This is a genomic window from Ammoniphilus soli (genome assembly GCF_040813775.1).
In genome coordinates, this window is the sequence record NZ_JBEGDL010000033.1 from 1 (window position 1) to 56993 (window position 56993).

Consider the following 56993-nt stretch of genomic DNA (forward strand, 5'->3'; position numbering starts at 1 on the left):
CTGGGCACTTTTTTCATTAGATTGATATCAGGTTACTTTCGAAATTCGGGATTAATTAATAATGTGTAAATTAAATTCGGGGTTATTGAAAAATGCATTTATTCTTTTGGTGATGATGTTGTACTAGTCATCAATAAAGAATAGGTGCATTTTTTTGTGCTCAAAGGTTTTTCTCGGTAAAAGAAGAGACCTTGATTTTTTCGTTGCAAATACGAATTTTCTCTGAAGTATTTCTGACAATTTTATGACTTTTTCGGAATTAGAAAACAGCAAATCTAAGGAGTAACTAAGATAAAGGTGGTTCCGAGTTAGACCTGGTCTTAAAACAGGACAAGATCTGTCCTGTCCCGGGAGAGACCCAGTATTCCTACGGAACCAGTTTTCAAACAAAACAGGTCAAAAGGTGGTTCCAGGTGAGAACCGGTCCTGAAATAGGACTAGTCCAGTTCTGAGCTGGGAGAGATAGGGTTCTGAAATAGAACCAGTCCGGTTCTGTGCCGGGAGAGATAGGGTTCTGAAATAGAACTAGTCCGGTCTGAGCTGGGAGAGAACCGGGTCTAATATAGGACTAGTCTGGTTCTAAGCTGAGAGAACTGGTTCTGAAATAGGACTTGTCCGGTTCTGAGCTGGGAGAGATCGGGTCCTGAAATAGGACTAGTCTAGTTCTGAGCAGAGAGAGAACCGGTTCTGAAATAGAACTAGTCCGGTCCTGAGCCGGGAGAGAACTGGTTCTGAAATAGGAGAGGTTTACCCTGTTGGGAGAGCTATCTTCTTCTAGGATAGAATAACTATATTATTATTATTAGATCATATAATTAAGATATTAAAAAGATTGATGATGATCTATCATTTATCATCATCAAAACAAATTTTCACTTAGATCTGACTAGATTGAATTGTACTCAGGAGTCAAAAAAGTTAACAAATTTTGTTTACAAAGCTAAAAAACTTTGCTATACTAGCTGTGAAGTAAAGGTGAAATACATGCTACTTGCATTGACTATCATAAATCATTTTTTTCCCTCATCATCGTAACTGATGTTCAAACCGTGCGATCTACTCAACTCGAATACTTCTACCCCTTCGGAAAATCCCTCATTTGTGATCCGGATATTAATTAATAAATTCCTCCATTTTACCTAATCAAACGATTCCCAACATAACAATACACCGAGACGACATGGTTGCTTTTCTACAACCCTCATCCACGATGTAACTTTGTACCCCATTTCCCCCCATGCTTTAACCCCTTGTCTAAAAAAATAAAACTATTAGTCCACCTCTACCTATTTAACCCTAGATATGTTAACAACGATTGGAGTGCCGAATTATGGAGAATTTGCCTGAATTACTTCGAACAATCCTTCAAGAAGAGTTAAAGCCTATTAAAAAAGATATTCAAACATTAAAAGAAGGACAAAAACGTTTAGAACGCAAAGCTGAAGAGATCAGATTAATTACCGATCGCGTAGACATCCATCACCCCACGCCCTGATAAGCATAATAAAAATAAAATCAGGGGAAACGAAGATTTATCCACTCTATAGAATTGGCTAGGAGTGACCAATAAAACATATGGAGGATTACCTTAAATAAGCTGTTGTTTGGGAAGTGTTTGCAGGAAAAGATATGTAACCACTGGGTAGATCCCAATGTCATGTAATACATGTCTAAAAAATACATGTGTTTTTGTTGGAGCAGGATATTCCCACAATGGATAAACATTTGTTAGCATATCTGATGTGGAAGCCAAATACATGGCTAGATAGCATGTTAGAGAGAGTTTAAAAAAACTTTTTTTGTCAGCAAATAAGAAGAAGCATAACCAGGAGATGGAAAACAAAATTATAGAAAAAGTCATCGGTCAACAGTACTTGGTTTTTTTGTTGTTTCTAATTGACTTTAATTTGGACAGCGGTTAAAATGTTGACCAAAGGAAACTTTTTGAGCAACCGAGCATATGATGTGGGGAAAGTAACATTGAAAAGATTCAACAATTGATTTTTTTTACCTTAAATGTTTCCTTAGGTAAACTTTCTGGCGGTTGGACAAAGATTATGGGAGAGGTGACATTTTTATGGTATCAGCTATCACAGTCAACGACTTAAATGTTTCTTACTATGGAAATGACGCGATACAAAATATAAGCTTTTCAGTTTCTCCAGGTAAACTTGTTGGTATTATTGGACCCAATGGAGCAGGAAAATCAACACTTATTAAAGCTCTACTGGAACTGATTCCAAGAGATAAGGGAGAAATAAAAATTAATGGAAAGATGATAAACCAAGTTAGGAAGCATATTGCTTATGTTCCTCAACGAAGTAATATAGATTGGGATTTCCCGATTACCGTCCTTGATACCGTGTTGCTTGGAACCTATCCAAATTTAGGTCTGTTCAGACGACCAAAAAAGAAAGAAAAAGAATTAGCTCTTGAGTGCTTAAAAAAGGTTGGAATGGAAGAATACACAAATCGTCAAATTGGGGAACTTTCGGGAGGGCAACAACAAAGAGTGTTTGTGGCGAGAGCACTAGCTCAACAAGCAGACATCTTCTTTTTGGATGAACCGTTTGTTGGTATCGATGTTTCCAGTGAAGAAACGATTATTAAGATTTTAAGAGAACTGCGTGATCTAGGTCATACGGTAATGGTTGTGCACCATGATTTAAGTAAGGCAAGGGACTATTTTGATGAATTAATTGTACTCAATAAAGAGCTGATTGGTATTGGTGAGGTAGAAAAAATATTTCGGTCAGAAGTATTGTCAAAAGCGTATAACAGTCAGTTTCCCTTTTTAAAAGAAATGGAGGTAAAGGTCTAATGTCCTTCATTGATGCTGTGATCCAATATGATTTTTTGCAAAAAGCTCTAATGACCTCGATTATGGTGGGAATCATTTGCGGGGTTATCGGATGTTTCATTATTTTAAGAGGTATGGCACTGATGGGGGATGCAATTTCTCACGCGGTTTTACCAGGTGTTGCGATCTCTTACGTACTAGGAATTAACTTTTTTGTTGGTGCGGTTTTCACAGGTGTATTAACGGCTATTGGAATAGGTTTTGTCAGTCAAAACAGTAGAATCAAAAATGATATTGCGATTGGAATTATGTTCACAGCAGCTTTTGCGTTAGGAATCGTTTTGATTACCTTTATGAAAAGCAGTACGGACCTTTATCACATTTTGTTTGGGAATGTACTCGCTGTTCGTCCATCTGATATGTGGATTACACTTGGAATAGGGGTCTTTGTCCTTACTACCATTTATTTATTCTACAAAGAGCTGTTAATTACATCATTTGACTCAACGATGTCCGCTGCTTACGGTTTACCGAACAAATGGATTCATTATTTTTTGATGACACTACTTACGATGGTAACGGTTGCTTCATTACAAACCGTCGGTATTGTTCTAGTGGTTGCTATGCTTATCACTCCAGCAGCTACAGCATATTTACTAACTGACCGTTTGTGGATTATGCTTTACCTTGCTGCAGGATTCGGAATCGTGTCGTCTGTAATTGGGTTGTATTTCAGTTTCACTTATAATTTGCCTTCAGGAGCCACGATTGTTTTAATTGCAACTTTTATGTTTCTGCTGACTTTTGCCTTCTCACCTAAACATGGGCTATTGTGGCGTACTTTGAAGGTCAGGAGAAAAAAGAAATCGTTAGCTAATAAACCAAAAGTAATTTTAAAGGAGAATTAATCATGAACAAAGTAAAATTGATAGTTTTGAGTTTATTTACCTTATTGTTACTGAGTGGATGTGGAGCCGATGAGGTATCCAAAACGGATGCCAAGCCCGAAGCTGTGCAACACGAAAAGGTAAAAGTAGTCACCACCTATTCGATTCTTTACGATATTGTCAAGAACATCGGAGGTGATCGAGTTGAAATCCATAGTCTTGCACCTATTGGTTCAAATCCCCATGAATACGATCCTCTTCCTGAAGATGTACAAAAAACAACGGATGCAGATGTTGTGTTTTATAATGGGTTGAATCTTGAGGCAGGGAATTCTTGGTTTGAAAAGCTCATGCTCACCGCAGGGAAATCGGGTAAAGATGCACCTGTTTTTCGTTTAAGTCAAGGAGTAGAACCTAAATACTTGACCACTAAAGGAAAAGAAGGGGAAGAAGATCCTCATGCTTGGCTTGATATTCGAAATGGGATTAAATATGCACAGAATACTAGAGATGCCTTGGTAAAAGTAGATCCAGAACATGCTGAGGAGTATAATAAAAATGCAGAGAATTACATTCAGCAACTAAAAGAACTTCACCAAAGGGCATTAGACCAATTTAATGAGATTCCAAAGGAAAAACGGTATTTAATTACCAGTGAAGGGGCTTTTAAATATTTTAGTGATGCCTATGATTTTGAAGCGGGCTACATTTGGGAAATCAATGATGAAAATCAAGGGACACCACAACAAGTTCTACAAGTTGTTCAACTCATTCAATCAAAACAAGTGCCTGTTTTATTCGTAGAAACGAGTATCGACCCAAGGAGTATGGAGATGGTATCTAAGGAAACTGGGGTTCCAATCGGCGGCGTACTGTTTACTGATTCTTTAGGAAAACCAGGCGAAGACGGGGACACTTATATTAAAATGATGGAATCTAACATCAATGTAATTGTGGATAATTTGCAAAAATATGAATAAATAAGAAGAATGGAGTTAGGGGAAACCCTAACTTCTTTTGTTCCTGCTTTTTTAAGCTATTTTGTTATTAATAATTGGATAAATAGGAAGGGTTAGAAGTTCTTTATACAATATTCTTGTAGCTGGGTGAGGTAGAATGATTCGAGCACTATAAGCGGCAGCAAATAAGGGAACAAAGATTACGATTCCCTCAGATATAGTATGTAAGATCATTGTTATAAGCATAGAGTTAGCCAAAAGATCTGAACTTACTCCAAAAGCAAATCCAGTTGGGAAGTTGTGCAAGCCTATTCCTGTCGCCATTATCATTCCACTTTTAATATAGTGATTCTTAGTATTTAGAGAAATCACTCGGTCAACAAGCTTCCACATCGCAAATGTATAATCAATAAAGGTAAAAATGGATTATGTCTGGGATAAAAGCCCTCTTTTCCACCTCAATTAAAGGGTATATACTACTATTGAATTTTTTGGTCGAAAAAACTAGAATGATGGTGAAAAGAGAATAATGTAGGGATTGTGACTGGTAATGAGCAGGCAAGACCTAAAATGCTTTAAGGGAAAAGTGTACTTTTTTCTGTACACCTCCTTATGCATTTTAGGTCTTTTTTATTTGTGTTCTTCCAATTACCTGTTGAGGCACTTCCTACAAACATTAAAAGGAGGATTTAAAATGATGAGTAAAACTAGTAAATCCAAGTTTAAAAAACTGGCGATCACCACAGCATTGGCAGCCAACTGCTTTGCAGCCTTCCCGGGGTTTGCAGCGAATGTGGCTGATGATTACACCGCCATCTGGTCCCGTCAGCAAGCGGAGAAGGTTACTCTCACCGAAGAGACTACAGCTCCGCCGGTTGATATGGACTTCAATCTGGTCGCACCGGACCAATGGGTTTGGGACACCTGGCCGCTTCAAAACAGAGATGGTTCCCTTGCCATCGTTAACGGGTACAAAATAGCCTTCGCATTGGTCGCTCCGCGCTCTATCGGTTGGAATGACCGCCATACGGAGGCCAGAATCGGCATGTTCTACTCGAAAAACGGAAAAGACTGGACTTATGCCGGGATTCCTTATAACTATGATAAAGCATTAGGCCATATGCAGTGGGCCGGAACAGCGATGTTGGACGAGAAGGGCAAAGTTCATTTGTTCTATACGGCAACCGGCGATAAAAGCAACTGGGATAACAACGGCTGGGTTCAAAGGGCTGAGCAGCGAATCGCTAAGACTACATTTGACATCACCGCCGATAAAAGCGGAGTAAGCTTGACCAACGAAGGGCCGCACCAAATTATCCTTGAGGCCGACGGTAAATATTACGAAACGATTGAAAACTGGAATGGCAACATCATCACGGCGTTCCGCGATCCGTTCTTCTTCCAAGATCCGAATACCGGCAAAGAGTACATTATTTTTGAAGGCCAGGCCGGAAGCGATAGAAGTCATTTGAAACCCGAAAATATCGGGGACGAAGATTACCGCAAAACCCATAGCGTTCCGGAAGGTGCGCATTTGTACAATGGAAATATCGGTATTGCAGAAGTGCTTGACCATGACATTACCAAGCTGAAGCTTCTGCCGCCGCTTCTTGAATCAGTGGGGGCCAACCATCAGCTGGAGCGGCCGCACGTAGTGGTAAATGGCGATGACTATTACCTGTTCACGATCAGCCATACCTTTACCTATGCTCCTGGCTTAACCGGTCCTGACGGCGTGTACGGTTTTGTTGGCAAGGGTCTGCGAAGCGAGTACGAGCCTATGAACGAAAGTGGTCTGGTTATCGGAAATCCAAAAGAAAACCCCTATCAAGCGTATTCCTGGATGGTGCTTCCGAACCAACAGGTGATCAGCTTCATTAACGAACCGAAGGATGAAAACGGCCAAGTTCAATTCGGCGGTACTTTCGCGGCAACGCTGAAATTATCCTTGGATGGCGATAAATCGGAAATTATTAAAGAGCAAAGAAATGGTGAAATTAAGCCATTTGGCCCAAATCGGTAAGAAAAGCTTCTTCGAAGCATTTCAGGGTAGCCAGACCGCCTTTAGAGGAAGCTTTTCATGCAGAATAAGGATGATGAATCAGTGAAGTTTATACTTTCTTATTCCGTAAAAAATGATGAACATCGAAAGGAGCAATAAAATGATCCGCAAAAACAAGAAAGCATGGTCCGCCCTTGCATTGGCAGCCAGCATTGCCGCTTCCAGCTTCACAGCGCTGCCGGTACAAGCCCAAGACGGGGATCACACCGTGAACTGGACACGCGAACAGGCTTCAAACATCGAGCTGAATCAAGACAATACCTTGCCTTACACCGACATCAGCAAACTGGAGAAATTGGCTACTGATTATCACATTTGGGATACGTGGCCACTGACCGACCGTGATGGGAACATCGCTTCGATCAAAGGCTGGAAAGTGATTTTTGCGCTTTCCGCTCCGGACGACGTGTTGCCGGGCAAAGTCCACGATATTGCGACCATCCGTTACTTTTATTCGAAAAACGGCAAAGACTGGAGTTTGGGCGGAGAGTTGTTCCCGGCAGGATCCGCGTTAGGTTCCCGCCAATGGGCCGGGTCTGCTATGACGGACAACGGCAAAATTCATGCGTTCTACACTGCAACGGGGCACAAAGGAGAAGAGCGCTTGACCTACGAGCAGCGGTTGGCCATGGCCACGGGTGAGATCGTCGCCGACAGCAATGGGGTTCGCTTCGAAAACTGGGGCGATCACCGCATTCTTTTGGAACCGGACGGAAAATACTATCAGACCAAGGAACAAGCTCAGCAGGACGAAGGGGGAGGTTACGCCTTCCGTGATCCGATGTGGTTCAAAGACCCGAAATCGGGGAAAGAATATCTGCTGTTCGAAGGGAACTCCGGTGGCGCCGTTACCGACCGCATGCTGAAACCGGATTATGTCGGAAGCCCTGAATTCGCTGCGCAGCATAACGTGCCCCAAGGTGCCGTCCACGCTAACGGCAACATCGGCATTGCGGAGGTGGAAGGAGGCGATTTCTCGAAAATCAAACTTCTCCCTCCTCTTCTGGAAGCGAATTTCGTAAACGAAGAACTCGAGCGTCCGCATATTGTGGTGAAAGATAAAAAGTACTACCTGTTTACTGACAGCCACATCAATAAATACGCGGAGGGTCTAAACGGGCCGGAAGGTTTATATGGTTTCGTTTCCGACTCGCTATTCGGCGGATACAAACCCCTGAACGGAAGCGGACTGGTTCTGGCCAATCCTCCGGAGAATCCATACCAAGCCTATTCTTGGCTGGTTCTCCCTAATTTGAATGTCGTCGGCTTCGCCCATTTCGGCGATCTGGGGAACATGTCCATCGGTGACGTCGGAAACCAGACTCCGGAATACCAGATGAGCCATTTTGGAGGCACCCTGGCACCGACGGTGAAACTGTCCATTAAAGGTGACCGCACAAAAGTGGAAAACGAGCTGGATCCAGGAACGATTAAACAGTAAAACCACTCTTATGAAAAGTTTTTCCTCCGAATAAATAGACATGGTCAATCGGAAGTGGCCGGTTGACCATGCCCTTTTCGAAATGATGGGAGACAGAGCTATGAAATGGAAAGAAACCTTAAAATGCCTTTCGGCAGCCGCTATCGGATTTTCTGCGATGGCAACCGCCACCGCAGGTTCAGGCGTTTTTGCACAAGAAACGGCAACGGTATTCAACTGGTCCCGTGAAGCTGTAAAACAAATGGACTTGAATGAAAGCAATACTGCGCCCGTCATTCATATGGAAGATCTTGAAGAAATGACGCCGGAGTATCATGTTTGGGATACCTGGCCGCTGCAGGACCGCAACGGACATCCTGCAGTTGTCAACGGTTATAAAATCATATTTGCTCTCACTGTCCCAAGCGATGTCATTCCGGGGAAGCGACACGATACGGCTGAGATCCGTTATTTTTATTCCAAGGACGGAAAGAGCTGGAAGCTTGGGGGGCTTTTATTCAACGATGGCCAACGGTTAGGATCCAGGCAATGGGCAGGTTCGGCGATGGTGGATAAAGATGGGAAATTCCATATCTTCTACACGGCAACTGGACGAAAAAATGAAAATCGCCTGACTTATGAACAGCGTTTAGCTACAGCAACGGCTGATATCATGACCACCAACTCTTCCGTTGCCTTTACCAATTGGTCTGATCATAAAATTATCCTTGAGCCGGATGGCCAATACTATCAAACACAGGAGCAAGCAAACCAAGGGGAATTTTCTTACGCCTTCCGTGATCCATACTTTTTCCAAGATCCCAAGACGGGAGAGGAGTACATTTTATTTGAAGCCAATTCCGCCGGATCTTTAGGAGAAAGGACTTGCCGGCAGGAGAATCCCGGTTCCGATCTGATGGGGGAGGCAAAGTCCTATAATGGAAGTATAGGGATGGCTAGAGCTGTCAATGATAGTCTCACGGAATTTGAAATTCTGCCTCCGGTGCTGGAAGCTAACTGCGTCAATGAAGAGCTTGAGCGCCCAAGCATGATGGTTAAAGGAAATCGTTATTATCTTTTTACAAAGACACATCACGAAAAGTTTGCACCGGGTCTTGATGCACCGGAAGGTTTATATGGTTTTGCATCCGAATCCTTAATTGGAGGCTATAAGCCGCTTAACGGCAGCGGACTGGTGATTGCCAACCCCAAAGACAATCCCTACCAAGCCTATTCTTGGATGGTCATGTCTAACGGTACGGTCATAAGCTTTGTGAACTATGTGAATGTGGAAGGGAAAAGCATCCATGAAATTGGCGAACAATCCCCGGACTATGAAAGGGAACATTTCGGGGGCATGCTTGCGCCATCATTAAAGCTTTCGATTACCGGTGACCAAACAAAGATTGTCCATGAAAAGAAACAGGGTGTATTCAAATAAGGATGGGGCTTTTTGACGTTCAGTATGCTGCTGGGCGTCTTTATTCTTCACGATACCCTGCAAGGGCAAGGAGGAACGGAAGATAGACAAGATCAATTCGAAGGAAATTGCGGAAAAGCTTTTGCCCTTAGTAGGGGGAAAAGAAAAATTTTAATGGATGGAGAGCCATTCGTACGCTCGATGAAGAGTATGGAGGTTGGATACAGCTATTAAAGGAGAAGAAGATGACTAAAGAGATAATAGTTTGGTGCTATCTTCAGGCTGTCAAGTAACCGCGACAGCTATTTTCATTTTAATAGGCACAAATTATGTAAACAAAACCTTTTAATTATGCATTATACTTGAAATGTGTGTATTGAAAACATTTTCATCGGATTCGGTGGAATGAAAATATAGGATACAGAGGTGCAACATTTCATGTTATATGCCGAAGAGAGGAAAAGGAAAATCATGGAGTACATTCGAGAAAATATGAGAGCTTCCGTTCCGGATTTAATTGAATATCTCAAGGTATCTGGGTCTACTATACGCAGGGACTTAAAAGAATTAGAGGATGAAAAATTGTTGCGAAGGACGCATGGCGGAGCTATTTCTCTCCAAAACGTCAACTTTGAACCTAGCTTTAATGAGAAAGAGGACAAATTTCAGGAAGAGAAGAAAGCCATAGCGAAAAAAGCAATGGAATTTATTAAAGAGGGAGATACGATTATACTTGATTCCGGAACGACCACATTTCAACTGGCGAAGGAGTTGCATGCCTTTTCCAGGTTGACTGTCGTAACCAATTCACCCGTTTTTGCCCAGGAGCTACAGGATGTACCGGGAATTGAGGTAGTGATCGTGGGAGGAAATGTGCGAAAAGAAACGTGTGCGCTGGTCGGTCCTATTGCCGAGGCTGCGCTGTCGATGATAAAAGTGGATAAAGCTTTTATTGCGACAAACGGAATTGAAGTAGAAGGAGGGCTGACGACGCCGAATCTCCTGGAAGCTGCAACGAAAAGGAAGATGATTGAGAGGTCAAAGGAAGTCATCTTGCTGGCAGACCACAGCAAAGCAGAAAAAACCACCTTTGCGAAATTTGCCGAAATTGATAAGATAGACAAGTGTATTATGGATGCAAATACTCCTAAATCGTTTGTGAGAAAGCTGGAGGAAGCCGGGATTGATGTGTATCTAGTGAATGCATAGATGATATCTTTGTTTTTGGGGTGACGCCACATGAAAGGATGGACTTTCATGTGGTTTTTTATGTTTTGGTAAAATTATCTAAAAATATTATTGTTATTTTCAGAATCATCATATATAATCAAAAATAATCATAATTTTTCATAGTTAACCAATAAATCGTGAGAAATTATGATTATTTTTGGTTAAAACATCAATCGAGGAGACAACCATGATTCAAAAAAGCGCACAAGTGGGGAGGTGGTAGCCAAAAGAAGGCGGAGAGAGTGGCCAAAAGACAAAATAAGACAGGGAGGAACAAAAATGAAAAAAGCATTCCGAATGGCAGTTGGGCTTGTTATGACTTTACTGATGCTTGCAACAGCAGCTTGCAGTAGTGGAGGAAACAGTACGGTTGGAACAACCGAAGCTGATTCTAAAGATAAGAAAATAAAAATTGGTTTAACAGTGGGTACGCTTAGCAATCCGTTCTTTGTCTCGATGGCAAAGGGAGCTGAAGAAGCTGCCAAAGAAATAGGAGGCGAAGTGATTGTTGTAAGCGCTGACTATGATTTAGCGAAGCAAACGGCGCAAGTTGAGGATTTTATCACCAAAAAGGTAGATATGATTCTATTAAATGCAGTAGACTCCAAAGGCATTGCGGCAGCTGTAGTACAGGCGAAAGCTGCGGGTATTCCCGTTATTGCAGTGGACGTAGGTGCTGAAGGTGGAGTAGATGCTACAGTATCTTCTGATAATTATTTAGCAGGAAAGCTTACCGGTGAATATCTTTTGAAGCGTTTACAAAATAAAGGCAACATTGTGATCATCGACGGACCGCCAGTAACGGCTGTAACGGACCGCATCAAGGGTTTCGAAGATGCCATTAAAGGATCAGAGATTAAGGTGGCAGCAAAGCAAAATGGGGAAGGAAACAGAGAAAAAGCATTAACGGTTATGGAAAATATTTTACAAGCAAATCCTTCTGGAAAAATAGACGCCGTATTTGCTATTAATGATCCGGAAGCACTGGGCGTACAAATTGCTGCAGAACAGGCAAAGCGAGATCATGAATTCTTTATCCTTGGAGTGGACGGCGCTCCGGAAGCCATAGAAGAGCTTAAAAGGAACAAGAGTTTTGTTGCTACGTCAGCTCAACATCCCGATGAGATTGTAAAGCAGGCGGTTGACATTGGCATGAAGATGATCAAAGGAGAGAAAGTGGAATCTGAAATTAAAGTGCCTGTAGAACTTGTGACACAAGATTCAGTAGGCAGCTATAAAGGCTGGTAAGAGCCCTAATCTATGGTATTGCGTGAAAAAGGAGGAGTATTTGTGCAGTATTCTATAAATAGGAATGATTCACAGCGTGAAAATACTCCTATTCTTAAAATGACGGGGATAAGTAAAGAATTTCCGGGAGTGAAAGCCCTTGATCATGTAGAGCTTGAACTTCATAGAGGGGAAGTTCATGCATTGATGGGGGAAAATGGTGCAGGCAAATCAACGCTAATGAAAATATTATCCGGCGTGTACAAACCGGATGCCGGAACCATCGAATACAAAAATAAACACGTGGTATGGAAAAGCCCTTTAGAAGCAAAAGTGAATGGAATCAGTATCGTCCATCAGGAATTGAAGCTTTCTCCTAATTTGACGATTGCTGAAAACATTTACATGGGGACAGAGTTGCCCAGAAACAGACTGGGCATGGTCAAGTGGAAAGAAGTTCATGAGAAAGCAACAGAAGTTCTGCAATCTATCGGCTCAAATTTACATTCGAAAACGCTTGTCTCTTCTTTAAGCGTTGCCGAGCAGCAAATGGTTGAAATCGCCCGCGCATTGTCTTTTAAGGCTGAAGTTTTAATCATGGATGAACCGACGGCAACGCTTACGGATAAAGAAATCGATAAGCTGTTTCTGCTTATAGGCGACTTGAAGAAACAAGGTGTTGCCATCGTTTATATCTCCCACAGGATGGATGAAATCTTTAAAATTTCCGATCGCTGTACGGTATTTCGAGACGGACAGTGGGTAAGCAGTCTGCCGATTCACCAAACAAACCCGGATCACCTTGTCAAATTAATGGTGGGACGTGAACCGAAAGATATTTTTCAAAGGAAGCAGAATATGAATGTATCTTTAAAAAGAAACGTTCCGGCACTTGAATTAAAGGAATTATCCGACCATAAGGCCGTTAAAGGTGTCTCGCTGCAAGTGTATCCGGGAGAAGTGGTCGGGCTTGCGGGCTTGGTAGGTGCGGGAAGAACAGAGCTGGTCCGTACCATTTTCGGGTCCTCCACCCAAAAAACAGGCGAGGTGTGGATTCACGGGGAGAAAGTGGACATTTCTTCCCACCGAGATGCGATTAAAAACGGAATTTCCCTAGTACCCGAAAGCAGAAAAGAGCAAGGCTTGTTTCTTCATTTATCCGTAAAAGAGAACATTGGGATGACGATGCTGCAGAAGTATCAAAAGTCAGGTGTTTTGAATTGGAGTGCTATCCATCAAGATGCAGAAAACTATATTAAAAAACTGGGCATTAAGGCTTCCTCTCCTGAACAAAAGGTACTGAATCTTAGCGGCGGAAATCAGCAAAAGGTTGTTCTTGCAAAATGGCTACTGATTCAACCCAAGATATTGCTTTTGGATGAGCCGACTCGAGGAGTGGATATAGGCGCGAAAGCGGAAATTTATAAAATCATTGATGAGCTGGCCAAAGCGGGAATGGCTATCCTCATGATTTCTTCTGAGCTTCCGGAAATATTAAGCGTCTGTGACCGGGTTCTCGTAATGCATGAAGGAAAGATAAAAGCGGACTTGTCAAAAGACGAAGCGAATCAGGAAAAGATTATGTATTATGCGACGGGGGGGATAGCATGAGAACAGAAGCACATACCTTGCAGCTAAAGCATCTAAAGAAAAAAGCGAACGTGAAGGAATTATGGAACCGTTACAGCACGATGATTATCCTTTTTCTGATGTGTGTCGTCCTCTCGTTTCTTACACCCAATTTCTTAGAGGTTAACAATCTTCTGAACGTATTGAAACAAATTTCTATCATCTCTATCTTAGCTGCCGGGATGACGTTTGTTATCCTGACAGGCGGGATCGACTTATCTGTAGGATCTACTGTAGCTTTATCAGGTGTTATATCTGTCATGCTTTCCCAACAAGGGGTAAATGCTATTGCCGCCATGGCTGTCGGAGTTGCAGCGGGAATGATGGCTGGGTATATCAACGGTTACTTAACGGCTAAAGCAAAACTTCCAGCCTTTATCGTTACGTTAGGAAGCTTTACGTACATTCGGGGAATTGCTTATGTATTAAGTGCGGGGTATCCGATTGTATTAACGGATCCGTTATTTAAATTCTTCGGTTCCGGCACTGTGCTGGCTATTCCTACACCTGTTTTTATTATGACGCTTGTTTATGTAGCAGCTTTCTTTGTTTTGAAATATACCATGTTTGGCCGACATGTCTATGCGATCGGAGGAAATGAAGAAGCAGCTAGTCTTACCGGGATAAAGGTAGGGGCAACCCTAATAAAGGTATATATGATAAGCGGCCTATTGTCAGGACTTGCTGGAGTCGTTCTTGCAGGCCGATTGTATTCCGGACAGCCGACGGCCGGTGTCGGATTCGAACTTGATGCCATCGCTGCCGTGATCCTTGGCGGCACAAGCTTTACCGGCGGGGTTGGAACCATTCAAGGAACGATAATCGGGGCATTGATCATGGGAGTGCTCAGCAACGGCCTTACTTTGCTGGATGTCAACTATTATTGGCAGCTTGTCATAAAGGGGGGAGTCATTATTCTTGCTGTTCTTTTAGACCGGCTTCGTACGAAATAATACTAGACTATCAAATGAAACATGTGAAAAACCGCCAGCTATCTCATACAACAACAACAGCACTTTGCTTTTGGAGTAGAATTTAGCAAGCGTTTTTTTGCAGGAAGCATTCTAAAACAGGCCTATGTTTAAACGCTGTACCGCGGACAACCCAAAGTTTCCATCACTATCAGCCAGGAATGAAAGAGGGTAGGGGAATGCAGAAAATAGAGGGGAAATGGATACAAATCGGAACCATCTTTATACTGTTGCTATCCATGTCTTTGCCGGTTTATGCAGTCGATTCCAGCTACTACAATGAAGATCATCGGCCTCAATATCATTTTACGCCTGAAGCAAACTGGATGAATGATCCGAACGGAATGGTATATTATGCAGGGGAATATCACCTATTCTTTCAATATTATCCATATGGTCTGCAATGGGGCCCCATGCATTGGGGTCATGCCGTCAGCAAGGATTTGGTTCACTGGGAACACCTCCCCATTGCCTTGGCTCCAGATGATCATGGCATGATTTTTTCCGGCAGTGCAGTAGTGGATTGGAACAATACGAGCGGGTTTCAGACGGGGAGCGAGAAACCGCTTGTTGCCATCTATACGCAAGATAAGGAAGGGATTCAAGCGCAAAGCATTGCCTATAGCAACGATAAAGGCAGAACATGGACGAAGCACTCCGGCAATCCCATCCTTCCGAACCCGGGAATCAAGGATTTTCGCGACCCGAAAGTGTTTTGGCACGAAGAGACAAATAAGTGGGTAATGGTGCTTGCGGCCGGTGACAGGATAAAAATATATACATCTCCTGACCTGAAGCAATGGACATATGCAAGTGAATTTGGGCAAGGTCATGGAAGCCATGGAGGAGTGTGGGAATGTCCGGATTTATTTGAACTTCCTGTGGACGGCAATCCGAATCAAAAGAAATGGGTGATGCAAGTCAGCTTAGGAAACGGAGCTGTTTCCGGAGGATCAGGTATGCAGTACTTTGTGGGAAGCTTTGATGGAACGGCTTTTGTGAATGAAAATGATCCGAGCCAAGTTCTCTGGACAGATTACGGCAAAGACTTCTATGCGGCTGTTTCATGGTCTGACATTCCTTCTTCAGACGGACGGCGGCTTTGGTTAGGCTGGATGAGCAATTGGCAATATGCCAACGATGTTCCTACAAACCCATGGAGAAGTGCCATGTCTATTCCCAGAAAACTAGAATTGAAGACGCTGCCGGAAGGAGTAAGAGTCATTCAAACCCCGGTGATGGAGTTGCAATCCATACGAGGAGTTTCTCACGAGTGGACAAATAAGGAAATATCGATTACAGGTGGCAATTTGTTGTCAGGTATATCTGGAGGTACTCTCGAAATCAATGCAGAATTCCAAGCGGACACCTCTCAAGCTACTGAATTCGGTTTTAAGGTTCGGAAAGGAGGAAATCAATATACGACGATCGGTTATGACAAAAACCTCTCCGAACTGTTTGTCGACCGAAGCCAATCCGGCAATATCACCTTTCATTCCGGCTTTAACAACGGGAAACATAGTGCTCCGTTGCTTCCTGTCAATGGAAAAGTGAAGATGCGCATTTTTGTTGACCGCTCTTCCGTCGAAGTATTTGGAAACGACGGACAGAAGGTGATCACGGATATCATTCTTCCGGATTTATCCAGCCAAGATCTTGAGGTATATGCTTTAAATGGAAGTGTAACAATAAACGCTCTTACCGTTCATCATGTAAATAAGGTATGGGAACAGTCCCCTTTGCAATCCAATCTGAACGGTTGGACGACAGTGAATGGGACGTGGGCAGACACCATTGAAGGAAAACAAGGACGCTCTGATGGCGATTCTTTCATTTTGTCTTCCCAATTCGGAAATGATTTCACTTATGAATCCGACATATCCATCAAAGATGGAAATGCAAGAGGGGCGGGAGCTCTTGTATTTCGGTCCAATAAGGATGCCAATAACAGTTACCTTGCTAATGTAGATGCTAAAAACGATGTAGTGAAATTCTTTAAATTTGAGAACGGTTTGGCTACGGTGATTGCCGAATACCCAACTCCAATAGATGTAAATAAGATTTATCATCTTAAAGTGGTCGCTGACGGAAATCACTTTAAAATTTATTTGGATGGCCGTTTGATCATTGATGCCAATGATTCTACTTTCACCTCCGGAAAATTCGGCTTGAATGCTTGGGATGCTACAGCAACATTCCAGAACGTTACGCAGCAGGTTACAAGGCTTGAATTGCCGAATCATGATTTTGAAACGGGTGACTTGGAAGGATGGTCGGTTGTTGATGGAAACGCTTTTGGCAATGGTGATGTAGCAACAGACACCATCTTTTGGGGCGGCCCATTTCATCCAAGCGGTAAGTATCATCTCTGGGGATTCAAAGAAGGAGGAGATGATCAAACAGGCATACTCAAGTCGCAAAACTTTGTGGTTGGAGGAGATGGACGGATTAACCTTCTTGTTGCTGGAGGGAATAACATCAACGGGCTTTATGTAGCCTTAGTAAGGGCATCAGATGGTGAGGAACTTTTTAAAGAAACAGGCGCAAACACTGAAACCTATACCAGGAAATGCTGGGATGCCTCAGCATTCGTCGGAACAGAATGCTATATAAAAGTAGTGGACAACGCAACAGGTGATTTCGGTCATATTAATCTCGATGATGTCAATGTTCCTGTTCAAGAGTTAAAATGACGGTTAGAGGCATAATTTATACGGTTGCTTTACACGGCGGCCGTTTTTTCGTTTCTTAACAATCGGGCAATAATGTTTAAGAGCGAAAAACCGTTAAATTCGGAGCAGTTCATCATGACTGTTCCTTGTTTCGTATGGAATAGTACTTTGTTTAATCCAATTAAGTTAAAGTCAAGTGCCGGCACCATGTATAATTTTCTTTAACACAGGTTATCCTAATAATCCAAAGCGAATGGCCCGTAGCCAAGCGGTAAGGCAACGGACTTTGACTCCGTCATGCCCTGGTTCGAATCCAGGCGGGCCAGCCAAACTTTCTTAAGAAGTAGTGGTATGAACCATACATTCCGCTTTCCTTCATCAGAGAAGTTTAAATATAAAATGTGCCCGTAGCTCAATCGGATAGAGTGTCTGACTACGAATCAGAAGGTTGGGAGTTCGAGTCTCTCCGGGCACGCCATTGTAATATGCAATGCTCTAACATACATAAAGATTAGACAGGATCCTGTGGGCCCTGTCTTTTTTGATATCCGCCGCACTTCTTAGAGACAAAATCGTTGGAACAGAAATAAGGCGCTACCCCAATTAAGCAGAGGTAGCGCCTTATGTGCGTTCTAATTCGCAGGTATGTCCTTGAATTTTTTTTCGTAATCACTGTAAATGGCGTCTATAACGGAAAGAAGATCCATTTTTTCATCAGATGTCGCGTTTTCCAGTTCCATTATTTGAGTAGTGTTAAGTAAATATGCATTTCGGACTTCAAAATAAGTGGTGCAGATACTAAACTGCCAATCAAAGAATTTTCCGTCGCTTAAAAGATCACAGGTACTCATACTTTCGCCCCTTATTCGTTTTTCGTAATCTTAGTATAATTCATAACGGTTAGTTAATGTGGTGAATATTCCGTGAATATTTTTCGAGTGGGCAAAAGTAGATCTTGGTGATGAAAAACTTATCTCGATTTATTTTGTTTGCCTGTGGGCTCGTTAACGCGAAATTTAGGTTCGGTTTCATTCTCTTTTGGAACAAATGCTAGATCGATTGGGTTGGCATCTAGCGGAGCCTGACCCTTTAAACTTTTTTTATTCGTCATGGTTATCACTCCTCGGAAGTTTTATTGCTTCCTTATTGTTTCCTATCCATCGAGAAACTAATGAGCAACTTTTGACCAATATAGTAGTTAGATTTTTAGCGAATGTTATATAGTATAGAGGTGCAAAAACTACTTGGCAAGAAAGGTTGAAATCATGAATACTTATCAACGAAAAATAATCACAGCACTGCTCATTGCAACTTTTCTATCTGCGATTGAAGTCACCATTGTAAGTACGGCGATGCCTGTCATCGTGGATAGGTTGGGGGGGTTGGAGCTGATCAGTTGGGTTTTTGCCGTTTATCTTTTAACCTCGGCGGTATCAACCCCAATCTTTGGCAAGCTAGCAGACCTGTTTGGCAGAAAAGTGATATTTATGACGGGTGTTACTCTGTTTCTGATAGGCTCAATCCTTTGCGGCCTTTCCCAAAGTATGGAACAACTTATTGTGTACCGTGCGATTCAAGGGGTTGGTGCAGGAGCTCTCATGCCCGTCACATTCACTATTATCGGAGATGTTTTCAGCTTTGAACAGCGTGCCAAAGTACAAGGACTTATCAGCTCCATGTGGGGAATCGCAGGTATTTTTGGACCCTTGGTTGGCGGATTTTTTGTCGATTATATGAGCTGGCATTGGATTTTTTTCATCAATATTCCCTTTGGCGTTATCTCCATGTTTCTGATTTCTAAATATTTCAAAGAACAAGGGCAAAACCGAGATCGTAAGATCGATTACGGAGGAGCCTTCACTTTTACTATCGGAACAACCGCCCTGCTGTTTGCTCTGCTAACGGGCGGGACGGATATCCCATGGAACTCCGCAAGCATGTATGCCCTTTTTGCCATATCGGTTATGTTTCTTAGCCTTTTTGTACGGATTCAACTCAAGCATCCCGAACCGATGCTTCCCATCGGCTTATTGCGAATCCGAGATCTAGCTGTTTCTAACCTTTCAAGCTTTTTGGTAAGCGGGATCCTTATTGGCTTGACCGCCTATCTTCCGTTATGGATTCAAGGAGTGCTTCAAATGGGAGCTACTTCTTCTGGGCTCACGCTGACTCCTATGTCCATTGGTTGGCCGATTGGTGCCATGCTTTGCGGAAGATGGATGGTTCGTATGGGGTCTAGGCCACTTTCTCTTATAGGAATGTTTCTCATTACTCTGGGTTCGATAGCTTTAACTATGATCAGTCAATCTACACCGAATTGGTTTCTGATTGTCGTGATGTTTGTCATGGGACTCGGATTTGGCTTATCTATGACGGTGTTTATGGTTATTGTCCAATCGAGCGTCGAATGGAATATGCGGGGAGTAGCCACTTCGACCAATACTTTTCTGCGAGTGTTAGGGCAAACCCTTGGAATTGCGGTTTTAGGCACTTTCCTAAATCAACATATAGGAGAATTTACGGAGTCAGGAAGCCCTGTTCCGCCTGAAATTCTTGCCAATGGATTGCATAACGTATTTCTTATTCTAGCTCTATTAGCGATCGCAGGCTTCATCACTACCTTCTGGATTCCATCCCAACAGGCTGAACTGAATCAAAAGAAAGTCTCATAGAGAGAACTTATTTAAAGACGTAAGCAGAAAAAAGTTTACCGGATACAAACGGTAAACTTTTTCTATTCTTCAAATCTTTTTTCCTATTCATTAAAATTTTTAATCCGTGAAGAATCGGAGACGATCACGGTGGAAGGGATTACCTCAACATGATGGTTTAGAGTTCCAGTGTTTTTGATATGATCAAGGATGGCTTTGGCAGCATACTGCCCGATTTCATCAGTGGGCTGACGAACACAAGTTAAGTAGGGTGTGGTTAGCTTTGCCCAATCAGGTTCATCGAAGGTGGCAAGACCCATAGGGCTGGGCGAAGCGAAATGGGTTTCTTTCAGAAAAGGGTAAAGATCCAGCATGATAAGTCCATTGGCTGTATAGACAGCAAAAGGATCGGTTACTGGGCTACTAGGCAATAATGCAACGACTGACTGCAAAGTTGACGTGTTTTCGCGATCAATCCAAACTACACAGGATTCCTTTTGAAATTGTTCACAGGCTTTCGTATAACCGTTCAGCCTTTCGATCCGAGTGCTAATGCCGGACAACGGCTCTGTTACGAACAGAACTCGTTGGTATCCTTCCTGAAATAGTGCAGAAGTAAGGTTTTTTGAAGCCTCGTGATTATTGGTTACAACGTTAATAACCTGGGGAATGGGAAACTCGCGGTCAATGAGCACGACAGGAATGGTACGGGCGATCTCTTCAAGTAAAGCATTGTTCGCCCCATTCGTTTGTATGATGAGTCCGCCAATGTTTTGCGCAATCAAAGATCGTATCATCGTTTCTTCCCGTTTTTTTTCGCCGCCTGTTTCACATACCATAAGATTGTAGCCGGCGTCACTAAGAATTTTCGAAACGGAACGAATTACGGAAACACAAAATGGATAGCTAATATTAACCACCACGACTCCAATGCTGCGGCTAGATCCCTTCAACCCTTGAGCAAGCTTATTTGGCTGATATCCAAGGGAGTGAATGACCTCCTTAATTCTTGCCCTGGTTTCTTCACCCATAGATTCATAGTTTTGATTTAAATAACGGGATACAGTGGTAATGGAGACTCCCGATTCACGAGCCACATCTTTAATGGTTATCCGTTGACGTCTATTCATTAAGTTACTCCTAATAGCTATTATTACTAGAGCAAAAAGATAAAGGAACAATATGTAAACGATATCTTATCTTAATTTATTATATAACATTAAAAGTCAAATCGAAATGCTATCGCCGGGAAAATAAAAATATAAAAAATCCTCTTGTCATGTATTTTATTACGTGATAGGATACTAGTAAATCGTTTTCGTAAAACGTTTTCGAAAAACGTTTTACAAGAAGACCGATAAGATTGAGATAAGAAGGCAACTGGGAAATTTCAGCTGTGAACTTACATAATCCCGTATATGAAAGCGCTAAAATTTTGTCTCATCTAACATTGAGAATGGGAGAGGATTGGATATGAATAACCGTATCTCTGAAATTTCGCCTTTTACCCGCGCCATTTTGAAGTCGCACCTATGTTCGTGCGGGATTGATTACAAACAACTGGACAAGCCAGTGATTGCAGTCGCCAATTCGTGGAATGAAGTCGTGCCGGGACATGTTCATCTCCGTCAGTTGGCTGACCGAGTGAAAGCAGGGATTGAGGCTGCAGGCGGCGTTGCGCTGGAATTCAATACGATAGCCGTTTGTGACGGGATTGCCCAGGGCCATCAGGGAATGAAATACTCCTTGCCGAGCCGGGAGACCATCGCAGATAGCGTGGAAATTATGGTTAACGGACACGGAATTTTTGATGGAATGGTTGTATTGAGTTCTTGCGACAAAATCGTACCGGGCATGCTGATGGCCGCTGCGCGAATCAATATACCCAGCCTGGTTGTTTTGGGAGGCGTGATGCCAAATCATATCAAGCCTAAGGAGTCCAAAGCGGCCCGACGGGACTTTCTGGATGGGAAGCTGGATGAAGAAGGACTAGTCAAAATCACCAATCAGTATTACCCTGGCCCAGGTGCCTGTCCTTTCCTCGGTACAGCTAACACAATGCAGGGTCTTTCTGAAACCCTAGGGATGGCACTTCCTGGAACTTCATGGATGCAAGCTCTTTCAGACGAACAGCTGATGGCTGCGGAAGAAGCGGGGCGTCAGGTAGTAACACTCGTTAAGCAAGGGATAACACCAGAGCAAATCATGAATTTGAAAGCGTTTGAGAATGCGATTTCCGTTCTTCTAGCCATGGGCGGGTCCCTGAATGCCTGCCTTCATTTACCCGCTGTAGCGCAAGAACTGGGAATTGATCTGCCGATGGATCTGTTCGATCAAATCAGCCGAAGGGTTCCTTTCTTAGCGGGTGTAACGCCTAACAATAATGAATATACGACCAACGATCTGCAACGTGCGGGAGGGATGCCTGCCTTGATGCAGGAGCTTCGTTCTTTGCTCCATTTGGATGCTTGGACAGTAACGGGCAAGACAGTGGGCGAGAACATCGCGGGACACGATGTCTTGGATCGGGAGATTATTCATCACCTGGAAAAGCCGATTGACCAAGAGGGTGGAATTGCAGTACTAAAGGGTAATCTTGCTGTGGATGGAGCCTTAATCAAACAATCCGCCGTGCCGCACGAGCTGCGAACCTTAACCGGTCCGGCCAAGGTCTTTAATGCGGAAGAGGATTTTGTCGATGCTTATGAAAACGGTCTGATTCAAGAAGGGGATGTTGTCGTCATTCGTTATGAAGGTCCTAAAGGCGGACCTGGCATGCGGGAATTGCACCGCTGTACGGAAGTTCTCAGCAAATTCAAGCGAGTGGCGCTCATTACCGACGGACGCTTTTCGGGAGCGAGTGCAGGGCTGTCCATTGGCTATCTGAGCCCCGAAGCAGCTGAAGGGGGTACCATCGCTTTTGTCAGAGATGGGGATCCCATCCACATCGATATTCCGTCCCGCACCTTGGCGTTGCAAGTGTCCGAAGCAGAATTGGCCGAGCGTGCCGGGGAATTGGAACAATTGAAACGCGAAGCGAGCAAGTTTCTCCGCCTTTATGCCAATAGTACAGCCTCTGCAGCTTTTGGAGCCACACGGATGATAAAGGAGTAACGGGAAAGAAAAAAGCATTACATCCTATGGATTACCCAAAAAAGGTGGGGGGGAATCATGAGAGAACAGCAAGTTGTGATCGGACTGGATATAGGAACGACTAGTACGAAAGCGGTCGCTTTTGGACCGAGAGGGCGGATACGGGCAGTCCATTCTGTCGATTACCCTTTGATTCACCCGCAGCCATCATGGGCGGAACAAGATCCGAACCGGATTTTAGAGGCCGTTGTGGAGAGCGTGCGACACGTCATGCTAAAGGCGAAAGCAGCTCCCAAGGATTTGCAGGCCATCGGCATGAGTACAGCCATGCATTCGCTGATCGCATTGGATGCCAGTGGAGAACTTCTCACGAGGAGCATTATCTGGGCGGATAATCGCAGCGTCAAGCAATCCAATTGGATTTTAAATGAGTACTCGGGACACCAATTCTATAGGCGTACAGGTACGCCTATTCATCCGATGTCCCCTTTATCCAAGCTGCTTTGGATGAAGGAGGAGGATCCTGAAACCTTCTCCAGGTCAGCCAAGTTTGTATCGATCAAGGAGTTTGTCCTGCATCGATTATTTGGACAGTATGTCGTAGATTATTCGATCGCCTCTGCAACTGGACTTTTTAATTTGGAAGCACTTGATTGGGATGAAGAGGTTTTGGGGCTTTTAGGAATAAACAGAGACCAACTCTCTCACCCTGTCCCCACAACCTATATCCTTTCCGATATGGATCAGGATATGGCGATTAAAATGGGGATTCATCCGGATACCCCCTTTGTCGTTGGAGCAAGTGACGGGGTTTTGGCGAACCTGGGAGTTGGAGCGATTGGCCCTGGTGAAACGGCGGTGACAATCGGGACGAGCGGCGCGATCAGGACGGTGATTGATCGGCCGAGAACCGATGAGAAAGGACGTACCTTCTGTTATGCCTTGACCGATCGGCATTGGGTAATAGGCGGGCCGACCAACAACGGGGGAATGATACTGCGTTGGCTCAAGGATGAGTTTGCTGCGCCAGAAATTGAAGTGGCCAAGCGGCTGGGCAAAGATCCATATGAAATCATGATTGAATATGCAGAAAAAGTACCGGCCGGCTCCGAAGGGCTTTTATTCCTTCCCTTTCTTTCGGGAGAGCGTGCCCCCTACTGGAATGCGAATGCACGAGGGCTGTTTTTCGGCATCAGCCTTCACCATAAACGGGAGCATTTTATTCGTGCGGTTTTAGAAGGTGTCATTCTAAGTGTATTTACAGTTGGTGTTGCTTTGCACGATTTGGCTGGCCAAGCTGTCGATATCCGGGCATCCGGCGGATTTGCCAGATCAGCCGTTTGGCGGCAAATCCTTGCCGATATGATGGGTCGGGAAGTCTTGGTCCCTGAAAGCCATGAAGCTTCCTCGCTCGGAGCTGCAGCTTTGGCCCTGTATGCGATTGGCGAAATAGATGATCTGGAGCAGATAAAGGATTGGATTACGATTAGCCACTGCCAACAGCCCAACCTTCAAAATACAGAAACTTACTTGGAGCTCTACAACATGTATGATCGGCTTTACCATAAACTGAAAGGCGAATTTGACATTATTTCTGAACTTCAAAGCAGGAGTCATTCGCCAATATTTTAAAAAGAAAAGGGAGGACTATTTGATGAAAAAGTTTTTGACTGGATTTTTAGCCGCGTCTCTAATGGCCGTAACTCTTGTAGGATGTGGAGGCGGTCAGCAGACTGGATCTGCACCTTCTAAAGAAGGAACACAGGCCGATGCTCCGGCCGAAGGAAAACAGCGCATTATACGTGCTGGGATCGGATTGAATGACCAGCATCCGCAATATATCGGATTATTGAAATTCAAGGAGATTGTTGAGAAAGAAACAAACGGCGCGATTAAGGTTGAAACGTATCACAGCGGACAGTTGGGCGATGACCGCACGATGATGGAAGCTCTTCAGTTAGGTACACAAGAAATGACGATTCCATCAACGGCACCTATCGCTAACTTTGTACCCGAATACTCCGTATTTGATATCCCGTTCCTGTTCCCGAACGAACAAGTAGCGGACAAGGTATTGCTAGAAAGCGAAATTGCCCAGCAACTGCTTGATAAGCTTCCGGCACAAGGCATGGTTGGACTGGCTTATTGGGAAAACGGATTCCGCGACTTGACTAATAATGCGCGTGCCGTCGCTTCTGCGGCCGATTTCAAGGATTTGAAGATTCGGACGATGGAAAATCAGCTTCATTTGGCAGCGTTTAAAGCCTTGGGAGCTAACCCGACGCCAATGGCATTCAGTGAATTGTTCACTGCCATGCAGCAGGGAACGGTAGATGGCCAGGAAAACCCTATAGCGACTATTTATTTGCAAAAGTTCAATGAGGTGCAAAAATTCGTTTCCACCACACACCATGTATACAGTCCTTTCGTTATGCTGTTAAGCAAGAAATTCTGGGATGAATCTACCCCTGAGCAGCAAGAAATCATGAAAAAGGCAGCCAAGGAAGCAGGGGATCATGAGCGCCAGCTTGTCCGCGAGGCAAACAAAAAGTACCTGGAAGATCTGAAGACTGCAGGAATGACGGTAACGGAAGTAACTCCGGAAGCCCGTGAAGCCATGAAAGTCGTTACCGATCCTGTGATTGAGCAGTTTGCAGACAAGATCGGCAAAGAAACGATCGATAAAGTAAAAGCTGCAGTAGAAGCAGCCAGCAAATAGGCAACGTGTTAAGGGAACAGATGGGCAAGCATCTGTTTCCCGCTTTATCAAAAGAAGGGAGGAATCGCAATGTCGCTGATCCGGAAAATCGATCGATATTTTGAAGAGACGATTTGTGTCATTCTATTTGCCGCAATGGTTATCCTTACTTTCACGCAAGTCCTGTCGCGATTTGTGTTTAACCTGTCGCTGGGTTGGACGGAAGAGATCTCCCGTTTTTTCTTTATATGGCTGGTCTACATATCTGCGGCCATGGCAGCCAAGCATCGCCGGCACATCCGCGTGGAGTTGATTGACCAGTTTCTCCCCCGCGGCATTTCCAAGTGGGCCGGACTCTTGTCTGATTTATTATGGATCGGATTTGCCTTGTTAGTCGCTTTTCAGGGATATAACGTGGCTATGCTGATCATGGGACATGGCCAGCTTTCCCCAGCGGTACAATTGCCCATGGGCTGGATTTATATGATTATTCCGTTCGGATTTGTATTGATTGCGTTCCGTGTCCTGCAGGGAATTGTCGCTCGCTTCCGAGGCGAAGATGAGCTGACAGATGAGGAAAAATTGCGTAGAGCGATTGAGGAGGGTTAATGATGTCGGCACCTTTGGTTATGGGGTTAACCCTTATAGGAAGTTTGCTGCTGGGTGTTCCTATCGCTTTCGCCATCGGGATTTCAACGCTGATCACCTTGATGGTAGGGGGAATACCGATCGCATTCATCGCACATCAATCTTTTACCGCTTTGGATTCCTTCCCTTTGATGGCGGTTCCTTACTTTATTTTGGCAGGGGCCTTGATGGAAACAGGGGGGTTATCCAAAAGAATTATTAATGTTGCCCAAGAAGCGATGGGGAATATAACCGGGGGCTTTGGAATTGTAACCATTTTGGCCTGCGCCTTGTTTGCCGCCATTTCCGGCTCCAGTCCGGCAACGGTAGCGGCGATCGGATCCATCATGATTCCGGCGATGGTGCAAAGAGGCTACAGCAAGGATTTTGCTGCAGCGGTAGCGGGTTCCGGCGGAGGCTTGGGTATTGTGATTCCACCGTCCATTCCGATGATTATCTACGGTATTGTGGGCGGAGTATCGATCGGCGACATGTTTCTGGCTGGGTTTGTGCCTGGGTTCTTTTTAGCTCTATTAATGATTTTGTGGATCTATTTCACCTCCAAAAGACGCGGCTATACCGGAACAGGACAAAGCTTCAATTTAAACAGATTCCTGAAGGCCGTTTGGGATGCTAAATGGGCGTTATTTGCACCCGTCCTGATTTTAGGCGGAATTTACAGCGGGATTTTTACCCCGACCGAATCGGCCGTCATCGCTGTCGTATATGGCTTGGTTGTGGGATTATTCATTTATCGTGAACTTTCTTGGAAACAGATTCCGAAAACGCTGATCTCCTCGGCCTTGGTTACCGGGTCAGTCATGGTTATTTTAGGGACAGCAACCGCCTTCGGAAAACTGGTTACCATGCATCAGATTCCGAACATGCTTGCCAATGCCATGATGGGCATCTCCGATAACAAATATGTATTATTGCTATTAATTACTGCCCTGGTTCTTTTCGTAGGAACCTTTATGGAGACCTTATCCATCATTATCATTCTAGCTCCGCTGTTCTTGCCTGTCCTGAACCAGCTTGGGGTGGATCCGATTCATTTCGGAATTTTGCTAGTCGTCGGGGCGGAAATCGGAATGATGACCCCGCCATTGGGAGTCAACCTGTTTGTTGCCTCCGGTATTTCGGGACTGTCCATTGAACGAGTGGCCAAAGCCATATTCCCATTTGTGCTCGTCCTCGTGTTCGGATTGCTTGTTATGGTTTTTGTCCCTTGGATTTCACTGGTGATTCCTAAACTCTTTGGATAAACTGGAAATTGAGATATTTACGATGTATAAATTAAGGGGTGAAGTTTGTGGAGAAATGGCAGCATTTACAGCGATTGACGGATTCCGGACTGGTAGCGGTGATTCGCAGGCCGGACGCTTCAAAGATCCATTCCATTGCAGAGGCGTTGGTGGAAGGCGGTGTAGGGGCCTTGGAAATCACCGTGGATACGCCGGGCGTTTATGAAATGATTAGGGATATTAAAAAAGCCCATGGGAAAAGGGTGCTTGTAGGGGCGGGAACCGTTCTCGATGCCCAGACGGCGAAAACGGCGATTGATGCGGGATCTGACTTTATTTTCTCCCCGATTTGGGATGCGGAAATGATTCAGTTGACCATCCGTTACGGGAAGATTTCCATTCCCGGTGTCATGACGCCAACGGAGATTGTCAAGGCTTATCAAGCTGGGGCCGATTTGCTCAAGATTTTTCCCGGACGTTCATTAGGTGTCGATTATATCAAAGAACTCCAGGGTCCGCTGGGACATATTCCGATGATGCCGACGGGCGGGGTCACTGTGAGTAACGTTGGACAGTTCATCAAAAACGGGGCTGTAGCGGTCGGAGTTGGAGGATCGCTGTTGAATAAGCAGGCCATTGCGGAAGGGAACTTTGACGTAATAAGCGATTATGCGAAGCAATTGGTTGCAGAAATTCAAAAAGCGAGAAGAGGAGAGTAAACATGAAGATTACGAAACTAGAAACCTTTATTGTGCCTCCTCGCTGGCTTTTTTTAAAAATCGAAACAGATGAGGGGATTGTTGGCTGGGGCGAACCGGTCATCGAGGGCAAAGCCAGCACCGTTCAAGGAGCGGTAGAAGAGCTCAGCGACTATTTAGTCGGCAAAGATCCGCTGCGTATCGAAGATCATTGGCAAGTGATGTACCGCGGGGGCTTTTACCGAGGGGGCCCTATCCTGATGAGTGCCATCGCCGGTATCGACCAAGCGCTGTGGGATATTAAAGGGAAATATTTCAATGCTCCAGTGTATCAGCTGATGGGCGGGGCTTGCCGCGATTCGATCCGCGTTTATTCCTGGATTGGCGGAGACCGTCCAAGCGATGTAGGGAAAGCGGCCAAAGAAGCCAAAGAGGCCGGTTTTACCGCAGTGAAAATGAATGCTACCGAAGAACTTCAATTTATTGATTCTTACGAAAAAATTGATCAAGCCGTTGCGCGCATTGCAGCCGTTCGTGAAGCGGGAGGAAATGACTTGGGCATCGGCATCGATTTTCACGGGCGCGTACATAAGCCGATGGCCAAAATTCTTGTGAAGGAGCTGGAGCCTTACCGCCCGATGTTTATCGAAGAGCCGGTTCTTCCCGAGAACAATGAGGCGCTGCGCGAAATAGCCCGCCATACGAATATCCCGATTGCCACAGGTGAGCGGATGTTTTCTCGCTGGGATTTCAAAAGCCTCTTGTCGAGCGGCTATGTGGACATTATCCAGCCGGACCTGTCCCACGCAGGGGGCATTACGGAGTGCAAGAAGATCTTTGCTATGGCCGAGGCTTATGATGTGGCTGCTGCCCCGCATTGTCCGCTTGGTCCGATTGCCTTGGCCTCTTGCCTGCAGGTGGATGCCACTTCTTATAATGCCTTTATTCAGGAGCAGAGTTTGGGAATCCATTATAATCAGGGAAGCGATTTGCTGGACTATTTGGAGGACCGATCGGTTTTTGAATATAAGGACGGTTACGTGCAAATTCCGCAAGGACCGGGTCTCGGCATTCAAATCAATGAACAGCATGTGCGAAAGATGGCGGAAGTCGGACACAGCTGGAAAAATCCGATTTGGCGGCATAAGGATGGTTCGATTGCTGAATGGTAGAAGCGAAAATACAAACAGGCAAACAGAAATAACAAGAAAAAGGATCGTGCTGATATCAGCGCGATCCTTTTTCTTTACCTTAAGTTGGTGACTATTTTGCTATACTATCCAAGCTCGGCTTGATCGGTTCTGGAAACACTTCCAAAACCTGATTGGCGGAATTCCCCATTCGGACAAACCCCACGGCTATGGCCGCAATAATTCCAGGAATGGCAAACGCAAGGAAGTTCTGTTGCAGCGGCAGATTCATGGTAAGAAGGAAGCCGCCCAGTATGGGGCCTGTAACGGCTCCAAACCTTCCGATTCCTGAAGCCCAACCTACCCCAGTAGAGCGCATTTGCATAGGATAATACTGAGAAGCGAAAGAATAAGCTATAATTTGCGTTCCGATCGTTGTGGCTCCAGCGATTGCAACGAGCAGATATAAAACAAACAGATTAGCTTTAAAGCCTAGTAAGGTTAAAGAAGCCGTGGCTACGACAAAGAAAAGCATCAAGACTTTTTTTCCATTCCAACGGTCTGAAGCCCATCCTCCGAAAATCGCCCCAAAAATGGCTCCGAAGTTCAATACCAAGAGGAACATCAAGCTTGAGCCTAATGCGTATCCTGCTCCAGCCATTAATTTCGGCAACCAAGTATTTAGTCCATAGACCATCAATAGGCACATGAAAAATGTGATCCAAAGCATAATTGTACTTAGGGCTCGACCGCCTTTAAACAATTGCCCAATTGGAATCCCTGTTTTCTGGGGAAGTGCCATTTCATACTGGTCGCCTGTCTGTGGAATATAGGAAGGATTGATTTTAGACAAAATCCTGCCAACTTCTTCCTGCTTATTTTTCGCCAAAAGAAATCCAATAGAATCCGGCATGTATTTATACATCAACGGCAGGGTCAAAATAGGCAAGGCACCTACATAGAAAACCGATTCCCAGCCGAGCATAGGGATTAATATGATGCCCAAGCCTGCTGATAGAACACCGCCTACAGAATAACCGCTAAACATCAGCGACACTAATGTATTCTTAAGAGACTTAGGAGAATACTCCGTCATCAAGGCTACCGTATTCGGCATGACTCCGCCTAATCCCAAGCCGGCCAGAAAACGATAGATACCGAATTCAGTTGGACTTTTAGAAAACCCGATTAATGCCGTGAAAATGCTGAAAAGCGCCACGCAGATCAATATCACGTTTTTTCTTCCCATCTTATCTGCCAAGGGTCCAAAAATAAGAGCCCCAAACATCATCCCAAAGAGAGCATAACTTCCTAGCGTTCCTACCTGCATCGGGGTCAGTGACCACTCTTGCATCAGCACGGGTACGACTGAACCGTACACGACCAAGTCAAAGCCATCAAAGATAATGATAAATGCACACCAGAAGACGACAAGGCCATGAAAGCGATTTAATTTTGCTTCATTAAGCAACTGATTAACATGAATAGAACGCATAAATTCCCCCCGATAATTTTACCTTTTAATTTTTGGTGACAATAGAGAAGCGGCACGTTTACTAGCTTATTACATAATCGTTTGTACTAAGAATGGTTGATGTACACACACTATTTTCCCTCCCGTTTTAAGTTTGTGGCCCAAAGTGGTTGGTTTGATTTTTCTTATTGTCACTATACTAAAATATAGAATAAAAGAACTGTTCAGTAAAATTACATTTTTTTTGCATAATGATGGAGTTGGATAAAAATAATTTTAACTTGACGGAAAGATCAAAATTATCCTATATTTCTTTAACGTACCTAAGGAATGACTAAATAATAGACTTTAAGATGATTTTTCAGAGACGGAGGGGATTGGAAAGGTGAATATGTATGCAAATCAAGAGAAGACAGAATACCCTGAAAGGAAAAATAGAGGCTGGAAGGCCAACTGGATTGAGTCTGTTCAGTACTTCAATGTTTCTAGCATTTCAAACGGAATCATGGCTTGGCTGTTTGGGGTAACCGGCCCTTTGCTGATCGTCCTGCAGTCAGCAGCTAAGGGCCAATTGGGCCCAGAAGAGATTTCTTCCTGGATTTTCTCCATCTACGCTGTCGGAGGTCTCCTTTCTATTCTTTTGTCGGTCTACTATAGGCAGCCGATTGCTGTCGCTTTCTCGATTCCAGGAGCCGTGCTAGTTGGAACTACGCTTTCCCAGCATAGCTTCCCTGAGGTCATAGGCGCCTACCTTGTAACGGGCCTGTTCATTCTAATATTAGGAGTGACGGGAATTGTAGGAAGAATCATGAATATTTTGCCGATGCCCATTATGATGGGCATGGTGTCGGGTGTCTTGCTTCCTTTTGGAACGGATATTTTTACTTCGGTACTGGAAAACCCCGTTCTGAACGGAGGTACACTAGCCGTGTTTCTTTTCATCTCGTCTTTTCAGCGGATAGCCAAGATCATCCCTCCTGTATTAGGAGCCATTCTGGCAGCCGTGCTGTTGCTTGCCATCTTGGATCTTGCCAACCTTTCAGGCCTTCGGCTCTCTTTGGCAAGTCCCCAATGGTTTTCCCCTGCCTACAATGCAGCTGCCATAGGCGAATTGGTCATTCCGCTAGCTCTGACGGTGATAGCCATTCAAAACGCACAGGGGATCGGCGTTTTGCGCAGCATGGGATATAGCCCGCCCGTAAATGCCATGACAACATGGAGTGGGATTGGTTCCCTCGTTAACGGATTTCTGGGTGCACATTCGGCTTGCATTGCCGGGCCGATGACCGCGATCCTTGCCGGTAAAGATACGGGGCCAAAGGAGGGGCGCTATGCCGCGGGAATGGTTTTAGGTTTTCTATGGCTCTTGTTCGGTATCTTTGCGCCAGTAGCTGCATCGATTACGCAGATCATCCCTGCATCCCTCATTAAATTGCTGGGTGGGTTGGCCATGATCGGGGTACTCTTAACCAGTCTCCAGATGAGCGTTTCAGCACGCTTTAAAATGGGAGCTTTGTTTTCCTTCCTCATTACGATTTCCGGATTTAGCCTATTGAATATCGGTGCTCCGTTTTGGGGACTCGTTGGAGGATTGATGGTATCCATCTTGCTGGAAAGAAGGGATTTCCGGCTTAATGACTAGACTCTTTTAGAAAAAAACAGGCCAGATTTCCCTGCGCTATGGGAATCTGGCCTGTTTTTTAGCCTTAGAGCGAATGTTCCAAAGAATGATCTTTGATGTGATGTTCAAACGTTGAAATAAATTCTTTTATCCACCCCGTACGGGAAGATCCGGTATGATATACCGCCATAATATCTCGCGGCATGCCATTCAGCAGATCATAGTCCAGCACTTTTAATTCTCCTTTTTCTACTTCTTCAAGAAGCCCAAACCGGGGAAGGATGCTGAACCCTATCCCTTCTTTCACAAACTTTTTGAGCATTTCCAGGTTGTGTACTTCCAGGCCTTTCAGATCTTTGACTCCGACTAAAGATTCCTCGATTCTCCTCCACATCTCGATATTTCTGCAATAATGGATCATCGTTTGGCCATGCAAGTCATGCTTGGTTACAGAAGTCTTTGAAGCAAGTGGGTGGTCAGGAGACACAAACATAACCATTTTGTCTTTATATAAGTATTCTAGCGTGAGGTTCGGATCGTATACAGGAATTCGGATGAAAGATAGATCGATCTTTTGATTTTTAACTTGATCCCCTAGGCTGATTGAATCGTGTCCCTCGATAATTTGGATGTAGATATTATTTTTTTTCGTAAAGTCCCTGACGGTTTTGCATATGACCTCGTACGGAAAGCTAGGGCCGAAACCAATAGACAGCTGTTCTTGGTTGATCGATTGAATGGCTTCTTTTGCCTCCTCGGAATAAAAGATAATTCTTTCCGCATAGTCCAGCAGCAATTTTCCTTCTTTAGTCAGCGATAATTGTTTCCCTTGCTTATCAAACAGCTGGCAGGAAAGTTCCATCTCCAAATTGCGAATTCGGGCTGTAATTGCCGGTTGAGTAAGGTTCAGAATCTCGCTTGCCTTGGTGAAATTCATGACCTTGGATACGTAATAAAAGGCATGGAGCTGATCGTAATTCATAAAATATCCCCCTTAGCTGTGTCGAATCGGCAAAATCGATGAATAAAAGATTTCTTTATAAATATTCAAATAACAAAAAATATTGTAATTAGACCTTAAAGCCCTCAGGATGATACGATAAATTCAAGAAGGGAAAATAAAAAAATGGGGTGTAAGCGTTTCATCTAAGATTAAGTATCATTCTATTAAATTATGGATAGGGGGTCAATAAAGAGAAAATATTTTTTTACTAATCTTACTTTTCCTGCAAAAATATTTATTGGACGAAGGACCTGGTTTTAGCAATACTTAAAACATTAAATCAATTTAAAATTTCTGGGAGGTTATAATTCCATGATTGATGTTAAACAATTGGTTATCGACAACAAACAAGAAAATAAATTTAAAGTCCATCGAAGTACGTTTGTTGATCCGGAAATCTTTAAACTAGAAAAAGAGAAGATTTTCTCCAATTGCTGGATTTACGTGGGACATGAATCCGAAATTCCTAATTCTGGAGACTATGTGACCCGAAAGGTTGCTGGCAGGGCTCTTATCTTCTCCCGTGATGCACAAGGCCGGTTTCACGTTCTGCTGAATACGTGCACTCACCGAGGTGCATTGGTTTGCCGCGAGGAGAAAGGAAATGCAAAAACGTTTGTGTGCTGTTACCATGCTTGGTCGTTTAAAAATGATGGAGAGCTCATAGGTGTACCGCACCGCGACGCGTATGGAGAAAACTTTGATAGATCGGAATTTAATTTGCATGAGCCAAGAAGCGAAAGCTACAAAGGATTCGTTTTTGTAAACTTTAATCCGCAAGCCGAATCGCTAGAAGACTACTTGGGTGGAGCCAAGGAATATTTGGATCTGGTAGCGGATCAGTCTCCTACGGGAATGGAAATTGTTGGGGGAACCCATAAATATAGCATTAGAGCCAACTGGAAGCTGTTGGGGGAAAATAGCATCGATGGCTATCACGCTGCCCATAACCATAAAACCTACTTTACTTTCTTAAAAGATTTGAACCTGGATGTATCTGCCGGGCTGACGGATGGGATCGGAAAGTCCTTAGGGAACGGGCATACGGTCATGCAGTACAATGCTCCTTGGGGACGCCCCGTAGCGAAATGGACGCCGATTTGGGGAGATGAGGCAAAGGCGGAAATTGAAGAAATCAGAACCGAATTGGAAGCGCGTTGCGGTTCCGAAAAAGCGAAAAAAATGGCAGAGAGCAATCGAAACCTCTGGATCTTCCCGAACTTGATAATCAATGACATCATGTCTTTGACTATTCGAACGTTTGACCCAATTGCACCTGATTATATGGAAGTGACCGCATGGGCAATGGGGCCAAAAGGGGAAGCGGAAAACCTGAGAGCAAGAAGATTGGATTATTTCCTAACCTTCTTAGGTCCGGCTGGCTTTGCTACACCTGATGACGTGGAGTCATTGGAAGTCTGCCAGATGGGCTTCAGTACGATGAAAGAAGTCCAATGGCAGGATATCTCCAGAGGGATGCACAGAGAACAGCCGCTTTCTACTGATGAATTGCAAATGAGAGGGTTCTGGAGACACTGGGTGAAAGTGATGGCTGGCCAGGCATCCGGATCAAAAGTACTTATCAATCAATAAGGAAAAGCAAATGAAGAAGGGGATGGAAAATGATGAATTTTTCTCGTGAGCAGATTGAAGATTTTCTATATTTAGAAGCCGAACTATTGGATCAAGCCCGATTTGACGAATGGCTGGAACTTCTTACTGAGGATGCGACTTACTCTATTCCTTCAACAGATGTTCCTGATGCTTCTCCGAGGAATTCCTTGTTTTTGGTATCTGATGACCGCATGCGGATCGATTCTCGGGTCAAGCGCCTGAAAAGCGATGATGCGCATGTAGAGTATCCCAGATCCCGGACAAACCGTTCGATCAGCAACGTAAGAATAGTAGAACGGTCTGAAGATTCTATGCTCGTTCGCTCCAATTTCATCGTATATCGGATGAGATACGGGAACATGGATGCGTATGTAGGAAAATATGAACATCGCCTGGTCGAGCGCGATGGCCAGCTGAAGATTGCTGACCGCAAATCCATCCTTGATCTTGAAGCGTTAAGGCCGCATGGAAAAGTAAGTATTATTCTGTAGTCTACTTTTTTACTCACTATAAAAATTAACTAGAAGAGGGAGATTGGTAGAGTGTTACGTTATAACAAACTGGGTTATGTTGCACTGAATGTAACGGATTTGAATCGCTCGAGGAATTTTTACAGAGACATGGTAGGCATCCAGCCGGTTGACGAGAGTCGGAATGACCTGGCTTATTATCGCACGAGCAATGATCACCATAATGTCATCTTGTATCAAGCCAACCAGCCAGGGTTAAAACGAATCGCTTTAGAAGTAGAAGATGCGAACATGCTTGAGACCGCTTTCGAACACTTTACAAAGGCCGGATTGAATCCGACGGAAGTGTCCAATGAAGAGGCGAAACAGCTTCAGCAAGGCAAAACGTTCCGGATTGAGGATCCATTTGGCATAACCTTTGAATTCTACTCGGACATTGTGCATATGCCATCCGATTTTAAACAGACGCATACCAATATTCTTCGTTTGGGGCATGTTGTAATCAAATCCAAAACCATTCATGAATCCGTTCGTTTCTATAATGAAGTCATGAATTTCAAAATCTCCGATGTTGTCGATGACGGTATAGGGGCATTCATGAGATGCTTCCCAATCTCTTATCACCATTCCTTCGCCGTTTTCAGAGGCGAGGAGCATGGACTGCACCATGTGAATTTTATGGTCAACGATATCGATGACATTGGAAAAGCCAGAAATCGCTTTATTCGCAATGATGTTCCCATCGTATTTGGACCAGGCCGACACACTCCTTCCGGCGCGATCTTCTTGTATTATCTAGATCCGGATGGAATGACCGTAGAGTACAGCTTCGGCATGGAAGAATTCCCTGAGGTTGGAGCCAGAAAGCCCCGCCTGCTGGAAGCTAGTCTTGAAACCATTGACATGTGGGGCGGTGTGGCCGATCCTCGTTTGGCTAAAATGGGCAGCGTTGGAGGGAAATAGAAGGAGACCGGCTATGACCGAATGACCTAGTAATCTATGAAAGAAGAATTGCAGAGTCCGTTCCTTATAGGATTTGGGCGGACTCCATTTCTTTCGGTGATAGGAAAACGATAGCAGAAGAGGAGTTTGCATCCATGGATAAAACAATAAAACGAATTGACTTCCATACCCATATTCTTCCGGAGGAGCTGCCGGATTTCAGCAAGCATTATGGGGGAGAACGCTGGCCAAGTATTGTGAGAGCAGACGAAAATACCTCACATATCATGGTTCAAGGAAAAATATTCAGAAAGATAAATAGCGATACATGGGACCCTGCTAAAAAGATTGAAAGAATGAAGCTCGACGGGGTGGACATGCAGGTACTGTCCCCGATTCCGATTGGCCTTTGCTACTGGGCGCCCGTTCAAGGGGCAGCGGAAATGGCGCGGCTTCAAAATGAGTATATTTCCGATCTCGTAAAGAAGTACCCTAGTCATTTTATCGGATTAGGCACGGTTCCACTTCAGGATATTGATGCTGCGGTTCTGGAGATGGATTACTGCATCCACAAGCTTGGTCTTAAGGGGATTGAAATAGGAAGCAATGTAAACGGAATAGGTTTGGATGATCCTACTTTTATACCCTTCTTTGAAATGGCCGAACGCTGGAACGTTCCCCTCTTCATCCATCCCTATGATATGGTCGGCAAAGAAAGAACTGCGAAAGCGGGACTGACCTATACGGTAGGCATGCCCATGGAATTGGCCCTAGCAGCCGCCAATTTCGTCATGAGCGGGATGTTCGAAAGATTTCCCAAGCTAAAAGTCTGCTTGGCCCATGGAGGAGGAGCATTCCCTTTTATCCTCCCGCGGATCGAACAGGGCTGGCATGTTTTCCCGGATTCAAGAAAAACCCCCCATCCGCCTAGTCATTATGCGAAGAATTTTTATTACGATGTGCTTGTATACGATCCGATGAACGTGGATTACCTGAATCGACTGGTAGGGCATGAACGTCTTTTGATGGGAACGGATTATCCATTCGCCATCCAAGAAACCCCTCCGGGAAAATCCGTTTTGGAAACGGATAGTCTAAGCGAGGAACAGAAAACAGCCATCATGGGCGGGAATGCCATGAAGTTTCTACAGATCGGCTAAAGGTGGCGGAGGACTGCGCGAAGCTCCAGTTAACGAGATCCTGATCAAATTTCGGGAAAGGAGGCAGGAATCATGATAAGGAATGGCGAGATTAAAATCACCGAGGTGGCCTTGCGTGACGGTAGCCACGCCGTTGCCCATCAATTTACGGCAGAACAAGTGACGAGAGTAGCAAAAGCACTTGAAGAAGCGAAAGTCCCTTACCTGGAAGTATCTCATGGCGATGGCTTAGGCGGATCTTCCCTTCAGTACGGACTATCCCTGACGAACGAAATGGAGCTCATTGAAGCCGCCGTATCGGTTTGTAAACATTCTAAAGTTGCCGTATTGCTATTGCCGGGAATTGGAACGGTACAACACCTGAAAGAAGCGGCTAGCCTCGGGGCAAAGATGGCAAGAATTGCAACTCTTGTCACGGAAGCCGATGTTTCCGCCCAGTATATCGCCAAGTCCAAGGAACTGGGGCTGGAAACCGTAGGGTTCTTGATGATGTCTCATATGGCTCCCCTAGAAAAACTCGTGGAACAGGCAAAGCTCATGGAAAGCTACGGAGCAGATATCGTTTATATGGTGGATTCATCCGGTGCCCTGCTTCCGCATCAGGTGAAGGAGAGAATTAGCGCTCTGCGAGGAAGCCTGAACTCGGAAATCGGGTTTCACGGACATAACAACCTTTCCCTTGCCATGGCCAATACGCTGGTTGCTATTGAAGAAGGGGCCACTCGGATTGACGGCAGCATCCGTTGCTTGGGGGCTGGGGCCGGAAACACACAAACGGAAGTGCTGGTTGCTGTCCTTGACCGCTTGGGCATCCAGACGGGAATTGATATCTACAAAATCATGGACTTGGCGGAAGATACGATTGCCCCGCTGCTCCAGGCACCGCAGGAAATTGCAAGAGACAGTCTTGTTTTAGGGTATGCCGGCGTGTATTCCAGCTTCTTGCTGCATGCTAAAAAAGCAGCGGAGCGGTTCAACTTGGAATCCAGTGAAATTCTGATTGAGCTCGGGAAAAGAAAAGTGGTGGGCGGCCAGGAGGATATGATTTTAGACGTGGCTGCCGAATTGGCCAACAAAAAATGAGAAGCTTTTGTTCGTTAAGGGGGATCCTTTAGTACAGTTGAATTCTGAATAAAATCTTCATTTAAATATTTCAAACCATCTGAGGAGGCACGTATCATGGCAAAAGCAACACTAATGAAGACGAAGGATAGTTTACATTTTATCGATGGAAAATATGTTTCTTCCTTTAATGGAAAAACCTTCGATAACATTAATCCGGCAACAGAAGAAGTGATTAGCCAAGTAGCCCAAGGGGGCAAAGAAGAAGTGAATGCAGCTGTAGCGGCCGCGAAAAAAGCGCTGAATGGCGAGTGGAAATCAATGACCACAGACCAACGGATTAAAGTGATCCGTCGCATCGGGGATTTGATCCTTGAGCGAAAAGATGAATTGGCTCTTATGGAATCATTGGATACCGGAAAACCACTTTGGCTATCCAGCTCCATTGATATCCCCCGATCCGCGCACAACTTCCATTTCTTTGCGGACTACTTAAGATCCATGGGAACCGAGGCTTATGAAACGGATGGACAAGCGATAAACTATGCGATCCGCCGGCCCGTTGGCGTCGTAGGTCTCATTGGGCCATGGAACCTTCCCCTCTTATTGATGACTTGGAAATTGGCTCCTTGTCTTGCTGCCGGGAATACCGTTGTCATTAAGCCGGCTAAACTTACGCCGACAACCGCAACCATCTTGGGAGAAATCTGCCGCGATGCGGGAGTTCCGGATGGAGTTGTCAACATCGTTAATGGATTTGGAGGCAGCGTGGGAACGGCTCTCACGGAGCATCCGGATGTGGATGCGATCACCTTTACCGGAGAAACCACAACAGGGAAAACGATCATGGAATCAGCTGCGAAGACATTAAAAAAGCTGTCCTATGAGCTTGGAGGAAAAAATCCCAATATTATTTTTGCTGACTCCGATTTAGATGAGGTCATTGAAACCACCTTAAAATCCAGCTTCATCAATCAAGGTCAAGTGTGCCTTTGCGGTTCCCGGATTTATGTAGAGCGACCAGCTTTCGATGCATTTGTTGAGAAGTTCGCGGCAAAGACAAAGGAATTAGTGGTGGGTGATCCGTTTGATCCCGCGACAAAGGTAGGTGCCCTTATTGGGAAGGATCACTACCAGAATGTATTGAAATTCATTGAGCTGGCCAAAGAAGAAGGCGGTCAGATTCTGACGGGCGGTAAGCGGCCAGATTCTATGGATAAAGGATACTATGTAGAACCTACCATTATCGTAGGGCTTGACCGCAATTGCAGGGTAGTCCAGGAAGAGATCTTTGGTCCTGTGGTTACCGTGATCCCTTTTGATACCGAAGAAGAAGTGATTGAGCAAGCCAACGATACCAATTATGGATTAAGCGCAACCATCTGGACAAACGATCTGCGCCGGGCCCATCGTGTAGCGGGGCAAATCGAAGCGGGAATCACTTGGGTGAACACTTGGTTCTTGCGTGATCTCCGCACCCCATTCGGAGGCATGAAGCAAAGCGGAATTGGCCGTGAAGGCGGAAAGCACAGCTTTGAATTTTATTCCGAGCTTTCAAATATATGCATTAAGCTATAAGGGATTTCATGATGATGGACTAAGAACCTATGCTTTCCGGCATGGGTTCTTTTTCTATATATGAAAAAGAGGGATATCATGTTATCTGAACGTGAACAAAGCCTTGAAATAATTGAAAGAGTAGAAGTTGAACGAAAAGTACTGCGTATTCTTGAGGATGGAACCTGGGAAAAACCCGCGATATTTTCACGGGTTTTTGATGTGTCCTGATTTATCGTGCCTTTAGAATACGTTCAGCCCCACGGCGTGCTCCTGCAATATTCCGAGCTACCGGGCCGATCTCTAATTCAGCTAGGGCTCCAATCACAAATAGATTTGGGGCCCATTCCAGGGTTTCAGGATTAATAATGGGGTATCCGCAATCAGCACAGCGTAGCCCTTGGTTTTCAATCAGAGGCTTCAGCCATTCTATACCGGGCGGTTTTGCATGAAATCCAGTCGCCAACATGACAGTTCCCGCGGTGACGTCAGGATAATTTCTTAATTGAAGTGTGGTTTTTCCCTGATCAACCAAGGCATTCGCAACTTCATCTATGTAAATGGACAGCTTTCCATCCTTCTGAGCCGCGGTTAGTGCCGTACGCAATTCAGCAGGCATCGATCCGCGGTAACGAGCATTTTGTATGACTCCTCTTCGTTCGTTATAATCTTTGATTAAGCGAAAGGGCGACATATTTTTCGGACCCAGCCAGGCAGGATCCGAGTCGAATTGATGTACCCGGAGGGAATGTCTGATTAACAGGGTGACTTCTCCCGGAAACAGGCGGCTCAGCCGAATGGAGGCATGGGCAGCACTAATTCCACCGCCGATCACAACAATGGGACGGGCAAGGCCGGAAAAGTCGGGAGCAGGATAATCAAAAACATGGTGAATATGTCCGCCGTTGAGGTGTATTTCCTTTGCCCAATCCGGCCACATCGGGTGTTCGCTTAGTCCCATGGCCAGCACAACTTTTTTGCTTTCAATTTGTTCGCCGTTTGAAAGGAGTACGGACCAACCTTTGTTTATACGCTGAAGGCCGGTAACTCGTCCTTGGATCCAGGAAGATGACAGATCTGTTTCATCCATTAGATAACGACAGTGCTCATTAAAAAGCTCCAGAGATGGTCGATCATAGGGTGGAGTGAAATGAGCAAAAAATCTGCCTTTTCCTTTAGCGAATTTTTCTAAGCTAAATGGATTGACATCCAGATGGTGGATAGAGGGTGAACGCAAATAAGGCATCTCTAAAATCGACGTATTTTGAACCCATTTAAATAGGGGCTGATCATGCGGATCGATAATCGCCAAGTGCTGTACCTTTGTCCGTTCGGATTTTAATAAATAAGTGGCAAGGGTACACCCTTGGATCCCTCCGCCAACAATAAGCCACTCAAACATGGTAAATTGACCTCCTTCATAAAGTGAAATGATTACGATTTGTATTCGATAAATATTTATTTGCGAAAAGATAAGGTTGCGATGGCATCATGAAGGTGGATAGATTCTTCATTTCTGCATTCTACTGTGAATGAACGAATCCATTCCATTTCATAAAGGTCCGCAGCAATCAATCGAACCATATCTTCTACAAACCGAGGGTTTTCATAGGCAGTTTCGGTTACTGCCTTTTCATCAGGCCGTTTTAACACCGGGTGAATGAGGGCACTGGCGTTGGATTCAGCAGCATCTAACAATTTGATTTTCCAATCTGCTTCTTGTTCTATAGGATCTATGATCTCTGCTCGAATGGTGATCAGGCCTCGTTGATTATGGGCGCTGTATTCGCTGATTTCCTTGGAGCAAGGACATAGCGTTGTGACGGTAGCCTTTAGACTGATTTCGGTGTGAAAGATTTGATTTTCATCAATTTTCACTTTCATTCCCGCTTCAGCATGCATAAGCCCTTTCTTTTTTAAAACCGGCCCTTTTCGTTCGAAAAACCAGGGAAAGGTAACTTCTACTTCAGCGCCGTGTTGGTTCATGCGTTCTGCCAGCTCTTTCGTAAATTTACATAAATGAGGCAGGTCGACGATCCAACCTTCTTGGTGATACTGGTCCAGCTGCTCGGTTAAACGACTCATGTTAATCCCTTTTGCATCGCGAATTAGACTGGTCGTTAACCGAAAGGTTCCAATAGTGGTTTGGACCTGTGGCTCTGCACCCGAGTGAATGGTAATGGGATGCTTGATGTTGGATATTCCAACAGAATCCAATGCAAAAAGGAAATCATTCGGTTTGTTTTGAAGATCCGCCATCGCTTCTTTAGAGGTTGGCTTAGACCCTATAACGGGAGGAACGGAACCAAAAATTTTATGTCTTTCATCTTTAGTAGGTAAGACAAGGGGGTAATTCGTATCCATTGCTATCTCCTTATGATTAAATCTTTATTTGAACTCGAATCAAGTAACACTATAATAGTTATCATATCGTAATAATTATGATTTAAAAAGTCAATATTATGCATTATTGATTGACAAAATCACTGACATATAGTAACATTTCTAATTATTAAATCGAAATATTTACGATTTAATTAAGGAAGGAATGTTTATATTGAGTGATCAAAGAATCCCTGTGACCGTTTTAAGCGGCTACTTGGGAGCAGGCAAAACGACAATTCTTAACCATGTATTGAATAATCGAGACGGTTTAAGAGTAGCTGTGATTGTGAATGATCTAAGCGAGGTCAATATCGATGCGGATCTGATTAAGGCAGGAAGTGGACTTTCCCGTACGGAAGAAAAGCTGGTTGAGATGTCCAATGGCTGCATCTGCTGTACACTGCGGGAGGATTTACTGAAGGAAGTGGAGCGGTTGGCCAAAGAGGGGCGATTTGATTACATTCTGATTGAATCGACGGGAATTGGTGAACCGCTCCCAGTAGCCCAAACCTTTACCTATATGGATGAAGAGAATGGGATTGATTTATCTGGGATCACTCGACTCGATACGATGGTGACGGTGGTGGATGCTTATCGTTTTTGGCATGACTTTTCCAGCGGGGAAAGCCTCCTGGACCGGCATCAAGCCGTGGGTGAAGAGGATACGAGGGAAGTTGTTGATCTGCTCATTGATCAAATTGAATTTTGCGATGTTTTGATCTTAAACAAATGTGATATGGTGGCGGAGACGGATGTACAGAACTTGGAGCAAGTACTTCGCAAACTTCAACCTGAAGCGAAATTGATCCGAACATCACATGGTCGAATCGATCCGAAGCATATATTGAAAACCGGATTATTTGACTTTGAAAAGGCCAGCCAGTCTGCAGGATGGCTGCAAGAACTTCAGAAAGAAGAGCATACCCCGGAGACTGAAGAATATGGCATTTCCTCTTTTGTCTATCGGCGCAAGCTGCCTTTTCATCCGGAGAGATTGGCTCGGTGGCTTGAGGATTGGCCTGTGGAAGTCGTTCGGGCAAAGGGTATCATGTGGATTGCCAGTCGAAATGATTGGGCCATCAGCATGAGTCAAGCCGGTCCATCCATTCAATTGGGGCCGATGGGGTATTGGACAGCAGCCCTTCCGGAAGAAGAAAAGAAATTGCTCATGGATGAAGAACCGGAATGGGCCGATCAATGGCATCCGCTATGGGGAGATCGGATAACGGAAATGGTATTCATCGGGGTAGACATGGACCGGGAAGAGATTGCTCGGTCTCTGGATACTTGCTTATTGTCTGAAGCTGAAATGGGCATGGATTGGAAAGCATTTGCCGATCCATTACCAATATTTGAAACCGAAATGGCAACCAATTAGAGGAGGAATATATCATGCGAGTAGTTGTTACATTAGCCTGCACCGAATGTGGAGATCGCAATTATACGACGACAAAAAATAAGAGGAAGCATCCTGAGCGATTGGAACTGAAAAAGTATTCTCCACGCTTGAAAAAATATACCATCCATCGGGAAACCCGATAAGGGGAATGAAAAAGGGGTTCATATCGTGGTATGCAGCCCCTTTGCCTTATTTTTACGGGAAAACTGAAAATTTCTATAGGGGGTCGAAAATTGGAGATCAATGCCCAACTGATAGAAGAAGTTATTCTTACCCATCATACAGAGGAACGCTGGCGCCGACGGGACCTGGAACGGATAGCCTGGATTCAGTCTCCCAAAATGCGAAAAAAATCAAAAGCAGTACGATGGTTAAATCAGGATTACGTCGATGAGGAGTTACACCCTGCTCTTCTTTTATTAAATGAAATAGGTATTCCCACTCAATATTCTTGTGCAGGTGTAAGCGCTTTGGACGAACCGGAGGATCACTCATTGTATGCCTATGTAACGTTACAGGAAACTCCTTCTTCCACTTTGTTTGTACACTATCTGATGGAGAAAATGGGTCACCGCGTCCTGATCGGCTATGAGCCAGCTAGAAAACGATATGACCTTTCTTCATTTTTTATTCAGCACAATCGGTCTTTTTGTATACTGTTTTATCATTTTGCTTTGAAATGGCAACAAATGATAGATAGGAGAAATCTGTAATGGATAAGAAAGTGTTCATGTACTCTCAACCTGGATGACCTCCATGTTTTGCAGCCAAGGCTTGGCTATCGGATCAGCATATTCCCTTTGATGTATGGGATATCCATCAAAACCCTGCATTCATGGATGAATTTCGTAGGCTAAAAGCCAGAACAACCCCTGTTTTTTTGATAGGAGACGCAGTTATCGTTGGTTTTAATGTTCATAAATTAAAGAGGGCATGGAATGCGTATAAAATTTCTACTTCATAAGAAGGTAGGAATTTTTTTGCCTTTATGGGGAAAACTTTTGGAGTTGGAAAACAGTGAATGCTCCGGCTGACCCTAATGATTACCCTTAAATATATTTTCGGAGGCTAAGGAAATATTAAGCTTATGCCTGAAAGGAGGTGTCGGATATGGAACATCATATCCATAATGAGCATGAACACAAACATAGCATTGCGTGTGGACATACGAAAATCCGCCATGGAGATCATATAGATTATGTTCACGATGGGCATCTACATCATGAACACGAAGGTCACTGGGATGAGTGCAACATTCCGGTCAGCGAAGTAAACCCAGCTGAATGTAAGCCGATGACCTGCGGTTGTTCACATACCGAGGACTATGGACACGAAATGGTTCCCCATGGTGACCATACCGATTATCTGGTAAACGGTCGTTTGCATCACGTCCATGGTGATCATTGTGATGATCATGGTCCGGTTGAACTGGTGACCATTCAGTAAGAAGGATAGTTGTTTTTGATCAACGGGTCGCTCTCAGGCGAACCATTTTTTCAAGGTGCAGCCATTTGAAAAGAGAATCAAAGATTGGGCGTCTAAAACACATTCATACGACTCGTACCCGGACGAGATCAAAAGACGTTTCTTCCTGCTTAGCGTAGGAGAAACGTCTTTTTTACTGTTTTAGAAAGTATAAGTTCCTTCCTAAAAAATCTAAAAGAATAACATACTTTGATACTAAGTAGTTCGTAAAAATATTTTTACATTATAAAAATATTTTTACGAACTACTTAAAGATTTATTAAATAGAAGTGTAAAAAATAACAAAATCCATCAATTATTATAACGTAATGTTTTTTAAAAGATTTAAATTGATCTTCTGGAAAGGTAGATTCTAAGCCCTTTTGAAACTGATTTAAATTTATGGGGGTTAAAATTATAGTAAAATTAACATCATCTTAACGATTGGCATAAAAATTGCAATAGTAAAAAATATAAAATTTATACTTGAACAAGGGGGAACACCATGAGCGCTAACGTGAAGATGACAACGGAGTTAACTCCAAAGAAAAAGAGGCAAATGAAAATGCCTCATGTTTATGTAATTTTATTTATCATGATGTTATTGGCGCTATTAGCAACTTATTTGGTGCCAAGCGGTTCCTATCAAAGAGAGGCAACAGAAACGGGAGCCAAAATAGTTGTTCCAGGGACATTTGAGTTTATAGATTCTCCCAACTTAAGTTTTTTTGATTTTTTTAATGCCATACCGAACGGATTAGTTCAAGCCGGTCCTATCATTTTTGGCGGATTGATGATGGGTGGGCTAGTAGCAATTTTGGAGAAAACAGGACTGCTCCCGATAGCTATACGAAAAATTGTTACGCCTTTAAAATCAAAAACGATCTTGCTTATTCCAGTACTAATGCTGCCAATCTCGATCTTTACCAATATTACAGGAGCGTTGGAATTGTGTTTAATCTATATCCCTATAATCGTTCCAATCGTAGTAAGGATGGGATTTGACCGATTTACTGCAGTTGCCCTCGTTTTAGTTAGTTCTACTGCAGGTTTTTCAACCGCTACCACTGCTCCGGCTACTGTCGGACTCGCCCAGCAGATCTCTGAACTGCCATTGTATTCTGGAGCTTTTTATCGAGCAATCATTTTTACTATTGTAAATATAATAGGAATTTGGTTCGTGTGGCGGTATGCCAGAAAAATACAAAAAAATCCGGAGCTCAGTTATGTTTACGGAGATGGGATTGATCAGGAATTTATAAAAAATGAAACAGATGTGTTGAACGAAAAAACAACGGTGCGTCAAAAACTCGCATTCTTAGTTTTAGGGTTAGGCTTTATCGGCATACTTTATGGTTTATTGGTATGGAAATGGTATTTTATTGAAATGGGTGGCTGGTATGCGTTTCTAGGAATCGCGATTGGATTGATATGTGGGTTGACCCCGAGTAAAGTGGCTGAAACTTTTCATGAAGGATATAGAAACCTGTTGCTTGGCGCGCTCCTCATCGGGATTGCGAGGTCTGTTTCCATTATTCTTGAAAGCGGGACCATATTAGATACCATAGTCTATGGGATTACTGAAATTGTAGGTGCTGTGCCCAGTCAATTGGCTGCAATTACGATGCTGATTGTTCAAGGATTATTTAATTTCTTGGTAGGTTCGGGAAGTGGACAAGCTATGATCACAATGCCAATTATGAGCGGTTTGGCGGATTTACTTGGAGTTTCCCGTCAAACAGCTGTCTTAGCCTTTCAGTTCGGAGATGGGTTTACTAACATGATATACCCTTCAGCACTTCTAGCTTTTTTAGCTATTGGTCGCGTATCTTATGGACAATGGCTCCGTTTCTTTATGCCGCTGTTCACGGTTTGGATGGTTCTTTGTGTCGTATTCTTAGTTACTGGCCAGTACATCAATTGGACATAAGGTTCAACTACGATCATTCTTAACATGGAAGGGAGAATACAATGATTAATGAAATCCTATTAAAAGCAAATGATATAAAAGATGAACTCGTAGAATATCGCAGATATCTCCATCAAAATCCTGAAATTGGATTTGATTTGCCCAATACCGTTGCATACGTTGAAAAAACATTGAAAAATATGGGACTGGGACCTAAAAAAGTGTGAAAGGCCGGACTGGTGGTAACCCTTGGTAACGGAAAAGGAAAAACGCTTTTATTAAGAGGGGACATGGATGCTTTGCCGATGGCAGAAAACACCGATTTGCCTTTTAAATCTACGAATGGATATGCACATACTTGCGGGCATGATATCCATACCACATTTATGCTGGGGGCGGCAAAGCTATTAAAGGCAAAAGAAAGCGAGATTAACGGAACGGTACTCGTTATCGGCAGAATGGGGGGAGGTAAGGTAGCTAATATCATTCCTGATACGGCACATCTTGATGCTACTTTGCGATCCTTCAACCCTAAAGTAAGGGTCCATTTATTCAATAGAGTTCAAGAAATCATGGATGCAACCGTAAAAATGATGCGCGGAACGTACAAGCTAAAAACCATCTCAACCCCTTCACTATATAATAATGTAGACTTGTGTGAACAAATGGCTCCTTATGTAAAAGAAGTTCTGTGTGAAAGCAATTTGCGAGTGGACAAAGAGCCGCTATTCGGTACAGAAGATTTCTCCTATATAAGCCAGGCTGTACCTACGATGTTTATGTTTGCAGGTGCCAATGGATTAGGAGAACACAATTATCCGCTTCATAATCCGAATATCGTCCTGGATGAAGGCGTTATTCCATTAGGCGTAGCAGTCGTCGTGCATTGTGCAATAAGCTGGCTGAATGATTATTCTGGCAACTAGCAGACCTTGGACATGTTTTTGGAGGAAAATGCCTAGGGAGATAGATACATCGGAAAATAAAAATCTGGAATTAACCATGTACGCTATGATTTCATGAGTAAGCTTGAATAGAATCCTTCCACCAAGATAGATGAATTGACAGGGGAGATAAAATTCCTTTATAATAAAACGTAATAATTATTATTTATAGTAGTAAAATTAGTAATGAGGAAAAGGTAAGATTAACATTATTGAAAAAGCAGGGATCATGCTCTGCTTTTTCTATTCTTTATTAAATCGTAATAATTATTGTTTAATTACGAAACTTGTTGGGCCTTCATAACGCATGTAAATTTTTAAAGATTCATAATGAATTGGAGGTAGTTAACTTTGACCACTTGGAATTTATCCAGTACTCGCCATCATGTATTGATCTGTAATGGGGGGAGCTGCATGAGAAATGGCGCAGAGGAATTGACCCAAGCCATTCGGGAAGAGATTCAAAGATTAGGCGTTGAAAATACCATTCATACGACACGCACCCGATGTAATGGACGTTGTGAGGATGCGTGTGTCGTGATTGTCTATCCGGAGGGAATATGGTATAGAGGAGCAACACCGGAGATCGGGCGGGAAATGGTTCGGGAACATCTGCTTGAAGGAGAGGCGCTGCAATCCTACATAAGTTACTCCTATCAAGAGGATCATTTTTCACCGTCACCTCAAAGTCCGATAGGGATATCTAAACCCATGTTAGAACAAGCCTCTAATACAGGGAGATCCTGATGAATAAACACGATTTTTTAAAATATATGGAAGAAATCTACCATGACATAAAAGAAAAAGGCATATCTACCGATCAATTAAAGGATCATATCAGACGATCGTTATCTCTGCCCCGGGAAGAAGGATGGGTCGTCCTAGAAGACCTTCTCTCTCAATGCGGACTGAAGGGAGTACAGCGCATTCCGCATTGTCACTGCTATGAGTTGGTTGCATTAGGGGAAGAGGGTGTCAAAGTAAACATAGAGTTCGATGAACGTTACCCACCAAAAGTTACTGTCATCATGTTTAATCAAGAAGGTCAGCCGCTTGGCTATAAAGAAAAAATTTTTCGCAATCCACAAGAAGTTGGTAGTTGGATCAGACAAACCATCGGAGATTTCCTTCAAGTATGGAAGGAAATCTGTGCTTCTCAGGAGTAAATCATGAGATTCAGACATGAAATTAAAAGGCTGACGAGTTGGTATCGTCAGCCGAATAGAAAATAACAAAGACTTAAGCTTTGTTATCAAGGTTATATTTTTTCATGAACTTACTCACTCTTCCGCCAGTATCCACTGTTTTTTGTCTTCCGGTATAGAAGGGATGAGACGCAGAACTAACCTCTACTCGGATTAATGGATAAGTTTTTCCATCTTCCCATTCAATCGTTTCGCTCGACGTTTTGGTTGAAGCACTTAAGAACTTATAGTTGGAAGATGTGTCTAAAAATACAACCTGCTGATATTTTGGATGTATTCCGCTTTTCATTATTCGTTCAACTCCTTTAAAAGATATTTTTTATTATATCATAATAATTACGATTTACCAATATTGTTAGTGTATCCCATATAAACATCACTACAACTTGCAATCGGGTGACTCTTTTCTATAAACGTAATAATTACGAAATATATAAATATAGATAGAAATGATCGGCTATTTAATCTATTGATTGGATGAGGTGAACCATGCAAAAAATACCTGTTATTGTATTGAGCGGATTTTTGGGTAGCGGGAAAACGACCCTATTGCTTCGGCTTCTCCAGGAAGCGAAAACAAGAGGTTTACAGCCCTCTGTCTTAATGAATGAATTAGGCAATCTTGATGTGGATGGCCATATCATCTCTCAACGAATGAACCAGCAAATGATCGAAAAGTTATTCGACGGATGTATCTGCTGTGATAAGAAGAGTGAAGTAGCGCAATGTTTGATCCAATTACTCAATCGAAATCCTGATGTGATCTTTATCGAATTAACCGGTGTGGCCAATCCGGAAGAAGTAGCGGATGCCTTAACCGAACCGCAGCTTATCCATCAAATCTATCTCAAGCAAGTGATTACCGTGCTGGATGCAGAAAATGCTCTGGAATATAATAGTATATTTGAATCAGATCGGGAATTGGTTCATACTCTTCGTCAACAAATCGCTGTTGCAGACCGGCTGATTGTTAATAAAACAGATTTAGTGAATGAAAAACGCAAGGATAAAATTGAAAAAGTGCTGCGCAAGCAAAATGCGGTTTCACCCATTTCATTTACTTCCTACAGCGAAATCAACCTAGAATTGATTTTTCAAGATATGAAGCCTATAAAGACAATCCGGAAGAAATCATCTTTTGTTCCGTTGCCTGTCCTAAAAATGGGTCACGCCCCTCATCACCATGCACCATACCTCGATCATCATGAGCCTTCCTATACGAGAATCCAAACTACGAGTTTCAAAATTACACAATACATGAATCCAAAAAAGGTGGAAAAATTCTTAAACAAATGGCAACCTCGTCTACTTAGGGCGAAAGGGTATCTTCCGTTGGAAGGGAAGGGGACATATCTTATGCAACACGTTGCAAAAAGAACGTCATGGCAACTAACAGAAGATGCAAAAGAGCACTATATCGTATTGATCGGAATGGGGATTGATATCGAACAAATGAAAAAGGAATGGAACGAATGGGAGTAGAAGTTAGTTTTATATTATAAATCGTATTAATTATGATATATGTTGACATTAATTGCTAATATGGAATATAATGTCATTGGTTATTCGTAATCATTTCGATTTATAGGGAGGAAAAAAATGTACCAGAAAGATGAACTAACGAATAAAGTACCCGTTACTGTACTCACCGGATTTCTAGGAGCAGGGAAAACGACATTATTAAACTATATTCTTACGCAAGATCACGGACAAAAGATTGCTGTCATTGTGAACGAGTTTGGGGAAGTCGGGATTGATAACCAACTGGTGGTTGGTGCAGACGAAGAAATTTTTGAGATGAATAATGGTTGTATTTGCTGTACCGTTCGCGGGGACCTCATTCGCATCTTGGGAGACTTAATGGATGCGAAGTTAGGCAAGAGCGACCGTAAGGTGGATTTTGACCGCGTCTTGATTGAGACGACTGGATTGGCTGACCCGGCTCCCGTTGCCCAAACCTTTTTCGTGGATGAAGAGATGGCTAGCTTTTATCATTTAGATGCAATTGTCACAGTGGTTGACGCTAGACATGCTGAGCAGCATTTGGATGAAGGGCACGAAGCACAGGAGCAAGTGGCCTTTGCTGACGTAATTCTATTGAATAAGGTGGACTTGGTCGACGAGCCATATTTACATAAGATAGAGCAGCGTTTAACTTCAATGAATCCCGGAGCCAAACTATACCGCACCCATAACAGTAACATCAATCTGGAAAAGATCCTTGGAATCCATGCCTTTGATTTGGATAAAAAATTGGAAATCGATCCCGGGTTTCTGGAAGAAGAAGATCATGACCATGACGATACCGTATCGTCCATTGTACTCCGAGAAGAAAGGCCATTAGACTTAAAGAAACTGGAAAAGTTAATTGGGAAGTGGATCCAAGAGTTTGGGGAGAAAATGTTCCGCTACAAAGGGATTTTGTATATCAAAAATGTAGAAGAAAGGGTTGTATTCCAAGGCATCCATATGCTGTTTGCCTCAAACGCCGATCGCAAATGGAAACCAGGTGAACAGAAAATGACCGAAGTCGTGATCATTGGACGAGAATTAGATCAAACCTGGTTTCAAGAACAATTCGCTCAATGTGTAGCGAGTTAATGATCGTTTAAGCCGAGCGGAGAAATGATCCGCTCGGTTTTTAAATATAAATCATATTGATTACGAAAAAGGGAAAGGGAGGAAACCCACAAGGTAAATGAGAGCCCTTGGGGAATAAAAAACCTTATGATACACAGGGAACGGAAACCGGTTATTGAATTGAATCATGTCAGCTATTGGTATGATTCGGCCTCTAAGGTGTTAGACGATATTAATTTTACCATGATGCAAGGAGATTTCTTGGGCTTAGTCGGACCGAACGGTTCAGGAAAGTCAACACTCATTAAGATCATTTTAGGGTTGATACCCCCCCCAACAAGGCGAGATCAAACTGCTGGGCAAACCGATTCATTCCTTTAGGGATTGGAGTCACATTGGCTATGTTTCTCAAAAGGCCAATAGTTTTAACACAGGATTCCCTGCGACGGTATTTGAAGTGGTTTCTACAGGCTTGTTCGGAAAAATGGGGCTATTCAAGTGGATAGGGCGCCAAGAGAAAGAGTTCATTTATCATGCGATCGAGATGGTTGGGCTTGGGGATTTTGCTAAGCGAAATATCGGGAAATTATCCGGTGGCCAGCAGCAGCGTACGTTTATCAATCACCCTATCCGCCGGATTGTGTTTATTTCCCTCGCGAATGGCTTTAACGTAAATTTATACGGTTACCTGTTTGGGAGCATTGTCGCAATTACCAGATCTGATATGTATACGGTTTTGGTTACGGCTATCTTTGTACTAACGGTAATTCTGCTATTTTATAAAGAGCTATTTTCCCTATCCTTTGATGAAGAAAATGCCAAGATCAGTGGGATTCCGTCAAAGAGAGTCAACCTGATTTTTACGGTCTTGCTGGCATTGGTGATCGCTTCATCCATGAGAATCGTGGGAATTTTACTAGTATCCTCGCTTATCATCTTACCGGTAGCAGCCAGCATGAAAATTGCCAATAGTTTTAAACAAACTTTCTTCTATTCCATCCTATTTGCTCAATCTTCCGTAGTGTCAGGACTTTATGTTTCGTACCTATGGGATCTGACGCCAGGGGGGACGATTGTCATCATAGCCTTACTTATTTTATGCACGGTGATTGGTTATAAAAATTGGCGGCAAAAACAGGAATGAGTACCGCGGATGGGCATGCCAAAGGCGAGAAAAGTATGCTTTAACGATGTATAAGCTATAGACATTAAATCGAAGTAATTATTATTTACAAGAATAGACAATAACAGTATAATGCTCTTGTAGCTCTTATTTTGATATGATTAAGAAGTAGAAAGGAGTTTTTAAGTTGAAGATAAATAAGAATTTCTCTACATTACTAGGGTTAAGCTTGATCTTGTCGACATTCCTGTCTGCATGTAGTCCGCAGAGTGAAACAGCGACCGCTCCAAAACAGGAAATATCAGCAAGTAAGCAAAATGAAAAATTAGAAGTTTATACAAGTTTTTATCCATTATATGATTTTGCCGTCAAAATTGGCGGAGAGCGGGCCCATGTTGAGAATCTTGTTCCACCGGGGGCTGAACCGCATGATTTTGAACCAACGGCTAAGGATGTAATCAAACTCAATGAAGGCGATATCTTTATTTATAACGGAAGCGGATTCGAAGCTTGGGCGGATAAAGTACTACAATCGATTGATAACTCTAAGATGGTAATCGTCAATGCTAGCGAACATACCGCTCTTTTGACCCGTGAGCAAACAGGGGCAGAAGAGGATCATCATGATCATGGGACCGAGACTGAGCCTAAAGAGGAAGGGCATGCCGACGAAGAACATGGTCATGAGGGAGAACATAAAGAAGGTGAACATGCTAGCGAAAACTCTTCTGAGGGAGAGCACAAGGAAGATGAGCACGGGCTTGAAGAAGAGGGCATCAATGATCCGCATATCTGGCTAGATCCTGTTCGCGCTAAAGACATTGCCACGGCGATTAAAGATTCCCTGATCCAAGCGGATCCTGCCGGAAAAGAAACCTATGAAAAGAATTATTCTAACCTTATTTCCCAACTGGATCAATTGGATAAAGAATTCCAATCCGTAGTACAGACCGCTCAACGCAAGGAAATCATGGTTTCCCATGCAGCGTATGGTTATCTGGTAAATCGCTATGGACTTAAGCAGATGGCTATATCCGGTTTAACTCCCTCCGATGAACCGACACAGAAAGAATTGCAGGAGATCATTACATTCGCTAAAGAAAACAATGTAAAATATATCCTATTCGAGACGCTGGTAACCGGCAAAGTGGCCGAAATGGTCCGGAAAGAAATCGGGGCGGAGGCATTGGTCTTCAACCCGCTTGAAGGATTGACGGAAGAGGAAATAGCAAAAGGAAAAGATTATTTTTCTGTTATGAGAGAAAACCTCCAATCATTAAAAACGGCATTGGATAGCAAATAAACATCAAAACCCGTGTTATTTTCACGGGTTTTTAATATTCACAACTCACCTATAATACGATATTTCGAAAACTCTAAAAAAGTAACAGGATATTACTGAAGGATTGCCGCAGTCGATAATCTACAACCAACGGTTCCGCAATGAAGTTTAGATTAGCTTCATAGTTGTTTTGGTGATATTATATTTAGCAATTAATAACTTAGTAGTAAGATACTTAGCGCCACACTATATTCCTAAAAAGACTCTTTAGATTTCGCAAAGGAACACGATCTATGATAAATGATGAAAGAAAAAAGAACTTGCTGGACGTACAGGAAATCTTTACGGCCCTAACGAGAAAAGCGACGAACGAGTGGAATCAGCTTAATCAGACGGATCTGTGCATTACACATGTCCTAATTTTGCAATTGCTAGAGGAACGTGGTCCCCAACGGCCTACATACCTTGCTGATGAATTGCAGATTACCACAGGTGGAATCACGGGATTAACAAATAAGCTTGCAAAGGAAGACCTTATTCAAAGAAGCATGAGCGAACAGGATCGGCGAGCTATCCATTTGGAAATTACTGATCGAGGAAGAGATATATTAGGATCGGCTATCAAGCAGATAGACGAGTTGACGGAAAGGTTATTTGGAAGCCTTCCGGATAAAGACCTAAGAGAACTCAGAAGAATCCTTCGTGTGATTCTAAAAAACCTATAAACGATAACTGGGGGAGGATCTATTTGAAGAAATATATCGCACTCATTACGGGGACCAGTGGTGGAATCATATGAGTTAGCGAAAATTTTCGCCAAAGAGCAATATGATTTAATCCTCGTGGCAAGAAGTGATGGGAGATGGAAGAGGTGTTCAATCGAATGGCCATGTCTCCTTCTGCTGTGGCTCAAGCAGGATATGAGAGACTCATGAAGGGAAAACCAGTTGTGATTCCCGGAAAGAGGTTATCGCTTGGGATCGGTGCTGCTACTCGTTTGTTACCACGAAAAGCAATCCAATGGTTAATATCAAAGACAATAAAATAAAATGTTGGGAGAAGATTCGATCCAATCTGAAAACATGATGAAAGAATGAGGTGTAATGATATGATTGTCCTCTTCGCCATAGTCGTGGTGATAATGACGGGATATCTCTTCTTAACCATTAATCCCGTATTTGGTGGAAAAAGATCAAGAAAGAAAAACAGCCAATCGTTGAATTACTCGAATGGAAAATTCATTAATACCGTTCCTACACCTATGGATATGAATATGGGAACCATGATTGGTTTACTAAGAGACTTTATGAAGGGAAATCCAAAACGCAGACCGAGTAAATCGATTCCAATCAAGAAACCGGATCTATTCCAGACTGCCCCCGCTGAACAACAACCTAGCGTGACCTGGTTTGGTCACTCAGCTTTCATGCTCGAGCTGAACGGAAAGAGGCTATTGCTTGATCCGATGCTCGGGAAAGCCCCTTCTCCTTTCCCTTCTATTGGAGGCAAGCGATACAGTAAAAGTCCGCCGGTTAGAGCAGAAGATCTTCCGTCCATTGATGCGGTCATCTTATCTCATGATCACTATGACCATTTAGATTATGGTTCGATCCTAAAACTGAAAGAAAAGGTCAGGAAATTCTTTGTTCCCCTTGGGGTTGGAGCCCATCTCGAGCGCTGGGGGATTGATAAGGCCAGGATTACTGAACTGGATTGGTGGGACGAAGGGGAATTTGAAGGCATTCGGCTGGCTTGCACGCCTGCTCGGCATTTTTCAGGGCGGAGCATAGGAGATCGAAATTCGACGCTATGGTGCTCATGGGTTATTGAAGCTCCCCAGGCACGGCTTTACTTTAGCGGAGACAGTGGCTATGGGCCTCATTTCAAGGAAATTGGTGAACGCTTTGGGCCCTTTGACCTTACCATGATGGAATGCGGCCAGTACGACGAGCGGTGGAGGAACATTCATATGATCCCAGAGGAAACAGTTCAAGCTCACCTCGATGTCAGGGGCAAGGTCATGATTCCCATGCATTGGGGGGCCTTTTCCCTTTCCTTGCACGACTGGACGGATCCGATCGAACGAGTAAGCCGAGCGTCGAGGGAAAAGGGAGTTGCTTTATCCACACCCCAAATGGGTGAGACAGTCCAAATCAATTCCGATAGGCACCCGAAATCCGCTTGGTGGAGATCATCAGACTCAACTATTAAGCAGGAACAACTCCTAGAGGGGAATTGATGGTTGCGACTTCGACTGGTTGAATGCAAGAGAGTTATACAACATCTTGTTATTGAGATGGGCTTTTTTTCACTTTTACTACATTGACTCGAGTTTGACAGGAACACCCTACAATTGTGGATAACGGTTCTTGTCCTTCATA

At 43.7% G+C, this 56993-nt stretch carries 54 protein-coding genes, 2 tRNA genes and 4 pseudogenes; 50 read left to right on the forward strand and 10 right to left on the reverse strand.

The window, feature by feature from the left end; genetic code table 11:
* Window positions 1-1330: 1330 nt before the first annotated feature.
* The 4 genes from ABLT31_RS31315 (at window position 1331) to ABLT31_RS31330 (ending at window position 4667) form a co-directional block, all read left to right on the forward strand.
* A complete protein-coding gene (locus tag ABLT31_RS31315) occupies window positions 1331-1495 on the forward strand; it encodes a hypothetical protein (protein WP_367759116.1) in 165 nt (54 codons plus the stop codon).
* Window positions 1496-2077: 582 nt separating this feature from the next.
* Complete coding sequence (locus ABLT31_RS31320) at window positions 2078-2821, forward strand: metal ABC transporter ATP-binding protein (protein WP_367759118.1); 744 nt, start codon at window positions 2078-2080, stop codon at window positions 2819-2821.
* Window positions 2821-3708: a metal ABC transporter permease gene (locus ABLT31_RS31325; protein ID WP_367759120.1), complete on the forward strand. Its 888-nt coding sequence runs from the start codon at window positions 2821-2823 to the stop codon at window positions 3706-3708. Before ABLT31_RS31320 ends, ABLT31_RS31325 begins: the two co-directional genes overlap by 1 nt.
* 2 nt (window positions 3709-3710) lie before the next feature.
* The gene (locus ABLT31_RS31330) at window positions 3711-4667 is read left to right on the forward strand and encodes a metal ABC transporter substrate-binding protein (RefSeq protein WP_367759122.1); all 957 of its coding nucleotides are present in this window, start codon (window positions 3711-3713) and stop codon (window positions 4665-4667) included.
* 51 nt (window positions 4668-4718) lie between these two features.
* On the opposite strand, the gene ABLT31_RS31335 is transcribed toward ABLT31_RS31330, so the two are convergent.
* Entirely contained in the window at window positions 4719-5039 is a 321-nt protein-coding gene (locus ABLT31_RS31335; protein ID WP_367759124.1) for a ZIP family metal transporter, read from the reverse strand.
* Window positions 5040-5196: 157 nt separating this feature from the next.
* On the opposite strand from ABLT31_RS31335, the gene ABLT31_RS31340 reads away from it, so the two are divergent.
* The 9 genes and pseudogenes from ABLT31_RS31340 to ABLT31_RS31380 all read left to right on the forward strand — a co-directional run.
* Window positions 5197-6669: a glycoside hydrolase family 68 protein gene (locus ABLT31_RS31340; protein WP_367759126.1), complete on the forward strand. Its 1473-nt coding sequence runs from the start codon at window positions 5197-5199 to the stop codon at window positions 6667-6669.
* A gap of 112 nt (window positions 6670-6781) precedes the next feature.
* A complete protein-coding gene (locus ABLT31_RS31345) occupies window positions 6782-8149 on the forward strand; it encodes a glycoside hydrolase family 68 protein (protein ID WP_367759128.1) in 1368 nt (455 codons plus the stop codon).
* 100 nt (window positions 8150-8249) lie between these two features.
* Window positions 8250-9569: a glycoside hydrolase family 68 protein gene (locus ABLT31_RS31350; protein ID WP_367759130.1), complete on the forward strand. Its 1320-nt coding sequence runs from the start codon at window positions 8250-8252 to the stop codon at window positions 9567-9569.
* Between the two features lie 12 nt (window positions 9570-9581).
* Complete coding sequence (locus tag ABLT31_RS31355) at window positions 9582-9782, forward strand: hypothetical protein (protein ID WP_367759132.1); 201 nt, start codon at window positions 9582-9584, stop codon at window positions 9780-9782.
* A 204-nt stretch (window positions 9783-9986) separates the two neighbouring features.
* Window positions 9987-10757, forward strand: coding sequence for a DeoR/GlpR family DNA-binding transcription regulator (locus tag ABLT31_RS31360; RefSeq protein ID WP_367759134.1), 771 nt, complete (start codon window positions 9987-9989; stop codon window positions 10755-10757).
* 300 nt (window positions 10758-11057) lie between these two features.
* A complete protein-coding gene (locus ABLT31_RS31365; protein WP_367759136.1) occupies window positions 11058-12026 on the forward strand; it encodes an ABC transporter substrate-binding protein in 969 nt (322 codons plus the stop codon).
* A gap of 42 nt (window positions 12027-12068) precedes the next feature.
* The gene (locus ABLT31_RS31370; RefSeq protein WP_367759138.1) at window positions 12069-13616 is read left to right on the forward strand and encodes a sugar ABC transporter ATP-binding protein; all 1548 of its coding nucleotides are present in this window, start codon (window positions 12069-12071) and stop codon (window positions 13614-13616) included.
* Window positions 13613-14587, forward strand: a complete 975-nt coding sequence (locus tag ABLT31_RS31375) for an ABC transporter permease (RefSeq protein ID WP_462976561.1) — start codon at window positions 13613-13615, stop codon at window positions 14585-14587. The genes ABLT31_RS31370 and ABLT31_RS31375 overlap by 4 nt, the downstream gene beginning before the upstream one ends.
* Before the next feature lie 197 nt (window positions 14588-14784).
* Window positions 14785-16821: pseudogene (locus ABLT31_RS31380) on the forward strand (GH32 C-terminal domain-containing protein); the annotation flags it as partial.
* A gap of 506 nt (window positions 16822-17327) precedes the next feature.
* On the opposite strand, the gene ABLT31_RS31385 reads toward ABLT31_RS31380, so the two are convergent.
* Window positions 17328-17486 (reverse strand): hypothetical protein, encoded by a 159-nt coding sequence (locus ABLT31_RS31385; RefSeq protein WP_367759140.1) that lies wholly within the window; start codon window positions 17484-17486, stop codon window positions 17328-17330.
* Window positions 17487-17531: 45 nt separating this feature from the next.
* Here ABLT31_RS31385 and ABLT31_RS31390 point away from each other — a divergent pair.
* Together ABLT31_RS31390 and ABLT31_RS31395 are read left to right on the forward strand one after the other, a co-directional pair.
* Window positions 17532-17606 (forward strand) — tRNA-Gln (locus ABLT31_RS31390).
* Window positions 17607-17678: 72 nt separating this feature from the next.
* A tRNA-Arg gene (locus ABLT31_RS31395) sits at window positions 17679-17755 on the forward strand.
* Between the two features lie 154 nt (window positions 17756-17909).
* Here ABLT31_RS31395 and ABLT31_RS31400 read toward each other — a convergent pair.
* Both ABLT31_RS31400 and ABLT31_RS31405 read right to left on the reverse strand, forming a co-directional pair.
* The gene (locus ABLT31_RS31400; protein WP_367759142.1) at window positions 17910-18128 is read right to left on the reverse strand and encodes a hypothetical protein; all 219 of its coding nucleotides are present in this window, start codon (window positions 18126-18128) and stop codon (window positions 17910-17912) included.
* Window positions 18129-18247: 119 nt separating this feature from the next.
* Window positions 18248-18388: a hypothetical protein gene (locus ABLT31_RS31405; protein ID WP_367759144.1), complete on the reverse strand. Its 141-nt coding sequence runs from the start codon at window positions 18386-18388 to the stop codon at window positions 18248-18250.
* A 154-nt stretch (window positions 18389-18542) separates the two neighbouring features.
* Between ABLT31_RS31405 and ABLT31_RS31410 the strand changes: the two genes are divergently transcribed.
* Window positions 18543-19949, forward strand: a complete 1407-nt coding sequence (locus ABLT31_RS31410) for an MDR family MFS transporter (RefSeq protein WP_367759146.1) — start codon at window positions 18543-18545, stop codon at window positions 19947-19949.
* An 83-nt stretch (window positions 19950-20032) separates the two neighbouring features.
* Here the strand turns inward: ABLT31_RS31410 and ABLT31_RS31415 are convergent, their stop codons facing one another.
* Window positions 20033-21058: a LacI family DNA-binding transcriptional regulator gene (locus tag ABLT31_RS31415; protein ID WP_367759148.1), complete on the reverse strand. Its 1026-nt coding sequence runs from the start codon at window positions 21056-21058 to the stop codon at window positions 20033-20035.
* 343 nt (window positions 21059-21401) lie between these two features.
* Here ABLT31_RS31415 and ilvD point away from each other — a divergent pair, with 343 nt between their 5' ends.
* The 7 genes from ilvD to dgoD all read left to right on the forward strand — a co-directional run bounded on the left by ilvD (window position 21402) and on the right by dgoD (window position 29460).
* Window positions 21402-23042, forward strand: a complete 1641-nt coding sequence (gene ilvD, locus ABLT31_RS31420; protein ID WP_367759150.1) for a dihydroxy-acid dehydratase — start codon at window positions 21402-21404, stop codon at window positions 23040-23042.
* A 57-nt stretch (window positions 23043-23099) separates the two neighbouring features.
* On the forward strand, window positions 23100-24653 hold the full coding sequence (gntK, locus tag ABLT31_RS31425) for a gluconokinase (protein ID WP_367759152.1): 1554 nt from the start codon (window positions 23100-23102) through the stop codon (window positions 24651-24653).
* Window positions 24654-24675: 22 nt separating this feature from the next.
* Window positions 24676-25740, forward strand: coding sequence for a TRAP transporter substrate-binding protein (locus tag ABLT31_RS31430; RefSeq protein ID WP_367759153.1), 1065 nt, complete (start codon window positions 24676-24678; stop codon window positions 25738-25740).
* A 69-nt stretch (window positions 25741-25809) separates the two neighbouring features.
* On the forward strand, window positions 25810-26328 hold the full coding sequence (locus ABLT31_RS31435; RefSeq protein WP_367759155.1) for a TRAP transporter small permease: 519 nt from the start codon (window positions 25810-25812) through the stop codon (window positions 26326-26328).
* 2 nt (window positions 26329-26330) lie between these two features.
* Window positions 26331-27611 (forward strand): TRAP transporter large permease, encoded by a 1281-nt coding sequence (locus ABLT31_RS31440; RefSeq protein WP_367759157.1) that lies wholly within the window; start codon window positions 26331-26333, stop codon window positions 27609-27611.
* Window positions 27612-27658: 47 nt separating this feature from the next.
* Complete coding sequence (locus ABLT31_RS31445; protein WP_367759159.1) at window positions 27659-28309, forward strand: bifunctional 4-hydroxy-2-oxoglutarate aldolase/2-dehydro-3-deoxy-phosphogluconate aldolase; 651 nt, start codon at window positions 27659-27661, stop codon at window positions 28307-28309.
* Window positions 28310-28311: 2 nt separating this feature from the next.
* Entirely contained in the window at window positions 28312-29460 is a 1149-nt protein-coding gene (gene dgoD / locus ABLT31_RS31450) for a galactonate dehydratase (RefSeq protein WP_367759161.1), read from the forward strand.
* 91 nt (window positions 29461-29551) lie between these two features.
* Here the strand turns inward: dgoD and ABLT31_RS31455 are convergent, their stop codons facing one another.
* Window positions 29552-30913 (reverse strand): MFS transporter, encoded by a 1362-nt coding sequence (locus ABLT31_RS31455; protein ID WP_367759163.1) that lies wholly within the window; start codon window positions 30911-30913, stop codon window positions 29552-29554.
* Between the two features lie 370 nt (window positions 30914-31283).
* On the opposite strand from ABLT31_RS31455, the gene ABLT31_RS31460 reads away from it, so the two are divergent.
* Entirely contained in the window at window positions 31284-32534 is a 1251-nt protein-coding gene (locus ABLT31_RS31460; protein WP_367759217.1) for a benzoate/H(+) symporter BenE family transporter, read from the forward strand.
* A gap of 64 nt (window positions 32535-32598) precedes the next feature.
* On the opposite strand, the gene ABLT31_RS31465 is transcribed toward ABLT31_RS31460, so the two are convergent.
* The gene (locus tag ABLT31_RS31465; RefSeq protein WP_367759165.1) at window positions 32599-33495 is read right to left on the reverse strand and encodes a LysR family transcriptional regulator; all 897 of its coding nucleotides are present in this window, start codon (window positions 33493-33495) and stop codon (window positions 32599-32601) included.
* Window positions 33496-33828: 333 nt separating this feature from the next.
* On the opposite strand from ABLT31_RS31465, the gene ABLT31_RS31470 reads away from it, so the two are divergent.
* The 7 genes from ABLT31_RS31470 (at window position 33829) to ABLT31_RS31500 (ending at window position 40552) form a co-directional block, all read left to right on the forward strand.
* Window positions 33829-35109: an aromatic ring-hydroxylating oxygenase subunit alpha gene (locus tag ABLT31_RS31470; RefSeq protein ID WP_367759167.1), complete on the forward strand. Its 1281-nt coding sequence runs from the start codon at window positions 33829-33831 to the stop codon at window positions 35107-35109.
* A gap of 29 nt (window positions 35110-35138) precedes the next feature.
* Window positions 35139-35621, forward strand: a complete 483-nt coding sequence (locus ABLT31_RS31475) for an aromatic-ring-hydroxylating dioxygenase subunit beta (protein WP_367759169.1) — start codon at window positions 35139-35141, stop codon at window positions 35619-35621.
* A gap of 51 nt (window positions 35622-35672) precedes the next feature.
* Window positions 35673-36563 carry a VOC family protein gene (locus ABLT31_RS31480; RefSeq protein ID WP_367759171.1) on the forward strand — a complete coding sequence of 297 codons (891 nt, stop codon included), beginning with the start codon at window positions 35673-35675 and terminating at the stop codon, window positions 36561-36563.
* A gap of 134 nt (window positions 36564-36697) precedes the next feature.
* Entirely contained in the window at window positions 36698-37702 is a 1005-nt protein-coding gene (locus ABLT31_RS31485) for an amidohydrolase family protein (RefSeq protein ID WP_367759173.1), read from the forward strand.
* 72 nt (window positions 37703-37774) lie between these two features.
* Complete coding sequence (gene dmpG / locus ABLT31_RS31490) at window positions 37775-38785, forward strand: 4-hydroxy-2-oxovalerate aldolase (RefSeq protein ID WP_367759175.1); 1011 nt, start codon at window positions 37775-37777, stop codon at window positions 38783-38785.
* A 96-nt stretch (window positions 38786-38881) separates the two neighbouring features.
* Window positions 38882-40342 carry an aldehyde dehydrogenase gene (locus ABLT31_RS31495; RefSeq protein ID WP_367759177.1) on the forward strand — a complete coding sequence of 487 codons (1461 nt, stop codon included), beginning with the start codon at window positions 38882-38884 and terminating at the stop codon, window positions 40340-40342.
* A gap of 78 nt (window positions 40343-40420) precedes the next feature.
* Complete coding sequence (locus ABLT31_RS31500) at window positions 40421-40552, forward strand: hypothetical protein (RefSeq protein ID WP_367759179.1); 132 nt, start codon at window positions 40421-40423, stop codon at window positions 40550-40552.
* A 1-nt stretch (window position 40553) separates the two neighbouring features.
* On the opposite strand, the gene ABLT31_RS31505 is transcribed toward ABLT31_RS31500, so the two are convergent.
* Together ABLT31_RS31505 and folE2 are read right to left on the reverse strand one after the other, a co-directional pair.
* Window positions 40554-41723 (reverse strand): FAD/NAD(P)-binding protein, encoded by a 1170-nt coding sequence (locus tag ABLT31_RS31505; protein ID WP_367759181.1) that lies wholly within the window; start codon window positions 41721-41723, stop codon window positions 40554-40556.
* Between the two features lie 56 nt (window positions 41724-41779).
* A complete protein-coding gene (gene folE2 / locus ABLT31_RS31510) occupies window positions 41780-42685 on the reverse strand; it encodes a GTP cyclohydrolase FolE2 (protein ID WP_367759182.1) in 906 nt (301 codons plus the stop codon).
* 193 nt (window positions 42686-42878) lie between these two features.
* Here folE2 and ABLT31_RS31515 point away from each other — a divergent pair, with 193 nt between their 5' ends.
* The 10 genes and pseudogenes from ABLT31_RS31515 to ABLT31_RS31560 all read left to right on the forward strand — a co-directional run bounded on the left by ABLT31_RS31515 (window position 42879) and on the right by ABLT31_RS31560 (window position 49588).
* Window positions 42879-44084, forward strand: a complete 1206-nt coding sequence (locus tag ABLT31_RS31515) for a GTP-binding protein (protein WP_367759184.1) — start codon at window positions 42879-42881, stop codon at window positions 44082-44084.
* Between the two features lie 14 nt (window positions 44085-44098).
* A complete protein-coding gene (gene rpmG / locus ABLT31_RS31520; RefSeq protein WP_367759186.1) occupies window positions 44099-44248 on the forward strand; it encodes a 50S ribosomal protein L33 in 150 nt (49 codons plus the stop codon).
* A 90-nt stretch (window positions 44249-44338) separates the two neighbouring features.
* Window positions 44339-44818: a hypothetical protein gene (locus ABLT31_RS31525; RefSeq protein WP_367759188.1), complete on the forward strand. Its 480-nt coding sequence runs from the start codon at window positions 44339-44341 to the stop codon at window positions 44816-44818.
* Window positions 44819-44868: 50 nt separating this feature from the next.
* Window positions 44869-45069, forward strand: a pseudogene (locus ABLT31_RS31530) (glutaredoxin family protein); the annotation flags it as partial.
* 146 nt (window positions 45070-45215) lie between these two features.
* Window positions 45216-45551 carry a hypothetical protein gene (locus ABLT31_RS31535; protein WP_367759190.1) on the forward strand — a complete coding sequence of 112 codons (336 nt, stop codon included), beginning with the start codon at window positions 45216-45218 and terminating at the stop codon, window positions 45549-45551.
* Between the two features lie 523 nt (window positions 45552-46074).
* Window positions 46075-47499 (forward strand): YfcC family protein, encoded by a 1425-nt coding sequence (locus tag ABLT31_RS31540; protein ID WP_367759192.1) that lies wholly within the window; start codon window positions 46075-46077, stop codon window positions 47497-47499.
* 41 nt (window positions 47500-47540) lie between these two features.
* Window positions 47541-47705, forward strand: a complete 165-nt coding sequence (locus ABLT31_RS31545) for a hypothetical protein (protein ID WP_367759194.1) — start codon at window positions 47541-47543, stop codon at window positions 47703-47705.
* Window positions 47706-47717: 12 nt separating this feature from the next.
* Complete coding sequence (locus ABLT31_RS31550; protein WP_367759196.1) at window positions 47718-48404, forward strand: M20 metallopeptidase family protein; 687 nt, start codon at window positions 47718-47720, stop codon at window positions 48402-48404.
* 369 nt (window positions 48405-48773) lie between these two features.
* The gene (locus ABLT31_RS31555; protein WP_367759198.1) at window positions 48774-49169 is read left to right on the forward strand and encodes a (2Fe-2S) ferredoxin domain-containing protein; all 396 of its coding nucleotides are present in this window, start codon (window positions 48774-48776) and stop codon (window positions 49167-49169) included.
* Window positions 49169-49588, forward strand: a complete 420-nt coding sequence (locus ABLT31_RS31560; RefSeq protein WP_367759200.1) for a hypothetical protein — start codon at window positions 49169-49171, stop codon at window positions 49586-49588. Before ABLT31_RS31555 ends, ABLT31_RS31560 begins: the two co-directional genes overlap by 1 nt.
* Before the next feature lie 73 nt (window positions 49589-49661).
* On the opposite strand, the gene ABLT31_RS31565 is transcribed toward ABLT31_RS31560, so the two are convergent.
* Window positions 49662-49916 (reverse strand): type B 50S ribosomal protein L31, encoded by a 255-nt coding sequence (locus ABLT31_RS31565; protein ID WP_367759202.1) that lies wholly within the window; start codon window positions 49914-49916, stop codon window positions 49662-49664.
* A 200-nt stretch (window positions 49917-50116) separates the two neighbouring features.
* Between ABLT31_RS31565 and ABLT31_RS31570 the strand changes: the two genes are divergently transcribed.
* From ABLT31_RS31570 to ABLT31_RS31610, 9 genes and pseudogenes are all read left to right on the forward strand, one after another.
* Window positions 50117-51109 carry a CobW family GTP-binding protein gene (locus ABLT31_RS31570; RefSeq protein WP_367759204.1) on the forward strand — a complete coding sequence of 331 codons (993 nt, stop codon included), beginning with the start codon at window positions 50117-50119 and terminating at the stop codon, window positions 51107-51109.
* A gap of 117 nt (window positions 51110-51226) precedes the next feature.
* On the forward strand, window positions 51227-52228 hold the full coding sequence (locus tag ABLT31_RS31575) for a CobW family GTP-binding protein (protein ID WP_367759206.1): 1002 nt from the start codon (window positions 51227-51229) through the stop codon (window positions 52226-52228).
* Window positions 52229-52354: 126 nt separating this feature from the next.
* Window positions 52355-52588 carry an ATP-binding cassette domain-containing protein gene (locus tag ABLT31_RS31580; RefSeq protein ID WP_367759208.1) on the forward strand — a complete coding sequence of 78 codons (234 nt, stop codon included), beginning with the start codon at window positions 52355-52357 and terminating at the stop codon, window positions 52586-52588.
* Window positions 52575-52766 (forward strand): annotated as a pseudogene (locus ABLT31_RS31585) (zinc ABC transporter ATP-binding protein); the annotation flags it as partial. The gene ABLT31_RS31580 and the pseudogene ABLT31_RS31585, both read left to right, overlap by 14 nt.
* 78 nt (window positions 52767-52844) lie before the next feature.
* A pseudogene (locus ABLT31_RS31590) lies at window positions 52845-53351 on the forward strand (metal ABC transporter permease); the annotation flags it as partial.
* A gap of 166 nt (window positions 53352-53517) precedes the next feature.
* Window positions 53518-54633, forward strand: a complete 1116-nt coding sequence (locus tag ABLT31_RS31595; protein WP_367759209.1) for a metal ABC transporter substrate-binding protein — start codon at window positions 53518-53520, stop codon at window positions 54631-54633.
* Window positions 54634-54905: 272 nt separating this feature from the next.
* On the forward strand, window positions 54906-55337 hold the full coding sequence (locus ABLT31_RS31600) for a MarR family winged helix-turn-helix transcriptional regulator (protein ID WP_367759210.1): 432 nt from the start codon (window positions 54906-54908) through the stop codon (window positions 55335-55337).
* 146 nt (window positions 55338-55483) lie between these two features.
* Window positions 55484-55660 carry a hypothetical protein gene (locus tag ABLT31_RS31605; protein WP_367759212.1) on the forward strand — a complete coding sequence of 59 codons (177 nt, stop codon included), beginning with the start codon at window positions 55484-55486 and terminating at the stop codon, window positions 55658-55660.
* A gap of 60 nt (window positions 55661-55720) precedes the next feature.
* Window positions 55721-56851, forward strand: coding sequence for an MBL fold metallo-hydrolase (locus tag ABLT31_RS31610; RefSeq protein ID WP_367759214.1), 1131 nt, complete (start codon window positions 55721-55723; stop codon window positions 56849-56851).
* Window positions 56852-56993 lie beyond the last annotated feature (142 nt).

Excerpts from the sequence above, each read along its gene's own strand:
- ABLT31_RS31330 (WP_367759122.1), top strand. The coding sequence starts at position 3,711 with ATGAACAAAGTAAAATTGATAGTTTTGAGTTTATTTACCTTATTGTTA.
- rpmG (WP_367759186.1), top strand. The coding sequence starts at position 44,099 with ATGCGAGTAGTTGTTACATTAGCCTGCACCGAATGTGGAGATCGCAAT.
- ABLT31_RS31320 (WP_367759118.1), top strand. The coding sequence starts at position 2,078 with ATGGTATCAGCTATCACAGTCAACGACTTAAATGTTTCTTACTATGGA.
- ABLT31_RS31460 (WP_367759217.1), top strand. The coding sequence starts at position 31,284 with ATGTATGCAAATCAAGAGAAGACAGAATACCCTGAAAGGAAAAATAGA.
- ABLT31_RS31540 (WP_367759192.1), top strand. The coding sequence starts at position 46,075 with ATGAGCGCTAACGTGAAGATGACAACGGAGTTAACTCCAAAGAAAAAG.
- gntK (WP_367759152.1), top strand. The coding sequence starts at position 23,100 with ATGAGAGAACAGCAAGTTGTGATCGGACTGGATATAGGAACGACTAGT.
- ilvD (WP_367759150.1), top strand. The coding sequence starts at position 21,402 with ATGAATAACCGTATCTCTGAAATTTCGCCTTTTACCCGCGCCATTTTG.
- ABLT31_RS31500 (WP_367759179.1), top strand. The coding sequence starts at position 40,421 with ATGTTATCTGAACGTGAACAAAGCCTTGAAATAATTGAAAGAGTAGAA.
- ABLT31_RS31470 (WP_367759167.1), top strand. The coding sequence starts at position 33,829 with ATGATTGATGTTAAACAATTGGTTATCGACAACAAACAAGAAAATAAA.
- ABLT31_RS31495 (WP_367759177.1), top strand. The coding sequence starts at position 38,882 with ATGGCAAAAGCAACACTAATGAAGACGAAGGATAGTTTACATTTTATC.
- ABLT31_RS31580 (WP_367759208.1), top strand. The coding sequence starts at position 52,355 with ATGATACACAGGGAACGGAAACCGGTTATTGAATTGAATCATGTCAGC.
- ABLT31_RS31405 (WP_367759144.1), bottom strand. The coding sequence starts at position 18,388 with ATGACGAATAAAAAAAGTTTAAAGGGTCAGGCTCCGCTAGATGCCAAC.
- ABLT31_RS31570 (WP_367759204.1), top strand. The coding sequence starts at position 50,117 with ATGCAAAAAATACCTGTTATTGTATTGAGCGGATTTTTGGGTAGCGGG.
- ABLT31_RS31325 (WP_367759120.1), top strand. The coding sequence starts at position 2,821 with ATGTCCTTCATTGATGCTGTGATCCAATATGATTTTTTGCAAAAAGCT.
- ABLT31_RS31505 (WP_367759181.1), bottom strand. The coding sequence starts at position 41,723 with ATGTTTGAGTGGCTTATTGTTGGCGGAGGGATCCAAGGGTGTACCCTT.
- ABLT31_RS31485 (WP_367759173.1), top strand. The coding sequence starts at position 36,698 with ATGGATAAAACAATAAAACGAATTGACTTCCATACCCATATTCTTCCG.
- ABLT31_RS31365 (WP_367759136.1), top strand. The coding sequence starts at position 11,058 with ATGAAAAAAGCATTCCGAATGGCAGTTGGGCTTGTTATGACTTTACTG.
- ABLT31_RS31610 (WP_367759214.1), top strand. The coding sequence starts at position 55,721 with ATGATTGTCCTCTTCGCCATAGTCGTGGTGATAATGACGGGATATCTC.
- folE2 (WP_367759182.1), bottom strand. The coding sequence starts at position 42,685 with ATGGATACGAATTACCCCCTTGTCTTACCTACTAAAGATGAAAGACAT.
- ABLT31_RS31410 (WP_367759146.1), top strand. The coding sequence starts at position 18,543 with ATGAATACTTATCAACGAAAAATAATCACAGCACTGCTCATTGCAACT.
- ABLT31_RS31375 (WP_462976561.1), top strand. The coding sequence starts at position 13,613 with ATGAGAACAGAAGCACATACCTTGCAGCTAAAGCATCTAAAGAAAAAA.
- ABLT31_RS31440 (WP_367759157.1), top strand. The coding sequence starts at position 26,331 with ATGTCGGCACCTTTGGTTATGGGGTTAACCCTTATAGGAAGTTTGCTG.
- ABLT31_RS31400 (WP_367759142.1), bottom strand. The coding sequence starts at position 18,128 with ATGAGTACCTGTGATCTTTTAAGCGACGGAAAATTCTTTGATTGGCAG.
- ABLT31_RS31475 (WP_367759169.1), top strand. The coding sequence starts at position 35,139 with ATGATGAATTTTTCTCGTGAGCAGATTGAAGATTTTCTATATTTAGAA.
- dgoD (WP_367759161.1), top strand. The coding sequence starts at position 28,312 with ATGAAGATTACGAAACTAGAAACCTTTATTGTGCCTCCTCGCTGGCTT.
- ABLT31_RS31315 (WP_367759116.1), top strand. The coding sequence starts at position 1,331 with ATGGAGAATTTGCCTGAATTACTTCGAACAATCCTTCAAGAAGAGTTA.
- ABLT31_RS31535 (WP_367759190.1), top strand. The coding sequence starts at position 45,216 with ATGGAACATCATATCCATAATGAGCATGAACACAAACATAGCATTGCG.
- ABLT31_RS31600 (WP_367759210.1), top strand. The coding sequence starts at position 54,906 with ATGATAAATGATGAAAGAAAAAAGAACTTGCTGGACGTACAGGAAATC.
- ABLT31_RS31465 (WP_367759165.1), bottom strand. The coding sequence starts at position 33,495 with ATGAATTACGATCAGCTCCATGCCTTTTATTACGTATCCAAGGTCATG.
- ABLT31_RS31340 (WP_367759126.1), top strand. The coding sequence starts at position 5,197 with ATGAGCAGGCAAGACCTAAAATGCTTTAAGGGAAAAGTGTACTTTTTT.
- ABLT31_RS31335 (WP_367759124.1), bottom strand. The coding sequence starts at position 5,039 with ATGTGGAAGCTTGTTGACCGAGTGATTTCTCTAAATACTAAGAATCAC.
- ABLT31_RS31430 (WP_367759153.1), top strand. The coding sequence starts at position 24,676 with ATGAAAAAGTTTTTGACTGGATTTTTAGCCGCGTCTCTAATGGCCGTA.
- ABLT31_RS31435 (WP_367759155.1), top strand. The coding sequence starts at position 25,810 with ATGTCGCTGATCCGGAAAATCGATCGATATTTTGAAGAGACGATTTGT.
- ABLT31_RS31455 (WP_367759163.1), bottom strand. The coding sequence starts at position 30,913 with ATGCGTTCTATTCATGTTAATCAGTTGCTTAATGAAGCAAAATTAAAT.
- ABLT31_RS31360 (WP_367759134.1), top strand. The coding sequence starts at position 9,987 with ATGTTATATGCCGAAGAGAGGAAAAGGAAAATCATGGAGTACATTCGA.
- ABLT31_RS31345 (WP_367759128.1), top strand. The coding sequence starts at position 6,782 with ATGATGAACATCGAAAGGAGCAATAAAATGATCCGCAAAAACAAGAAA.
- dmpG (WP_367759175.1), top strand. The coding sequence starts at position 37,775 with ATGATAAGGAATGGCGAGATTAAAATCACCGAGGTGGCCTTGCGTGAC.
- ABLT31_RS31560 (WP_367759200.1), top strand. The coding sequence starts at position 49,169 with ATGAATAAACACGATTTTTTAAAATATATGGAAGAAATCTACCATGAC.
- ABLT31_RS31385 (WP_367759140.1), bottom strand. The coding sequence starts at position 17,486 with ATGGTGCCGGCACTTGACTTTAACTTAATTGGATTAAACAAAGTACTA.
- ABLT31_RS31545 (WP_367759194.1), top strand. The coding sequence starts at position 47,541 with ATGATTAATGAAATCCTATTAAAAGCAAATGATATAAAAGATGAACTC.
- ABLT31_RS31350 (WP_367759130.1), top strand. The coding sequence starts at position 8,250 with ATGAAATGGAAAGAAACCTTAAAATGCCTTTCGGCAGCCGCTATCGGA.
- ABLT31_RS31575 (WP_367759206.1), top strand. The coding sequence starts at position 51,227 with ATGTACCAGAAAGATGAACTAACGAATAAAGTACCCGTTACTGTACTC.
- ABLT31_RS31415 (WP_367759148.1), bottom strand. The coding sequence starts at position 21,058 with ATGAATAGACGTCAACGGATAACCATTAAAGATGTGGCTCGTGAATCG.
- ABLT31_RS31565 (WP_367759202.1), bottom strand. The coding sequence starts at position 49,916 with ATGAAAAGCGGAATACATCCAAAATATCAGCAGGTTGTATTTTTAGAC.